The 56,410-nt window shown below is 64.3% G+C and carries 57 protein-coding genes, 1 tRNA gene, 3 pseudogenes and 1 riboswitch (1 of these 62 cut by a window edge); of the genes and pseudogenes, 6 read left to right on the plus strand and 55 right to left on the minus strand.

Annotated elements, in window-relative coordinates:
- Positions 1-200 precede the first annotated feature (200 nt).
- The 5 genes and pseudogenes from WS75_RS33135 to WS75_RS35170 form a co-directional block, all read right to left on the minus strand.
- On the minus strand, positions 201-635 hold the full coding sequence (locus WS75_RS33135; protein ID WP_156429925.1) for an SMI1/KNR4 family protein: 435 nt from the start codon (positions 633-635) through the stop codon (positions 201-203).
- Positions 632-958: an HNH/ENDO VII family nuclease gene (locus tag WS75_RS33140; RefSeq protein ID WP_306453426.1), complete on the minus strand. Its 327-nt coding sequence runs from the start codon at positions 956-958 to the stop codon at positions 632-634. The genes WS75_RS33135 and WS75_RS33140 overlap by 4 nt, the downstream gene beginning before the upstream one ends.
- A 70-nt stretch (positions 959-1,028) precedes the next feature.
- Positions 1,029-1,130, minus strand: a pseudogene (locus WS75_RS35165) (RHS repeat-associated core domain-containing protein); the annotation flags it as partial.
- Positions 1,131-1,457: 327 nt separating this feature from the next.
- Positions 1,458-1,778: an NTF2 fold immunity protein gene (locus WS75_RS30590; protein WP_059686440.1), complete on the minus strand. Its 321-nt coding sequence runs from the start codon at positions 1,776-1,778 to the stop codon at positions 1,458-1,460.
- Between the two features lie 120 nt (positions 1,779-1,898).
- The gene (locus WS75_RS35170) at positions 1,899-2,168 is read right to left on the minus strand and encodes a DNA/RNA non-specific endonuclease (protein ID WP_082729804.1); all 270 of its coding nucleotides are present in this window, start codon (positions 2,166-2,168) and stop codon (positions 1,899-1,901) included.
- A gap of 55 nt (positions 2,169-2,223) precedes the next feature.
- Here WS75_RS35170 and WS75_RS30595 point away from each other — a divergent pair, with 55 nt between their 5' ends.
- Together WS75_RS30595 and WS75_RS30600 are read left to right on the plus strand one after the other, a co-directional pair.
- Positions 2,224-2,451, plus strand: coding sequence for a hypothetical protein (locus WS75_RS30595; protein WP_059686442.1), 228 nt, complete (start codon positions 2,224-2,226; stop codon positions 2,449-2,451).
- An 82-nt stretch (positions 2,452-2,533) separates the two neighbouring features.
- Positions 2,534-2,773, plus strand: coding sequence for a SymE family type I addiction module toxin (locus tag WS75_RS30600; protein WP_082729801.1), 240 nt, complete (start codon positions 2,534-2,536; stop codon positions 2,771-2,773).
- A 90-nt stretch (positions 2,774-2,863) separates the two neighbouring features.
- Here WS75_RS30600 and WS75_RS35175 read toward each other — a convergent pair.
- The 7 genes and pseudogenes from WS75_RS35175 to tssI form a co-directional block, all read right to left on the minus strand.
- Positions 2,864-3,063, minus strand: a pseudogene (locus tag WS75_RS35175) (RHS repeat-associated core domain-containing protein); the annotation flags it as partial.
- A 78-nt stretch (positions 3,064-3,141) separates the two neighbouring features.
- Positions 3,142-3,525, minus strand: a complete 384-nt coding sequence (locus WS75_RS30605) for an Imm10 family immunity protein (RefSeq protein WP_059686446.1) — start codon at positions 3,523-3,525, stop codon at positions 3,142-3,144.
- A gap of 1 nt (position 3,526) precedes the next feature.
- The gene (locus WS75_RS34290) at positions 3,527-3,883 is read right to left on the minus strand and encodes a hypothetical protein (RefSeq protein ID WP_179948967.1); all 357 of its coding nucleotides are present in this window, start codon (positions 3,881-3,883) and stop codon (positions 3,527-3,529) included.
- A pseudogene (locus WS75_RS35180) lies at positions 3,878-4,024 on the minus strand (RHS repeat-associated core domain-containing protein); the annotation flags it as partial. The gene WS75_RS34290 and the pseudogene WS75_RS35180, both read right to left, overlap by 6 nt.
- Before the next feature lie 29 nt (positions 4,025-4,053).
- A complete protein-coding gene (locus WS75_RS30610) occupies positions 4,054-4,437 on the minus strand; it encodes a DUF2750 domain-containing protein (protein ID WP_059686448.1) in 384 nt (127 codons plus the stop codon).
- Complete coding sequence (locus WS75_RS30615) at positions 4,437-8,996, minus strand: RHS repeat-associated core domain-containing protein (RefSeq protein ID WP_059686450.1); 4,560 nt, start codon at positions 8,994-8,996, stop codon at positions 4,437-4,439. The genes WS75_RS30610 and WS75_RS30615 overlap by 1 nt, the downstream gene beginning before the upstream one ends.
- A 51-nt stretch (positions 8,997-9,047) precedes the next feature.
- The gene (tssI, locus tag WS75_RS30620; RefSeq protein ID WP_059686452.1) at positions 9,048-12,227 is read right to left on the minus strand and encodes a type VI secretion system Vgr family protein; all 3,180 of its coding nucleotides are present in this window, start codon (positions 12,225-12,227) and stop codon (positions 9,048-9,050) included.
- Positions 12,228-12,585: 358 nt separating this feature from the next.
- Between tssI and WS75_RS30625 the strand changes: the two genes are divergently transcribed.
- Complete coding sequence (locus WS75_RS30625) at positions 12,586-13,386, plus strand: transporter substrate-binding domain-containing protein (RefSeq protein ID WP_059686454.1); 801 nt, start codon at positions 12,586-12,588, stop codon at positions 13,384-13,386.
- A gap of 82 nt (positions 13,387-13,468) precedes the next feature.
- Here WS75_RS30625 and WS75_RS30630 read toward each other — a convergent pair whose 3' ends face one another.
- Positions 13,469-13,672 (minus strand): hypothetical protein, encoded by a 204-nt coding sequence (locus WS75_RS30630; RefSeq protein ID WP_059686456.1) that lies wholly within the window; start codon positions 13,670-13,672, stop codon positions 13,469-13,471.
- A gap of 488 nt (positions 13,673-14,160) precedes the next feature.
- Here WS75_RS30630 and WS75_RS30635 point away from each other — a divergent pair, with 488 nt between their 5' ends.
- Complete coding sequence (locus WS75_RS30635) at positions 14,161-15,279, plus strand: DUF3396 domain-containing protein (RefSeq protein ID WP_059686458.1); 1,119 nt, start codon at positions 14,161-14,163, stop codon at positions 15,277-15,279.
- A gap of 332 nt (positions 15,280-15,611) precedes the next feature.
- Here the strand turns inward: WS75_RS30635 and WS75_RS30640 are convergent.
- From WS75_RS30640 to WS75_RS30670, 7 genes are all read right to left on the minus strand, one after another.
- A tRNA-Thr gene (locus tag WS75_RS30640) sits at positions 15,612-15,687 on the minus strand.
- A gap of 19 nt (positions 15,688-15,706) precedes the next feature.
- Positions 15,707-16,225, minus strand: coding sequence for a ClpXP protease specificity-enhancing factor (locus WS75_RS30645; RefSeq protein ID WP_059599829.1), 519 nt, complete (start codon positions 16,223-16,225; stop codon positions 15,707-15,709).
- A gap of 71 nt (positions 16,226-16,296) precedes the next feature.
- Positions 16,297-16,908 (minus strand): glutathione S-transferase N-terminal domain-containing protein, encoded by a 612-nt coding sequence (locus WS75_RS30650; protein WP_006400565.1) that lies wholly within the window; start codon positions 16,906-16,908, stop codon positions 16,297-16,299.
- A gap of 94 nt (positions 16,909-17,002) precedes the next feature.
- Positions 17,003-17,761 carry a cytochrome c1 gene (locus WS75_RS30655; RefSeq protein ID WP_059686460.1) on the minus strand — a complete coding sequence of 253 codons (759 nt, stop codon included), beginning with the start codon at positions 17,759-17,761 and terminating at the stop codon, positions 17,003-17,005.
- A 21-nt stretch (positions 17,762-17,782) separates the two neighbouring features.
- Positions 17,783-19,165, minus strand: coding sequence for a cytochrome b (locus WS75_RS30660; RefSeq protein WP_156429927.1), 1,383 nt, complete (start codon positions 19,163-19,165; stop codon positions 17,783-17,785).
- Positions 19,162-19,782, minus strand: a complete 621-nt coding sequence (gene petA / locus WS75_RS30665) for a ubiquinol-cytochrome c reductase iron-sulfur subunit (RefSeq protein ID WP_059686465.1) — start codon at positions 19,780-19,782, stop codon at positions 19,162-19,164. Before petA ends, WS75_RS30660 begins: the two co-directional genes overlap by 4 nt.
- Before the next feature lie 218 nt (positions 19,783-20,000).
- A complete protein-coding gene (locus WS75_RS30670) occupies positions 20,001-20,747 on the minus strand; it encodes a Nif3-like dinuclear metal center hexameric protein (RefSeq protein ID WP_059686467.1) in 747 nt (248 codons plus the stop codon).
- A gap of 21 nt (positions 20,748-20,768) precedes the next feature.
- Here WS75_RS30670 and WS75_RS30675 point away from each other — a divergent pair, with 21 nt between their 5' ends.
- Positions 20,769-21,974 (plus strand): Do family serine endopeptidase, encoded by a 1,206-nt coding sequence (locus WS75_RS30675; protein WP_059686469.1) that lies wholly within the window; start codon positions 20,769-20,771, stop codon positions 21,972-21,974.
- A 224-nt stretch (positions 21,975-22,198) separates the two neighbouring features.
- Here WS75_RS30675 and tatC read toward each other — a convergent pair whose 3' ends face one another.
- The 29 genes from tatC to WS75_RS30820 form a co-directional block, all read right to left on the minus strand.
- Complete coding sequence (gene tatC / locus WS75_RS30680; RefSeq protein WP_059599823.1) at positions 22,199-22,981, minus strand: twin-arginine translocase subunit TatC; 783 nt, start codon at positions 22,979-22,981, stop codon at positions 22,199-22,201.
- Positions 22,982-23,022: 41 nt separating this feature from the next.
- Complete coding sequence (tatB, locus tag WS75_RS30685; RefSeq protein ID WP_059686471.1) at positions 23,023-23,553, minus strand: Sec-independent protein translocase protein TatB; 531 nt, start codon at positions 23,551-23,553, stop codon at positions 23,023-23,025.
- Positions 23,554-23,579: 26 nt separating this feature from the next.
- Positions 23,580-23,810 carry a Sec-independent protein translocase subunit TatA gene (gene tatA / locus WS75_RS30690; RefSeq protein ID WP_059599821.1) on the minus strand — a complete coding sequence of 77 codons (231 nt, stop codon included), beginning with the start codon at positions 23,808-23,810 and terminating at the stop codon, positions 23,580-23,582.
- Between the two features lie 93 nt (positions 23,811-23,903).
- On the minus strand, positions 23,904-24,269 hold the full coding sequence (locus WS75_RS30695) for a histidine triad nucleotide-binding protein (protein WP_044845951.1): 366 nt from the start codon (positions 24,267-24,269) through the stop codon (positions 23,904-23,906).
- Between the two features lie 29 nt (positions 24,270-24,298).
- Complete coding sequence (locus WS75_RS30700) at positions 24,299-24,691, minus strand: DUF4870 family protein (RefSeq protein ID WP_059686473.1); 393 nt, start codon at positions 24,689-24,691, stop codon at positions 24,299-24,301.
- A 71-nt stretch (positions 24,692-24,762) separates the two neighbouring features.
- Entirely contained in the window at positions 24,763-25,128 is a 366-nt protein-coding gene (locus WS75_RS30705) for a phosphoribosyl-ATP diphosphatase (protein WP_044845953.1), read from the minus strand.
- The gene (gene hisI / locus WS75_RS30710; RefSeq protein ID WP_044845954.1) at positions 25,125-25,541 is read right to left on the minus strand and encodes a phosphoribosyl-AMP cyclohydrolase; all 417 of its coding nucleotides are present in this window, start codon (positions 25,539-25,541) and stop codon (positions 25,125-25,127) included. The genes WS75_RS30705 and hisI overlap by 4 nt, the downstream gene beginning before the upstream one ends.
- On the minus strand, positions 25,541-26,314 hold the full coding sequence (gene hisF, locus WS75_RS30715) for an imidazole glycerol phosphate synthase subunit HisF (protein ID WP_059599819.1): 774 nt from the start codon (positions 26,312-26,314) through the stop codon (positions 25,541-25,543). The genes hisI and hisF overlap by 1 nt, the downstream gene beginning before the upstream one ends.
- A 105-nt stretch (positions 26,315-26,419) precedes the next feature.
- Entirely contained in the window at positions 26,420-27,175 is a 756-nt protein-coding gene (gene hisA / locus WS75_RS30720; protein ID WP_059686475.1) for a 1-(5-phosphoribosyl)-5-[(5-phosphoribosylamino)methylideneamino]imidazole-4-carboxamide isomerase, read from the minus strand.
- Between the two features lie 163 nt (positions 27,176-27,338).
- Positions 27,339-27,980, minus strand: coding sequence for an imidazole glycerol phosphate synthase subunit HisH (gene hisH, locus WS75_RS30725; RefSeq protein WP_059686477.1), 642 nt, complete (start codon positions 27,978-27,980; stop codon positions 27,339-27,341).
- Complete coding sequence (locus WS75_RS30730) at positions 27,977-28,597, minus strand: MarC family protein (protein ID WP_059686479.1); 621 nt, start codon at positions 28,595-28,597, stop codon at positions 27,977-27,979. Before WS75_RS30730 ends, hisH begins: the two co-directional genes overlap by 4 nt.
- Positions 28,598-28,659: 62 nt before the next feature.
- Positions 28,660-29,247, minus strand: coding sequence for an imidazoleglycerol-phosphate dehydratase HisB (gene hisB, locus WS75_RS30735; protein ID WP_059599816.1), 588 nt, complete (start codon positions 29,245-29,247; stop codon positions 28,660-28,662).
- Positions 29,248-29,312: 65 nt separating this feature from the next.
- The gene (hisC, locus tag WS75_RS30740; RefSeq protein WP_059686481.1) at positions 29,313-30,386 is read right to left on the minus strand and encodes a histidinol-phosphate transaminase; all 1,074 of its coding nucleotides are present in this window, start codon (positions 30,384-30,386) and stop codon (positions 29,313-29,315) included.
- A gap of 119 nt (positions 30,387-30,505) precedes the next feature.
- On the minus strand, positions 30,506-31,822 hold the full coding sequence (gene hisD, locus WS75_RS30745; protein ID WP_059686482.1) for a histidinol dehydrogenase: 1,317 nt from the start codon (positions 31,820-31,822) through the stop codon (positions 30,506-30,508).
- Between the two features lie 24 nt (positions 31,823-31,846).
- Positions 31,847-32,500, minus strand: coding sequence for an ATP phosphoribosyltransferase (gene hisG, locus WS75_RS30750; protein ID WP_059599813.1), 654 nt, complete (start codon positions 32,498-32,500; stop codon positions 31,847-31,849).
- A complete protein-coding gene (gene murA / locus WS75_RS30755) occupies positions 32,497-33,846 on the minus strand; it encodes a UDP-N-acetylglucosamine 1-carboxyvinyltransferase (RefSeq protein WP_059686484.1) in 1,350 nt (449 codons plus the stop codon). Before murA ends, hisG begins: the two co-directional genes overlap by 4 nt.
- A 13-nt stretch (positions 33,847-33,859) precedes the next feature.
- The gene (locus tag WS75_RS30760; RefSeq protein ID WP_006477131.1) at positions 33,860-34,099 is read right to left on the minus strand and encodes a BolA family protein; all 240 of its coding nucleotides are present in this window, start codon (positions 34,097-34,099) and stop codon (positions 33,860-33,862) included.
- Between the two features lie 50 nt (positions 34,100-34,149).
- Positions 34,150-34,989: an ABC transporter permease gene (locus tag WS75_RS30765; protein WP_257129489.1), complete on the minus strand. Its 840-nt coding sequence runs from the start codon at positions 34,987-34,989 to the stop codon at positions 34,150-34,152.
- On the minus strand, positions 34,986-35,912 hold the full coding sequence (locus WS75_RS30770; protein WP_059686488.1) for an ABC transporter ATP-binding protein: 927 nt from the start codon (positions 35,910-35,912) through the stop codon (positions 34,986-34,988). The genes WS75_RS30765 and WS75_RS30770 overlap by 4 nt, the downstream gene beginning before the upstream one ends.
- Before the next feature lie 192 nt (positions 35,913-36,104).
- Entirely contained in the window at positions 36,105-36,380 is a 276-nt protein-coding gene (locus WS75_RS30775; protein ID WP_059686490.1) for an STAS domain-containing protein, read from the minus strand.
- Positions 36,377-37,006, minus strand: coding sequence for an MlaC/ttg2D family ABC transporter substrate-binding protein (locus tag WS75_RS30780; RefSeq protein ID WP_059686559.1), 630 nt, complete (start codon positions 37,004-37,006; stop codon positions 36,377-36,379). The genes WS75_RS30775 and WS75_RS30780 overlap by 4 nt, the downstream gene beginning before the upstream one ends.
- A 110-nt stretch (positions 37,007-37,116) precedes the next feature.
- Positions 37,117-38,046: an MlaA family lipoprotein gene (locus WS75_RS30785; protein ID WP_059686561.1), complete on the minus strand. Its 930-nt coding sequence runs from the start codon at positions 38,044-38,046 to the stop codon at positions 37,117-37,119.
- A gap of 31 nt (positions 38,047-38,077) precedes the next feature.
- A complete protein-coding gene (gene mlaD / locus WS75_RS30790; protein WP_059686492.1) occupies positions 38,078-38,638 on the minus strand; it encodes an outer membrane lipid asymmetry maintenance protein MlaD in 561 nt (186 codons plus the stop codon).
- A 24-nt stretch (positions 38,639-38,662) separates the two neighbouring features.
- Positions 38,663-39,430 carry a lipid asymmetry maintenance ABC transporter permease subunit MlaE gene (gene mlaE, locus WS75_RS30795; protein WP_011655796.1) on the minus strand — a complete coding sequence of 256 codons (768 nt, stop codon included), beginning with the start codon at positions 39,428-39,430 and terminating at the stop codon, positions 38,663-38,665.
- Positions 39,427-40,248, minus strand: a complete 822-nt coding sequence (locus WS75_RS30800) for an ABC transporter ATP-binding protein (RefSeq protein WP_059535623.1) — start codon at positions 40,246-40,248, stop codon at positions 39,427-39,429. Before WS75_RS30800 ends, mlaE begins: the two co-directional genes overlap by 4 nt.
- A gap of 84 nt (positions 40,249-40,332) precedes the next feature.
- Positions 40,333-41,457, minus strand: coding sequence for a thiamine phosphate synthase (gene thiE, locus WS75_RS33165; RefSeq protein ID WP_082729803.1), 1,125 nt, complete (start codon positions 41,455-41,457; stop codon positions 40,333-40,335).
- Positions 41,454-42,269 carry a thiazole synthase gene (locus tag WS75_RS30810; RefSeq protein ID WP_059686494.1) on the minus strand — a complete coding sequence of 272 codons (816 nt, stop codon included), beginning with the start codon at positions 42,267-42,269 and terminating at the stop codon, positions 41,454-41,456. The genes thiE and WS75_RS30810 overlap by 4 nt, the downstream gene beginning before the upstream one ends.
- Before the next feature lie 39 nt (positions 42,270-42,308).
- Positions 42,309-42,506 (minus strand): sulfur carrier protein ThiS, encoded by a 198-nt coding sequence (thiS, locus tag WS75_RS30815; protein WP_014898319.1) that lies wholly within the window; start codon positions 42,504-42,506, stop codon positions 42,309-42,311.
- Between the two features lie 32 nt (positions 42,507-42,538).
- Entirely contained in the window at positions 42,539-43,675 is a 1,137-nt protein-coding gene (locus WS75_RS30820) for an FAD-dependent oxidoreductase (protein ID WP_059686497.1), read from the minus strand.
- Between the two features lie 234 nt (positions 43,676-43,909).
- Positions 43,910-44,033, minus strand: a riboswitch (TPP riboswitch).
- Between the two features lie 269 nt (positions 44,034-44,302).
- On the opposite strand from WS75_RS30820, the gene WS75_RS30825 reads away from it, so the two are divergent.
- Positions 44,303-46,072: an ABC transporter ATP-binding protein/permease gene (locus tag WS75_RS30825; RefSeq protein WP_059686499.1), complete on the plus strand. Its 1,770-nt coding sequence runs from the start codon at positions 44,303-44,305 to the stop codon at positions 46,070-46,072.
- Between the two features lie 78 nt (positions 46,073-46,150).
- On the opposite strand, the gene thpR is transcribed toward WS75_RS30825, so the two are convergent.
- From thpR to WS75_RS30855, 6 genes are all read right to left on the minus strand, one after another.
- Positions 46,151-46,699: an RNA 2',3'-cyclic phosphodiesterase gene (gene thpR, locus WS75_RS30830; RefSeq protein ID WP_059686500.1), complete on the minus strand. Its 549-nt coding sequence runs from the start codon at positions 46,697-46,699 to the stop codon at positions 46,151-46,153.
- A complete protein-coding gene (locus tag WS75_RS30835) occupies positions 46,696-48,186 on the minus strand; it encodes an alanine/glycine:cation symporter family protein (RefSeq protein ID WP_059686502.1) in 1,491 nt (496 codons plus the stop codon). Before WS75_RS30835 ends, thpR begins: the two co-directional genes overlap by 4 nt.
- Positions 48,187-48,778: 592 nt before the next feature.
- A complete protein-coding gene (locus WS75_RS30840; RefSeq protein WP_059686504.1) occupies positions 48,779-49,273 on the minus strand; it encodes an RICIN domain-containing protein in 495 nt (164 codons plus the stop codon).
- Positions 49,274-49,554: 281 nt separating this feature from the next.
- The gene (locus tag WS75_RS30845; RefSeq protein WP_059686506.1) at positions 49,555-51,021 is read right to left on the minus strand and encodes a glutamate synthase subunit beta; all 1,467 of its coding nucleotides are present in this window, start codon (positions 51,019-51,021) and stop codon (positions 49,555-49,557) included.
- Between the two features lie 85 nt (positions 51,022-51,106).
- Positions 51,107-55,810: a glutamate synthase-related protein gene (locus tag WS75_RS30850; protein WP_059686508.1), complete on the minus strand. Its 4,704-nt coding sequence runs from the start codon at positions 55,808-55,810 to the stop codon at positions 51,107-51,109.
- Between the two features lie 288 nt (positions 55,811-56,098).
- On the minus strand, positions 56,099-56,410 hold the 3' end of the coding sequence (locus WS75_RS30855; protein WP_027783329.1) for a transposase. 402 nt of this gene lie beyond the right edge of the window; 312 of the gene's 714 nt are visible here — the last part of the coding sequence; the start codon falls outside the window, past its right edge — the gene reads right to left on this strand; its stop codon occupies positions 56,099-56,101.

Raw genomic sequence — 56,410 nt, forward strand, 5'->3', positions numbered from 1 at the left:
CTTCATCGAGTCCTCCTTGTCCCTAGGATAAAAGAGAACTCACTTGCCGGATGGCTACAAGAAACGTCTCAGGTCACAACCTGGATGACCAGACACACCGGGTTCCTGTTCGGGTAGCGCGGGTGCATCACGGTCGAACACGGCGCACTCATCATCACCGCCGCTTAAACAACGAATGGCCGCAAATGCGGCCATTCGTCTTAAGGTGTTGCCTCGAAATACCAAATTAAAAAATCATTAAAGGTCGCCCAGCGAGCCGGCACTTTGCCTTGCAGGAAATCGTCCAGCACTGCAATGTCGAGGTCATAAACTGCTTGGTCAATCTTGTTATACAGGTACATACCCTCGCTCTCATCCGACGTAAGCGCAAGATATTGCTCAGGGACATGATAGCGATCACGGACATACTCCGTTTGATCTGGTATCGCAGGAATCGCGGGGCCCTCTATATCCAGAAGCTCAGCGACGGATCGACGGCTTGTAAAGCTCCCCTGATACCGTAGATAAAACTCACCAAACTCTGAGGTCGGAGAAACCCCAATGTTAAGGAGTACTTTCTCTGCTGACTTCGAATCGGTGCGAGCCATATCACCGCTAGCCGTGGCTAGATAATGCTCCACTGTCGATGGAATCATAAACTACATCCTCCGTTTTTAGCTGCACTTGCAGCAGCCCCACGATCTTTCCAATATTGGCTTCGATCAACATCAAACGCACCGCGATCAACGGGGAAGTCAGGATTCTTTTGGTTCCCGAACGGATGCAACGCCTCTCGACCTGCAGCACTCGCCGCTCTATGAGTGCTAGTGGCCACCTCGAATAGAGGACCAACGGATTGCTGCCGCGAATAGTGCAATTGAATCTGTTGCGGCACGCCGTCTTTCATCATGAATGGCGCACCTCCCTCCATCGCGCGTTGCAAATTCGTTTTCCCGGCGATGCTCGATATTCCAATCAATGTCCTGCTGGAATACGGTATAGGAAAGATTCGCTCCCTTTTTACACGGCCCCCAAGTCGTCTTTTTGAATCGACTCAGGCTCAGCGGATCAACCCATTCGGTCCGATCGGGCGCGTACTGATAGACGTTGATACCGCCCGCGAGCCCGATCGGGTCTTTCGAGACGAACCGCCGCTACTCGGACCCTAGTACTGGTGCCGGTTATAAACCGACCCCTAGGTGCGCATCTGCCCTTATACAGCCCGCAATCCCATGCCCCGTAAGGCTTTGCGCCATCCTATCCCAAGTCGGAACGCATTTTTCTCCTAGACGCTGTGTTTGCGGTTGTTGACGCTGTTCGATGGCTGATCAAGCAGCCGTGCCCTCGTCTGCTTCCCGGTCGAGCACCATCGGCAGCCAGCCGAAGCCGTCATGCTGGAACGACTCACTTTGCAATAAAAGGGGCTGCTCACTCACGCGGCCTACACTTGTCACTTGCCAACCCGAACCTGACCAGCGCTAGATGGAATCCTGCTTATCCCACTTACCTGTACTCCGACGCCAATCGTAGACAGCGTCAATTTTTGGTTCGCCCTGTTCCATCACGAGCGCGTAACGGTGACGCTGAGCAAGCCCTTTTTCATTGATGGTCTCGATGTAGATCGTCTTACCCACGTGGCTTTCCGTATCTTCCAGCACTTGCTGCGCAAACTCTGGCGGGCGGCCAGAGGGCAGCAAGTCGAGGCGACTTTGCGACTTTGTAGCAAGAGCATTGGCACTGAGATGCATCGTAAAAATCAGGTGGAGCTTTTTTCTAGCATCCGTGATGCATTTCCTCATGCGAAGATGAATCCTGATTGCCTCTCAGAGTTCGTCTTTTATCCTCAAGCTCAATTTCCCAACGCAGCATATCCGCTATAAATGTCATCAATCGTTCACTAGGCTTCATTTTGGCTCCAGTCATGGGCACTTACAGGGACAAGGATTCGCAAACGTCCGTGAATGCGTAACACCATTTACCCTAGCTTGATAGAGAATCGAATTAGGTCTGGTTGAACCTGCCCCATACTGCGGTACAACTCGGACAATTACATTGTCACCACTAGCTACATGGTCCGCAATCTGACTTTCAAATCGATTGAACGCCCCTCGATTGGTACTCGGATCTTTGGGAATGACTGCCTTAACGCCACCAAGACCGCCAAGGTTGCGTGCAATCGGGTGACACAGGCCCGTCTGGCCGAGCTGCTTTCTGTGGACAGGCGTGTGCTAGGAGCCCGGCGCTTTGCTGCCGCAACTCGATGCAGTCGTGCGTATCGCTCAGGTACTCCATACCAGCGTCGATTCGCTCGTCGGCCTCGAGCCGCCCACCGAGCCGCGTATCCACAACCCGCGGCTGCATGCGCCTTATGAACAGATAGATTTACTTTCGGACGAAGACCAGCAGGCATTGATCGTCTTGATGGACAGCCTCGTCAAACGCTCGCAGATGTCCAAACTCATGGCGCGGTAACAGGGCAGTAAAGAGCGCGGGCCTTGAGTGTTCCAGCACCCACGGCTCGCTGACCACCACCAACTCACTCCAGGAGTTGATCATGGCTGACGCCAATCTTAAAGCACGTCCACCCCTCACGGAACGGTTCATCACCATGCAGCGCAAGCGCGACATGAATCGTTACGGACTCCAAGCCCTCTATGGCAACAGCCTCTGCGAACCGCTGTACCTGTCGCTCAAGATCGCCGGCCGGTGGCTGGCCAACGATGCAGGTTTCCACGCAGGACAGAAACTCCTCGTTCACGTCGAACACAGCAAGCTCATCATCGCCGCTGCCTGAACGCCTATTCGTGTTACCCGGCGCTCGATTCGCTCGCGGGCTAAGGTTGCCGTGTTGATCTGCATCATTCACGCGATAGCCGTCCGGTCGACGGCATGCCAAGCCAAGCGGGTCAATCCAGCTTATCGGGTTGGATGCGTATTGATAGACGTTGAGCCCACCTTGCAGCCCGATCAGGTCCTTCGAGATGAAGCCCCCGAGTTCGGATCGTAATACCGATGCCGGTTATAGTGCAGCCCCGTCTCGGAACTGAAATACTGACCCGCGAAGCGCAGCGGGTTGGCGATACCTGCCTTGCGTGCCGCTTCGCTGATCGCTTCCTTTGTGTCACTCTAGGCCTTATGGCGTGCTGACCTCGCCCAACTCGTCTAATCAAGCGCGACTAAGGTACTCGTACCTGAGAATATAGCCGACAGCCATGCTCTCAAACCCTCGCGGCCCTTCGCTGCTCGTACATCGATCTGTATCGACGACAGATCATCCCTCCACTTGGCACTGTCTTCAAGTTCAATGTTCAATGTGCCAGCACGGAGCGAAACGGACTTGACCCCCCCATATCCCGCAACTCCGTCGGCGCAGACCTCCACGTAATACGTGTCTTGGCCCAACTTCCGATCTTGCTCGTCGAACTCAGTCCCGCGCTGCAGGATGACGTAGTCCTGCGGCTCATTTGCGCTATCGACTAGCCCAAGAACATGAACCCCATCGTCGTACGTATAGGTCACGTCATTTGCGGCAAATTCAAATTTCATTCTATTTACACCCCTTGGAAGGATTGGCCATCCATGTCTTTTGCTGCCCGTCTTCTTGCCAGTTATATTGGATCGTTGTGCCCGACTGCATGGCCCGGGCGTTCATCTTGCCCTTGCAAGATGTACATGGCGGATACTGGCCGTCGATGATCATGTGATCCCCAGGCTCTAATGGAACTTGCGAGACCGCACGCGCCTCGGTATGGGTAGCCAGTGTATTCTGCGGAAACCCTAAAGCCTTTTCCTCTGGCGTCATGTTACCGCTCTGGAAAACTCCACAGTGCCTTTGAGAGCCCCCCGCACTGCGAACAGTAACTTGGGCTGTATGAGTCCCTTTCCCTGATCCAAAACGAGCCAACCCTAGCGGATCAATCCAATCAACTGGATTGGGCGCGTACTGATAAACGTTGATGCCGCCGGCCAGCCCGATCGGATCTTTCGAGATGAAGCGCCCGGTGCCCGGATCGTAGTACCGATGCCGGTTATAGTGTAGCCCCGTGTTGTCAACAAGCAGTTAGGCAGGCAAATTCATTCGTATTGCTGAAGCTCCTGCTTGATCAAGTTCATAAGGTCGATTGGCGGTACTAGTAGCCCTTTGTCTCCTGGCGCCGGGAAAACAGCACATATCCTCCGGTCACTGTCCATCCCAGGCAGCCAGCGTGACAGAAATTCTTCTAGGGAAATCGCCTTGGCGCGGAAGTTCTTCCATTCTTCACTGGCACACGCATCCGCGAAATCCTCCTCAGGCCAAAACGGAATCGCAATGTGGCCATTGGCGGATGCGGTAGCCCATCCGGTATCAAATAGGCCCCAGACAGTCTCGAAGTCAGCGACCTTGCGAATAAAGTAATCACATCTCGTTTGAGCATCGAGCCGTAGAACGCTCTCAATCTTCTTTGGGTGGGCCGTCATCAATAGCCTCCGATTTGATGCTGAGTCTTATGGAGGTCTGCGTCCTGCAATTCGGAGTGTCTGTAGCAATAGCCGTCTTTCGCCTCCGTCCCACGCCCGTGGGCAAGTTCCTTACCCGGGGAGCGAGATTCGCGCGAGTTGCCAGGCAATCTAATCGACGTCCGATTTCCCGTTTCGATGTGCCTCAGTTCATTCCGAACCCAGCCTCTCACCCAACGGGGCTGCAGGGGATCGTCCGCAAGCGCTCTCAGCCGTTCCTGCTTGTTCGACCTCCCATGTGATCCGTCACAGCATAACGGACACATGAGCTTTGACGCGAGCCCCAGAGGGTCAGTCCAAAGAACCGGGTTTTCCGCGTATTGATAGACGTTGATCCCACCGTCCAACCCGATCGGGTCCTTGCTGACGAACCGTCCACTGCTCGGATCGTAGTACCGATGCCGGTTATAGTACAACCCCGTTTCCGCATCAACCTGTTGCCCCTGAAACCGCAACGGATTCTTAGGCACGATCCCCGCCGCCTTCGACGCCCGCGCGATCACTTCCCGCGCTTCGCCCCAAGCCATGTACGACGCTTCCCACACAACATCACCGTCGCCATCCGTCATCAATTGAGGCGTCCCGATCTGATCGCAGTGGTAATAGAACAGGGCAGCATCACCACGCCGCTCCGGCACCTGCTGCAGCGGGTCCTCCTCCGGCACATAGCGGTCGGTACTCTTCCACTCCGGCGTCACGATCCCATCGACCGGTTCCGCCACATACTGGGCCAGCGGCACGAACGTCCCCGGCTCGTAGAGATAGTGCGTGGCGCGCTCGCCGTCACTCTCGTACGCCAGCGTGTCACCATCCCACCCGAACACCGTCCGCTCGCCGTTCAACTCCTTCGCAATACGCCGACCGAACGCATCATAGAAATACCGCGCGCGACTCTGCCGCGACGTCTCGGCAACCCGCGCGGATAGCAATCGATTGAATTCATCCCACTCGTATTCCTGCTCACCCGCAGGCGTGCGCTTGCGCACGAGATTCCCGCGCGCGTCGTACTCGAAGTGCATCCCCGCATACGTCTTCAGCAAGTTACCGAGCACCTTCGGCACCTCAACCGGCAACGTGCTGTCCGGCCGCACCGGACTCGGACGCGACGCAGGCGTCTCCGCAGTCCGCGCCGGATCGATGATGTTGCTCGCCGGATCGAACGCGAACCGTTCCTTCGCGATGGGACTGATCGCCTCGATCAGCCGTCCGACGGGATCATATCGATAGTCGGTCCCGCCCTTGCGGCTGTCCTCGATTCGCGACAACTGCCCCGCCGCGTCATAGCGATACCGCCGCTCGGCGAGCGGCGCAGGTGACGTCGATCGCTGGATCGACTGCTGCAATACGCGTCCCGCCGGATCGTAGTGCGTGCGCTGCCCGACCTTGCTCGACAGCACGCGCACCGTCTCGCGATGAAGATCATCGCGCTCGAACTGCACGCGGTCCTCGCCGTCGAGCAGCATCCCGTGCACATGCCCCGAGCCATACAGCAACCAGTCGACGACATGCCCGTCCGGCCGAACGGTACGCCACCGGTTGCCGAGTTCATCGTATTCGTGATGCCATACGTAGCTGCGCCGGTCACCGAACAGATCGTAGGCGTGATGTTCACGCACGAGATTGCCAACCGGATCGAAGAAGAACTGCACGCGGCTGTATCGGTTCACCGCGTCGATCAACCTGCCGCTCGGATCGTAGGCAAACCGTTCCTCGCTTTCCCCGGCGACACGCTTCAGCAGACGGCCATTTGCATCGATTTCGACCGAAGTCAGGCAGCCCGCTTCATCGATCGAAACAAGACTGCCGCTGTCCGGATCGTACTGGTAACGCGTCGACTTGCCGTCGAAGCCGATTTCCTCGATCAGCCGACCTGCCGGATCGTAGTGGAACTGATACGTCGCAAAGTTCGCATCGGTCAGCGCGGACAAGCGGCCGAGACGGTCATAACGATACGCAACCGTCTGCCCGAGCACATCGGCGCGACTCGCAATGCGACCGACCGCATCGTAGGCATATCGCGTCGACCGATTGAGCTGATCCGTATGCGCGAGCAATCGCCCTTCGGCATCGTGTTGCACATGTTCGACACCGGCCGGCGAACGAATCGCCGTCAACCGGCCGTTCGGGCCATATGCATAAGCAACGACGCCACCGGACGCGTCCTTTTTCTCGATCACACGCCCTATATCGTCGTAGCGCCACGCCGTCTTCTTTCCGGAGCAGTCCGTGTAGCTGGTCAATTGCCCGGCGGAGTTGTATTCGAGTGCCTTCGATCCGCCTTTGGCATCGGTGATCTGTGTCGGCAGTCCCTTGTCGTTATAGCTGTACTTCGTAGCGTGCTCGAGCGGATCGATTTCCTCGACGAGATTGCCAGCATCATCGTACTTGCGCTGCCAGACATGCCCATTCGGATCGACGAGCCGGATCATCTGATCCTTGTCGTCATATGCCATTTCGACAATGCTGCCGTCAGCGCGCTCGTGCCACGTCCGGTTACCGCGCGCGTCGTAACGCATCTGCTCGTTGCTGCCGTCCTGCAGAATATGCAACGTCAGATTGTTGTGCTCGTCGCGCCTGAACCACTCTTCGTTTCCATCCGGATAGGCGATCCGATAAACGTAGCCCTTGATGTTGAAGTAATAACGTGTCGTCTGACCGAGCGCATCGGTCACGTAGGTCAATCGAATGTTCGGGTGCCACGCAAGACGGATATCGAGACTGCCATCGTCCGCGTACTCACGCACGCATTTCGCATTCGCGTTGTCGTCAGCGTCCGCGCCGTCCCATTCAAGCGACATCCCGCGGCCGGTGCGATCGGTATAACGCGTCACGAGATGTCGGTCGTACTGGTAGTTCCAAGCGTTGCCGTGCCGATCGGTTGCACGGATGAGATCGGCCGCTTCGTCATAGGCGTAACTTGCGAGCGTGCGGCGCTTGCCATCCTCGAGCACCTGCTCGATCAGGACGATCCGACCTTGCTTGTCGTGCTCGAACGACAGCACGTTGCCACTCGCGTCAATCAAGCGCGCCACACGGTCGCGCGCATCGTAGTCGAGCGTGATCGTGTTGCCCGCGCGATCCTTCTGCATCGCGAGCCGGAACGCGTCGCCACGCCGTTCGAATACGTGCAACTCGTCATGACCGTACGCGATCGTCACCCATGTATCGTCGAGTCGCGACAGCGTCAGGTTTTCCGAGAGATCGTCATGCACGCTTCCGGCTGCCAGCGCGCGATATTCAATGCTGCGCCCGCTGGCATCACGGTAGAACCATGTATCGCCTTCGACGTCGATGCGCGTCGTGTACGGCGTAATCCATCGCGCGCCAAGTTCTCCAGTGTCATAGGCAGACAGGCGTGACCGATAAGTACGCGCCCAGACGAGCGGCAATGCGCCGGGCAGTTCAAAGTCCGTATGCGTGAACGTCTCATCACCGAAAGCAAAATCGATCGATCCGGTCGACGCGCCAATCCCGCAACTTTTGCAGGGGCTCTGGCCAGCACCTTCGGGATGTACATGCTGCTCGGTCGCACCCAACGGCTCCTGCGGGCGGTCATGCTGTGCCCTTCCCTTGCCGCCGGGTGGCACGTCGGCGGTCTTTTCACGAAGCTTGCCGCCCGCACGCACCCTCGCCACGGCCTCGATCACTTGCGCGATCAGCCAGAGCATCTTGCCTTCTTCGCTGCCATTCAGATCGCGGATGGCCTTCGCGACTTTCGGTGCTTCAGTCTTCAGGAACGCGACGATATCGCGAAACGGTTGGAGCCACGAATCCGGCGCAAGCCTCGCAGCGGTCCCGACCGTCGCGTTCCCGGCTTCCTTCCCTAACGCGATCGAACCTTCGTAACCGTACTCGAACGCATCGACCACGATCATCGGGTTGTACCAGGATCGCTCGTCCATCTTCCGCGCGATCTGCTGTGTACGTCGTACGTTCGCACTGCTGTCGAAAATTTGCCCTTTGAGGGCAAGCTCCAGTCCGCTGGCAATACCGACCATCAACTCCTGCGCCTTGGCCGCGCAGTCATTCAGCAAGTCGACTAGAACCTCCTGCAACGTCTTCAGGAAGTTCTCGATTTCCGTCGCGGCCGCGGCGTTGACGTGCGTAATGAGCACGTTGATGATCGCGGCCCCGAGATTGCCGCGCGACACCAGCAACTGATTGCGCACGAGCGCCAACAACGGTCGCGCCGACAGGCGAAACGATGCCAGCGGCGGCGGCACCGGAATGACCCCGATCAGGTTGATCGCGAGTCCAAGGTAATCGAGCAGATCGGCGTGACGCTTCTCGACGATCATCACGATGTCGCACACTGCATCGTAGAACGCCATCAGGTTGCCGATGATCGGCACCGCACTGGCGACGGTTTTGAGGTCCTCGAACGAAATGTGATTGCCGCTGATCTTGAGCAACCACTTATTGAAACGGTCGCCCCCCGCCGCCACGTCTTTCGGCGAAACATCGCTGAGCCAGGAAACAGCCTGTTCCTTCTCAGCGCCCGGTGGAAGTTGTTGTGCCATGTCGTTCTTCGTTCAATTCGTTTTTTTCAAGACGGCTGACAAGCCGCCCTCTCAGGATTTCAGCGGTCCACCAAACCCGCTCGTCGGCAGCTTCATGCCCGTCGCGCCTGCGGCCGACGCCACGGTCGTGGCGCCCTTGCCCGCGATACTCGCGACGCCCGGCAATGCGCCTTGCAACGCCCCGGACGCGGCGTTCGCAGCCGGTGCGGCCAGCGCTGCAAGGCCGCCCTGACGTGCGGCCTGCACCATCCCGGCCACCTGCTTCGCGGCGCCGCTAAAGCTCGAGGCCGTCTGCAACGCCGACGCGACACCCGCGCCACCCAGCGCACTCGCGGCTGCCGGCAATGCGGAACTCGCGAGCCCGCCAAGCGCAGCGCCCGCACTACCGCCACTCGCAAGCCCCATCGCTGCCGTAGTCGCCGCAGGCGCCATGCCCTTCAGCTGGCTCGCGAGCTGCCCGCTCGCCGCTGCCTGCGCGGCTTCCGGCGACGGCGCGACCGGCTCTGCCGGCCACTTCGCTTCCTTGAAATAGTTCGCCGGCTGATCCGACTCGCGCGGGTCCTTGCCGAACTCGACGCGCACCGCCCCCGGCGGCAAACCGCTCACAACCGTGTAGCCGCTGTTGTCGAGTGCGCCTTTTTTCAGCACGGCGCCGTTCACGTCTCTCACCGTGAACAGCCCGCCTTTGACCGCCTCGCCGTTCACGTACTTGTGGAACAGTTCGAGCTGCCCCGGCTGATCAGGCCGCGGGCTCGGCAGCGGATAACCCATGCTCGCCGGCCCCGCGAACGTATGAGATGCACCCTTCACATCAACCGCGCCCGGCGTATGAATCTCGATGTTGCCGTCCTTGATGCGGATATACCCGCCGCCGCTCGTCAGCAGAATCCCCTGATCGGCGGCGATCTCGATCCGATCAGTTGCGGACACAACCTTCACCGCCTTCTGCGCAGTCACCTCGACGTTGTCCGACTGCGCCTGGATCTCGACCTTGCCCTTGCCCGCGAACAGCTTCATCCCCGCGTTCTGCACGAACAGGCTCAGCTTCTGCCCGATGCTGCCGATCAGTGACTTGCCCGCCGCAAAGTGCACGCTCTGCCCGCTCGCAACGTTCACGTGATCGTTCGCGACCAGGTGCAGCGACTGCTGCGTCGACATCCCGATCCCCGACGGGCTGCCGAACAGCATCACCGGCTCCTTGAACGCATTCGCGTTGCCCGTGCCGCCACCCGCCGTGCGCCCGCCGGACGCGCTGCCCGACGCGCTGTCCTGCGTCGCGTCGGTGAACGCGCGCATCGTGTCGTGTGCTTCCTTGAGACTTTCCGCCTGATGCTGTTCGCTCACGCCCGACATCGCCTCGACCAGGCTCTCGCCCGTCACGAGCTGCTGCTGCGCTTCCTTCACGTCCAGCGGTTGGCTGTTCGGTGCCTTCGGATGGGTGGTGACGTACAGCCCTTGGCTCGCCCGCACCGCGCCGTATGCGTCCGAGCGCAGGTCGAAGCCGCTGCCCAGGTACGATCCGCGCGAATTGCCGTTCTGGTCGATGATGTAACCCAGATGCAGCAGGCTGTTCGCGCTGCTGCTCATCAGCTGCACGCGGTTCTGCCCGGTCGCGTCGTCCATCACGAGCTGGTTGTAGCCGCTGCCCGAATACTCTTTCGACCGGTAGCCGGACAGAATCCCGTCGCTATGCCACTGCGGCTGGTTCGCGCCGTTGTACACGCGCCCGACCGCGAGCGGCCGGTCGCAGTCGCCGCCGACATAATCGATCAGCACTTCTTCTCCGATGCGCGGCACATGCACGCCGCCATAGCCGCCACCGGTATCCGACTGCACGACGCGCACCCAGCACGACGCGTTCTCGTTGCCCGGATTGAGGCGATCCCAGACGAACTGCACGCGGATCCGGTTCAGCTCGTCGGTATAGACTTCCTCGCCCTGCGGCCCGACGACGATCGCCGTCTCGAGATGCATCTTCGGCTTCTCGTGTTCGAACGGGCTGCGATACGGCACGCTCACGCGCTGCGCTTCGACCTCGACGAGATAGAAGCCGACCGAACCATCGTCATGCGGCACGCGAAACGCCGGATCGGCACCGTAGCCTTCCTGCGCTTGCATCAGCGCGTCGCGCAGGCTGTACGGAAAGTCCGCGCTGCTGCTCGCCACGGGCAGATTGTTCTCGATCCACCATTCGACGCCGATCGCCGCGAATTCGCGCTGGTCGGCCGGATCGCGATCATGTTCGGGATGGTCCGACAGCGTGAAGCGCCGGCCCGCATCGATTGCGCGCACGCCACCCGCGCCATGGAAGCGCTTTGCCTGCGACTCCCATTCCTCCATCCGCACCTTCGTCAGATGGTCCCCGCGCGTCTGGTCCAGATACGTGTAGGCACCGGTGTACTCGTACACTTCGAGCTGGTCGGGCAATTCACCCTGGCCACTCATCGTCGGCAGCGTCGTGCCCTTCGGGTTCGACGGCTGCGACGGGTTCTTGTAGTCGAACGTGCGTGTCGTTCGCGTCACGCTCTGCAGCGTGCGCGAGCCCGACCATTGCGTGAACGCGTCAGCTTCGCTCGCCGCGCCGCCGCGGTAGAAGCGCACGGTCTCGGGCGACAGCGGCGCGAACGCCTGCAGGTTGTCGGTGATGACGAGCGTGTGCGACTTGCCGTCGTCGGCCTGCTGCCATGTGCTGTAGAGGCCTTCGCTTTCCATCAGCCGATGCACGAAATGCCAGTCGGTGTCGTGCTGGCGCGTGTACGACCGGTTCGGCAGCGGTTTCGACAGCGCGAACCGGAAATGCCCCTGCGCCTGCGGATGCTGGTTCAGCACATCGCTGATGATCTGATCGACGGTCGTATCGTTCCAGAGCCGCTGGTCGCGACGGAACTTCAGGAAATGCGTGAAATCGGCGAACGTGAGCTGATAGGTCGTGAGCCCGCCGTCGGCGCCAAGGCGGCGCGCGGTGTGGACGTATCCGTTGATCGGCCGGTAGCTGCGATCGCCCTGCTGGATCCACAACGTGACGGGCTGCGCGATCAGCTTTTTAAGTTCCAGATCACTATCGGTCGACAGCACGTCGAGCTTGAACTCATACGCGCGCCCGATGCGGGAACGGCCGACCGCCCGCTGCACGGTCAGCACATTGGCGCCCAATGGCGTATCGAGCTTCAGCAGCCGGTCCTGCTGAAGCAACCCGCCGCGCAATGCGGCAACAGTGTTCTGCATGTTCATGGCAACGGCCTTTTCTTCTTTTTGACGCGCCCTCGGATGGCGCGCGATGCGATTTCGCTCGCGCGATTTTACAGACAAATTCCTGCGAGACTCTGAAAAACGAACTGATTTAAAAGAGTTTTTCAAGCGCATCCCGAGCGGCCCGGTGGAACCGTTCGAACGCTTGTTCGACGCGTACGCGCCATGACGTCACGCTGACCTGCTCGCCGATCGCCCGCTGAAATCGATGCAATCAGGGCCAATTCGACTTCCGGCGCGGCCCGGTTGCGAGTAGTGTCTACGTGCCCGTATTCCGGACCAGTCCGGGCACGACCGATGCCCGGCGCTCGATTACCACACTGAACACTGGAGATCTGCGATGAAACGTTCGAAGTTCTTGCTGTCGGGCCTGCTGCTCGCGTCGGCCCTCGGTTTCACGGCCGTTGCCGCCCATGCGGAAGACTTGCTCGACTCGGTGAAGAAAGCCGGCGTGCTGCGCGTCGGCCTCGAAGGCACGTATCCGCCGTTCAACTCGCGCGGCACGTCTGGACAGCTCGAGGGCTTCGACGTCGATGTCGCCAATGCCGTGGCCGGCAAGCTCGGCGTGAAGACGCAATTCGTGCCGACCGAATGGAGCGGGATCATCGCGGGGCTGCAGGCCGGCAAGTTCGACGTGATCGTCAACCAGGTCACGATCACGCCGCAGCGCAAGGAAGCGCTCAACTTCAGCGAGCCGTACACGTACTCGGCAGCGCAGCTGATTCAGCGCAAGGACGACACGCGCAACTTCAAGTCGCTCGAGGATTTCAAGGGCAAGAAACTCGGCGTGACGCTCGGCACCAACTACGACCAGATGGCACGCAGCGTGCCGGGCATCGAGGTGCAGACGTATCCCGGCGCGCCGGAAAAGCTGCGTGACCTCGCCGCGGGCCGGATCGAGGCGACGCTCGACGACCGCCTGATGCTGCCGTACATGATCAAGACGTCGAACCTGCCGCTGCGCTCGGGCGCGGTGCTCAACGGCGGCAAGCAGGAGATGGCGATCCCGTTCCGCAAGGGCAATCCGAAGTTCGAGAAGGCGATCAACGATGCGCTTGATTCGCTGCGCAAGGAAGGCACGCTGAAGAAGATCTCGATGCACTGGTTCGGCAGCGACGTGACGGTGCCGGTCGCGCAGTAAGCGGTTCGCCGCGCTTGTGTTGCGTCACGTCCTTCGCTGCGGCGAAGGCGTGACGCCCATCTGCATTACGCTTCCCTTCCCCTCAAGCCGCTTCGCCGAAGCGCGCAAGCAGCATCTGGCCGATCGGCGTCAGCGCCGGGCGTGCGGCCACCGCATTCACACGTACCTGCGTATCGTCGACGAGCCGCTTTTCGACGAGTACGGCGAACGCCGGATTCGACGGGTCGACACTGTCCGGTGCGCGGGCAACGCGCAGCAGCATCGAGAATTCGTGCGGACTCAGCATGGTCCTTGTCTCCTGATCGTCCGCGATCCGGTTCGAATCGGCGTCGCTCGTCTCTTTGGATGAAATGGCCCGAAGGCTTGTGAATGCGAAAGTGCGCGGCTGTTTGCGACGAGGGCACGTCGTCGCGAGGAGCCAGCCGCTCCCTGAGCGGTGCGATGTCATCGGATCCGCTGGATGCGTACGTCACGGCAGGGACGTGCAACGTTATTGGGCCATCGTGACGCGGCCGTGACAGCAAAGCAGGAGCGCACATCTGGCCGACCGTTACCGACGACCGCGCTCATCGCCGACGGCAGATTGGTCGTTTGCAGGCATTGCCTGGAAGACTGGCTGCGGCGCCAAGGCATCGCTTAGAGAGGCATTGCAATCCGCGCGACAATCCGAGCTTGACGACTTGTTCGGCGGCAATAGCAGCGCGCCCGGAGGCCCACCGCTCCCGACCGCGCCCTCATTGCCGCCACCTGCATTCCCGCTCCCGCTTTGACGCCATGACGAACGACGAAATTGAAGCTTGGGCCAAAGATCCGCGCCGTGCGGACACGATGCCTTTCGGGCTTTACGAGCCCGCGCACCAAAAAGGGATCACGGGTGCCGCCCTTGTTGTGCGGGGCGTGCTTTACTTCCGCAACGGTTTCACGTCGGAGGTTCGGCAAGCGCTGGTGCGCTGCTTCAAGCAGTACAGCGCGGCGATCGAGGAGTATCAACACGCGCTCGAAGTGGCGGCCGGCCAGACGCCGTCGAAGTCCGGGCCGCTGCGCTGGTTCTATTCCGAGGGAGAGGAACCGATCCAGTACGACAAGTCTCCGGGATTCGAAAGTCTCGCGACGAGCGTCACCGCCGACGAGGCCCTTGCGGTCGCGATCACCAGCGCCGAGCACAAGCTCGCGACCGGGTTCTATGAATTCACGGTGTTCGCGCTTAGCGAAAAGAAGGCTGCACGGAAACGCGGGCTCGACGGACTGGTCTTCACGGTACCGCGTGCGTTTATCGCCCACCGCCCCGGCGTGTTCGAGGCGATGTTCCGCGCGTTCGCAGAAGCGTTGCCGATAGTTAGCGGTCACTGCGGGCTGGCCGTGAACGTGCCTCCAATGGGGCTGCGACCAAACGAAGCCAGCGAGTATTTCTACGCGCGCCGTTTCGGGCCTGGCATCGACGTCGGTGATCCAATGCGTTCCACCGTTCGTAAGCTTTACACGAAGATCAAGACCGTTGACTGGCTCAACGCGCTCGATGCGGACTTGGTCGCGGCTGTCGGCGGCGCATCGGCACTCGGACTCCCGCCAGATTGGTTCGCCCGTATTCCGCTGGGGAACGGGGGCTTGATTATTCAGGCCGGCGTCGCGCCGCAGTCCGGCGTATCCAATGGACCAGGCATTCCCGTATCTCCACCCGCCGCGTACGTCATTCTGAACCACGCCCTGCGGCCGATCATCGCGGATGAGGTCGATACGCTGCAAGACGGGACACTGGACAGTACTGCGCCACTGCTAAATACGGTCGTAGCGACCGAAGGTTGGCTGCGCCGGTTCAACGTACAGGATGATCAACTCAGCGGCTTCTGGGTCGAGCTACACAAGACGCCGAAGCTGCACGGCGAAACGGCGTGATGTTGCGGTGAGGCAGCGCCTTGTGATCCGTCATACGCAACATCGCAGCCACCGCTTGCACCCTGGCCCCCGGTTGCAATCAAAGACTCTTCGGGTAATCACGATTGCGATTCAACATCGCACCGATTTCTGTCAGCTTGGGGTGCGGGCGATTTCATTATGCGCCGGGGGTACGGCATACCCCCAAATTGCCAAAGTCATACCCCGAATCTTACCCCCAAATTTTGGGGATGCCCCGGCCTCTCACGGGACGTCCTGAAACAAAAAACCCGCGTCAGCGCTAGGCTGGACGCGGGTTTTGGGACTTCCGGGTACTACTTGAAACTAGTGTTTGGTGCCGGCTGCAGGACTCGAACCCGCCACCTGATGATTACAAATCAACTGCTCTACCAGATGAGCTAAGCCGGCGTAAGCGCGAGATTCTACCTCATTTCACGATCTTGAGGCGAGGTCTGCCGCCTTTCGAGCCGTCGCCGTCGGTTTTCGGCGGTTCGTCGGCGCCTTCGGACGGCTCCTCGTTCGCGCCGCCATCGACGACAGGCGTCAACACGGCAGGCGACTCGTCACGCGGCGCATCTTCCGCCTGCGCGGCATCGTCTTCGAACGCGCCCGAATCCGCGCCCTCGCCCGCGACCGCATCGACCTGGAACGCCATTCCCTGCCCATTCTCCCGCGCGTAAATCGCGAGCACGTTGGCCACCGGAATCTCGATCTTGTGCGCCTTCCCGGAGAACCGGGCGGTGAACTCGATCCACTCGTTACCCATCTGCAGCTGGCTCGTCGCCTCGAAGCTGATGTTGAGCACGATCTCGCCGTCACGCACGAACTGACGCGGCACGCGCGTCGAGTTGTCGACCCTCACCGCGATATGCGGCGTGTAACCGTTATCGGTGCACCACTCGTACAGCGCGCGCAGCAGATAAGGCTTCGTTGAAATCTCTTGCATCACAATCCTCGAACCCGGAGCGGGCACGCGGCACACCGCGTCGCCCGCTCCGTCATGCACTCATTGCACCATCAACGACGCATGACCTTTTCGGACGGCGTCAGTGCTTCGATATACGCCGGACGGCTGAAGATCCGCTCGGCATACTTCATCAGCGGCGCAGCATTCTTCGACAGCTCGATGCCGTAGTGATCCAGACGCCACAAGAGCGGCGCGATCGCGACGTCGAGCATCGAGAACTCCTCGCCGAGCATGTACTTGTTCTTCACGAAGATCGGCGCGAGCTGCGTCAGGCGATCGCGGATCGCGAGGCGTGCCTTCTCGTGGTTCTTCTCCGCTGCCTTGCCCTTTTCGTTCTCGAGCGTGCTGACGTGAACGAACAGTTCCTTCTCGAAGTTGAGCAGGAACAGGCGTGCACGTGCGCGCTGCACCGGGTCGGCCGGCATCAGTTGCGGGTGCGGGAAGCGCTCGTCGATGTATTCGTTGATGATGTTCGATTCGTACAGAATCAGGTCGCGCTCGACCAGAATCGGCACCTGACCGTACGGGTTCATCACCGAGATGTCTTCCGGCTTGTTGAACAGGTCGACGTCACGGATCTCGAAATCCATGCCCTTCTCGAACAGCACCAGCCGGCAACGCTGGGAGAACGGGCAAGTTGTGCCGGAATACAGAACCATCATATTTGCGTTTCCTCAAAAAAGCCGAGGGCCGACACGCGGCGCAACCCCTTTCACGGGTTCCGCCTTGCGCCGGCCCCACGCCGGTCAGGCGTGTTTACTTGATATCTTTCCAGTACGCGGCATTGAGCCGCCAGGCCAGGAAAGTCAGGACACCGAGAAAGACCAGCACCCACACGCCGAGGCGCTTGCGGGTCTGCTGGGCCGGCTCGGACATCCATGTCATATAGGCCACCAGGTCGGCCACCGCAGCATCATAGTCCGGCGACGACAACGTCCCCGGCGTGACCTGCTGGAAGCCGACGAGCGTGTGGACCTTCTCGCCCGTCTCCTCGTCCGTCTTGTCTTCGAATTTGGCAGTGCGCTGCCCCTGCAGTTGCCACAATACATGGGGCATGCCGACGTTCTCGAACACCGCGTTGTTCCAGCCGCTCGGCCGCGTATCGTCGCGGTAGAAACTCCGCAGGTACGTGTAGAGCCAGTCGCGGCCGCGCGCCCGCTCCTCGACCGACAGGTCGGGCGGCGAGGTGCCGAGCCAGTTCTTCGCGTCTTCGGGCCGCATCGCGACGGACATCGTGTTCCCGACCTTGTCGGTCGTAAACAGGAGATTCGTTTCGATCTCCTTCTGGGATATGCCCAGATCCGTCAGACGGTTGTAGCGCATCAGGTTCGCGCTGTGACAGTTCAGGCAATAGTTTACAAACAATTGCGCGCCGTGCTGAAGCGAAACGAGATTTTCCGTGTTATCGGGCGCCCGGTCGAGCGGAAAATTACCTTCCGCGCGCACGGCCGGCGCCGCCAGCAGCGCCACGGCCGTCACCCCGATCAGCGCGAGCGTCGAAAGCAGTTTCTTCATGTCGTTCTCTCCTCGCTCACGTTAATGGGGCTTGAAGCGCACCCGTTCCGGCGGCTGCTTGAACGTGCCAAGCGATGTCCAGACGGGCATGCCGAGGAAGAACGCAAAGTAGATCAGCGCGCAGCCCTGCGCGATCAGCGTCGCGGTCGGCGATGGCGGCCGTGTGCCGAGGAATGCGAGGGTCAGGAACGCCGCGACGAAGATCCCGAGGAACACTTTGTGGAATAGCGGCCGGTAGCGGATCGACTTCACCGGGCTACGGTCGAGCCACGGCAGGAAGAACAGCGTGATCACCGCGGAACCCATCACGACGACGCCCCAGAACTTCGATTCCGTCAGGAACATGAACACTACGATCGCCGCGGCCAAGACCGGCAGGCCGACCTTCCACTTGCCGCGCGCGCGAATCAGCGCGAGCACGCCGAGCAGCGCGATCACGATCATCAGCACGATCTTGAACGGGTCAGTGGTCGCGCGCAGCATCGCGTAGAACGCAGTGAAGTACCAGACCGGCGCGATCTCCGGCGGCGTCTGCAGCGGGTTCGCCGGGACGAAGTTGTTCGACTCGAGGAAGTACCCGCCCATCTCCGGCGAGAAGAATACGATCAGCGCGAACACCATCAGGAACACGCAGACACCGAAGAAATCGTGCACCGAGTAGTACGGATGGAACGGGATGCCGTCGAGCGGAATGCCGTTCGCGTCCTTCTTCGCCTTGATCTCGATGCCGTCCGGGTTATTCGACCCCACTTCGTGCAGCGCGACGAGGTGCGCGATCACGAGGCCGACCAGCACGAGCGGAATCGCGATCACGTGGAACGCGAAGAAGCGGTTCAGCGTGACGTCGGACACGACGTAGTCGCCGCGGATCCACAACGACAGGTCCGGGCCGACGAACGGGATCGCCGAGAACAGGTTCACGATCACCTGCGCGCCCCAGAACGACATCTGGCCCCACGGCAGCAGGTAGCCGAAGAACGCCTCGGCCATCAGGCACAGGAAGATCGCACAACCGAAGATCCACACGAGCTCGCGCGGCTTGCGGTACGACCCGTACATCAGCCCGCGGAACATGTGCAGGTACACGACGACGAAGAACATCGATGCACCGGTCGAGTGCATGTAGCGGATCAGCCAGCCCCACGGCACCTCGCGCATGATGTACTCGACGGACGCGAACGCGAGCGTCGAGTCGGGCTTGTAGTTCATCGTCAGGAAGATGCCCGTGACGATCTGGTTGACGAGCACGAGCAGCGCGAGGGAGCCGAAGAAGTACCAGAAGTTGAAGTTCTTCGGCGCGTAGTACTCGGAAACGTGCTTCTTCCAGGTGGACGTGAGCGGGAAGCGCTGGTCGATCCAGCCGGTGAGACCTGTCGTGGAGACTTCCTTGTTGTCGGCCATCACGCTTCTCCTTTCTCGTCCTTGCCGATCACGAGGGTCGTCGCCGACGTGAACATGTAGGGCGGGATGTCGAGATTCTGAGGCGCCGGCTTGTTCTTGAACACGCGGCCGGCGAGGTCATAGGTCGAACCGTGGCACGGGCACAGGAAACCGCCCGGCCAGTCGTCCGGCAGGTTCGGCTGCGGCCCCGGCGTGAAGCGTTGGCTGGGCGTGCAGCCGAGGTGCGTACACACGGCCATCACGACGAGAATGTTCTTGCGATCGGCCCGCGAGCGATATTCGTTCGCGCAATACGCGGGCAACGGCATCGAATACGGGGATTTCGTGGTCGGATCGGCCACTTCCTTGTCGGCCTTGACGACGTCGACGAGCATGTCGTCGGTGCGGTTCAGGATCCAGACCGGCTTGCCGCGCCACGGCACGGTGACCATCTCGCCGGGCTTCAGGCCGCTGATGTCGACCTCGACCGGGGCTCCGGCCGCTTTCGCTTTCGCGGACGGCGCAAGCGACGCCGCGAAAGGTATGACGGTGGCTACGCCTCCCACGCCACCTGCTACGGATGTCGCAATCAGCCAGGTACGGCGGCCGCTGTCGACGCGTTTCTCTTCCTTGTCTCGCATCACACGCCCCACTTCTGAGTTGGATTTTCCGTCACGACTTTTCATTCCGCCGCTAGTTTGCGCGAATGGAGTCGCCATTTACAAGGCCCGGAGATGAAAATCCCTTCGAAGTGGTTGATAGTTAAGGGTTTCCCCCCACTATCGGAGCGATTAAATCATTTCACTTTTAAGCGGATGCTACATTGTGAAATTTCGATGCGCCGCCGCAAATCCGTCGCTCAGACCGGATTATGAATATCGATAAAAAGGTGTTCGATATCGAATTCTTCGGACAAGTGGGCGCCAAGCGCCTGGATTCCGTAGCGTTCGGTCGCATGGTGCCCTGCCGCAACGAACGCGACGCCGCTCTCGGCCGACGCGTGCGTGACGGGTTCCGACACTTCGCCGGTCAGGAACACGTCGGCGCCCGCGTCGATTGCGGCATCGAAATAGCTCTGCGCGGCGCCGGTGCACCACGCGACGCGGCGCAGCTGCATCTCCGGATCGCCGAGCACGAGCGGCGTGCGGCCGAGCGTGCGCTCGACCTTCGCGACGAAGTGCTCGAGCGTGACGGGCATCGGCAGCGTGGCCATCCAGCCGAGGTCGCCGTCGCCGAAACGCTGTTCGCCGATCAGCCCGAGCTTCTCACCGAGCTGGGCGTTGTTGCCGAACTCGGGATGCGCGTCGAGCGGCAGGTGGAACGCGAACAGGTTCAGGTCGTTCGCGAGCAGCAGCTTCAGGCGCCGGTACTTCCGGCCCGTGATCTGCGGCGCCTCGTTGCGCCAGAAATAGCCGTGATGGACGAGCACCGCATCCGCCCCCCATTCGAGCGCCGCTTCGAGGAACGCGAGCGACGCCGTCACGCCGGTGGCGATCTTCTCGATCTTGCGGCGCCCCTCGACCTGGAGGCCATTCGGGCAATAGTCCTTGAAGCGCGCGATTTCAAGGGTATTGTTCAAGTACAATTCAAGTTCGATCCGATCCATATAAACCTCTAATCCATTCAGATGCTTAGACGCTTCTGGCTGTTCTTCGCGCAGGCGGTCACCGTGCTGCTGGCGCTGATGTTCATCGTCGTGACGCTCAAGCCGCAATGGCTGCAACGGCAAGGACAGCTCGGCAAGCAGCTCGCCACGCCGATCGTCGCGCTGCGGGAAGTCGCGCCGGGCATCGGCGGTGCACCGGCGACCACGTCATACGCGGAGGCCGCGCAAAAGGCGATGCCCGCGGTCGTCAACGTCTTCTCCAGCAAGGATGGCTCGCTGCCGCCCGATCCGCGCGCGAAGGATCCGCTGTTCCGCTATTTCTTCGGCGACCGCAACGCCCGCAAGCAGCAGGACGAACCTGCGGCCAACCTCGGCTCCGGCGTTATCGTGAGCCCTGAAGGTTACATTCTAACGAACCAGCACGTCGTGGACGGCGCCGACCAGATCGAAGTCGCGCTCGCCGACGGCCGCACGGCCACCGCGAAGGTGATCGGCAGCGACCCCGAAACCGATCTCGCCGTGCTGAAGATCAACATGACGAACCTGCCGACGATCACGCTCGGCCGTTCCGACCAGTCGCGGGTCGGCGACGTCGTGCTCGCGATCGGCAACCCGTTCGGCGTCGGCCAGACGGTCACGATGGGGATCATCAGCGCGCTCGGCCGCAACCATCTCGGCATCAACACGTTCGAAAACTTCATCCAGACCGACGCGCCGATCAACCCCGGCAACTCGGGCGGCGCGCTGGTCGACGTGAACGGCAACCTGCTCGGCATCAACACGGCGATCTACTCGCGCTCGGGCGGCTCGCTCGGCATCGGCTTCGCGATCCCCGTGTCGACCGCGCGCACCGTGCTCGAAAGCATCATCACGACGGGCTCGGTCACGCGCGGCTGGATCGGCGTCGAGCCGCAGGACGTCACGCCGGAAATCGCCGAGTCGTTCGGGCTCCAGCAGAAGTCGGGCGCGATCGTCGCGGGCGTGCTGCAGGGCGGTCCGGCCGACAAGGCGGGCATCAAGCCGGGCGACATCCTCGTGAGCGTGAACGGCGAGGACATCACCGACACGACGAAGTTGCTGAACACCGTCGCGCAGATCAAGCCGGGCACGCCGACCAAGGTGCACGTCGTGCGCAAGGGCAAGGAGTTCGACGTGAGCGTGGTGATCGGCAAGCGCCCGCCGCCGCCGAAGCAGACGCTCGACGAACAGGACAGCGACAGCGAGTGACATCCGGCGGGCGGCTTATCGGCGCCGCCCGCCGGCCAAAGATGGAAATGCAAAAGGGCAGCCTGATCGGCTGCCCTTTTGTTTTGCTTCGAAGATCCTTCGTCACGGTGACGGCGCTGCGTTCACCCGCCACCTGCACCGCCCGATCGCCCGCCCGGATTCAACGTCGTCGAAGTGCCGCGTCGACGGCGCCCCTCATGCCGGCCGTCGCGCGCCGCGTTTCATCAACTCGCGGCGCCGTTCTCGGCCTCGGGTTCTTCCGTCGGCTTCGGCACGAAGAATCGCGCGGCCAGCAGCCCGATTTCGAACAGCACGACGAGCGGCAGCGCGAGCATCAGCTGCGAGAACACGTCCGGCGGCGTGACGACCGCCGCGACGACGAACGCGCCGACGATCACGTACGGCCGCATCTCCTTCAGCTTCTTCAGCGACAGCACGCCCATCCGGACGAGCAGCACGACGACGATCGGCACCTCGAACGTGACCCCGAACGCGATGAACATCCCGAGCACGAAGCTCAGGTAGTTGTCGATGTCGGTCGACATCTCCGCGCCGAGCGGCGCGTTGTAGTGCGCCATCACACGGAAGATCGTCGGGAACACGAGGAAGTATGCGAACGCCATCCCGCACAGGAACAGGACGTAGCTGCTGCCGACGAGCGGCACGACGAGCTTCTTCTCGTGCTGATACAGCCCCGGCGCGACGAACGCCCAGATCTGGTACAGCACGATCGGCAGCGCGATCACGAGCGCGACGAGCATCGTGACTTTCATCGGCACGAAGAACGAGCCGGTGACGTCGGTCACGATCATCCTGCCGCCCTTCGGCAGGTTCTCCATCAGCGGCCGCGCGAGCAGCCGGAAAATGTCGGGCGCCCAGTACACGAGCCCGAGGAACACGACGATCACGGCCAGCCCCGCGCGGATGATGCGATCGCGAAGCTCGACGAGATGGGAAATGAAGGTTTCTTCCGGGGCGTCGCCCGGATTCTGCTGGGGGTCGCTCACACCGGCCCTCGGTAGGATTGACGAGCGAGCATGCGCTCGGCTCAGAAGAAGCGCGTCGGCCGGCGCAGGCTGGCCGGCTGATGGCGCGCGACACGCGCGGCGCCCGACTGCACGTGCGTGCGGCGGGTCGTCGCGCGCTTGTACCAGACAGGCGTCGCCGCCTGTTTCACACGCCAGTTGCGACGCTTCGGCGCGAGCGCGGCCATGCTGCCGCGCCACGACGGCGCCGCGGGCGTGTCGGAGCCGTACGTGCCGGCATCGACCGAGCCTTCGTTAGGACCGCCGACCGCGGAGTTCCACGTGTCGTTCAGTTCCTTCTCGTGCTCGCGCAGGTTGTCGTGAATCGTCGTCTCGACATTGCGCGCGGCCGACTCGAAATCGGTCTTCATCGTCCGCAGCGCGTCGAGTTCGATTTCGCGCGAGACCTCGGCCTTCACGTCGTTGATGTACCGCTGCGCGCGGCCGAACAATGCGCCGGCCGTACGCGCGACGCGCGGCAGGCGCTCGGGGCCGAGCACCACGAGCGCGACGACGCCGATCAGCGCCATCTTCGAAAGACCGAGATCCAGCATTGCGAATGCCTGTCAGCGTGCCGGCGTTACGCCTTGTTCGAGTCGGAACGCGTCGTTTCCTTCGCGTTGACGTCGACCGAACCCGAACGCGGCAGTTGCTGCGTGTCCGCCGGAGTCTCGCCTTCCTTCATGCCGTCCTTGAAACCCTTCACGGCGCTGCCGAGGTCGTTGCCGATGTTGCGCAGCTTCTTCGTACCGAAAACCAGCGCGACGATCAGCAGCACGATCAGCCAGTGCCAAATGCTCAATCCACCCATGATGAAACCTCTCCTCAACCACGCCGCGTCGCGGCGCAAATCGCCGGCGGCACGCCGGCTTCGACTATCGATGCGGGGAAACGCCCCGCCACGTCAACCCATCCGCAGCCACGGGCGCGGGCCGGCCAGGATGTGCGCGTGCAGGTGGTAGACCTCCTGCCCGCCGCCGGGGCCCGTGTTGATCACCGTACGAAAACCGGTTTCGCCCCCCGTGTACGCAACGCCGAGCTGGTCGGCCAGACGGGCGACCAGCAGCATCAGCCGGCCGAGCATCGGCGCATCGGCCTCGCTCGCCGCCGACAGCGTCGGCACATGCCGGCGCGGAATCACGAGCACGTGCGTCTCGGCCGCCGGGCGGATGTCGCGGAACGCGACGAATTCGTCGTCCTCGTGCACCTTCGTGCTCGGGATCTCGCCCGCCGCGATCTTGCAGAACAGGCAATTCGGATCGTGACTCATGTTGCTCCTGCGAAACGCCCGCGCGCCGGTCAGAACCAGGCCTGCGGATCGAGCGTCTTGTTGTCGTTCAGGTACAGCCAACCTTTGATGATACGGTACAGCGTCCAGATCCATGTGACAAACATGACGACGAATCCCACCACCACGAACATCAGCGCGAAGCCGATCACGTAAGCGATCAGCGCGCGCCAGAACGTGCGGATCTGCCACTCGAAATGGTCGGCGTACGGCGTGCCGGCCACGTCGCCGCGCTTCACGTAGTTGATGATGATCGCGATGATCCCGGTGACGCCGCCCGTCAGCCAATGAATCGCGTAGAGGCCGTACAGCACATGCGTCAGCGTGCGCAGACCTGCCAGCCGCTCGGCGTCCGCTGCGCCCGGCACCGACGGTGTCGGAAACTGGCTCGGCGTATCGGTCATGATGCTACCCCCGTTAGATGACAATTCTTACAGCTTACCGCACTGTCGCCGGCGCGGCAGGCCGCGCGTCGTCACCCGCCATTTTCCTCGCGCTCGCGACGCTTGCGCAGCGCTTTTTCCTCGATGCCCGACAGACCTTCGCGACGCTCGAGTTCGGCGATCACGTCGGCCGGGCTCAGGTCGAAATGCGACAGCATCACCAGGCAGTGGAACCACAGGTCGGCCACCTCGCCGACCAGCGCCGTCGGCGCGCCGCCCTGGCGCACGTCCTTCGCGGCCAGCACGACTTCGGTCGCCTCTTCGCCGATCTTCTTCAGCACCGCGTCGTCGCCCTTGTGAAACAGGCGCGATACGTACGATTGTTCGGGGTCGCCGCCCTTGCGGCTATCGATCACGGCCGCGAGGCGCAGCAGCGTGTCTTCGGTCGATTGCGTCATTTGTAGATGTGTTCGGGGTCTTTCAGCACCGGATCGACCGCGACCCAGTCGCCGCTGTCCACGGTGCCTTCGAATTTCTGGAAGAAGCACGAATGCCGGCCGGTGTGGCATGCGATGCCCGACACCTGCTCGACCTTCAGCAGCACGACGTCCTCGTCGCAGTCGAGCCGCACCTCGTGCACGTGCTGCACGTGGCCCGACTCCTCGCCCTTGAACCACAGGCGCTTGCGCGAACGCGAATAGTAGACCGCGCGCTGCGTCTCGATCGTCTTCGCCAGGGCCTCGCGGTTCATCCACGCGAACATCAGCACGTCGTTCGTCGACGCTTCCTGCGCGATCACCGGCACGAGGCCGTTGTCGTCCCAGCGGACCTTGTCGAGCCACGCGGGCAGGGATTTCGTTTCCGTATTCATCACAGCCTCACCGGAATGCCCTGGTCGGCCATGAAGCGCTTCGCCTCGCCGACCGTGTGCTCGCCATAGTGGAAGATGCTCGCGGCCAGCACGGCATCGGCGCGGCCGTCCTTGATGCCGTCCGCGAGGTCCTGCAGCGAGCCCACACCGCCCGACGCAATCACCGGCACCGGCACCGCGTCCGACACGCCGCGCGTGAGTGCGAGGTCGAAGCCGGACTTCGTGCCGTCGCGATCCATGCTCGTGAGCAGGATCTCGCCCGCGCCGAGCTCGGCCATCTTGCGCGCCCATTCGATCGCGTCGAGGCCCGTGCCCTTGCGGCCGCCGTGCGTGAACACTTCCCAGCGCGGCGCCTCGCCGTCGGCCGACACGCGCTTCGCGTCGATCGCGACGACGATGCACTGCGAGCCGTACTTGTCGGCCGCGTCGCGCACGAGCTGCGGGTTCGCGACCGCCGACGAATTCATGCTGACCTTGTCCGCGCCGGCGTTCAACAGGCGTCGCACGTCCTCGACGGCGCGCACGCCGCCGCCGACGGTCAGCGGAATGAACACCTGCGACGCGACGGCCTCGATGATCGGCAGGATCAGGTCGCGCTGGTCGGAGGTCGCGGTGATGTCGAGGAAGGTCAGTTCGTCGGCGCCTTGTTCGTCGTAGCGGCGCGCGATTTCGACGGGGTCGCCGGCGTCGCGCAGCTCGACGAAATTGACGCCCTTGACGACACGCCCGGCAGTCACGTCCAGGCAGGGGATGATGCGTTTAGCTAGAGCCATGATGTTGCGCCAAATGCCGCGCTGGGACGGCCGGTTACGGAAGCCTCGCGCGAGGCCTCCGGTGGAGCCGCCCGCGGGCAGCCCCGGCAAACGGAACAACCGCGGTTACGCGTTGTCGAGTTCGCCGTTCAGTTCGTCCGCGCGCTTTTGCGCGGCCGCGAAATCGAGATCGCCGGAGTAGATCGCACGGCCGCAGATCACGCCTTCGACGCCATGCTCTTCCACTTCGCACAGGTGCTCGATGTCCGTGAGGTTCGACAGGCCGCCGCTGGCGATCACCGGAATGCCGACCGCCTGCGCGAGCTTCACGGTCGCCTCGATGTTGATGCCCTGCAGCATCCCGTCGCGGCCGATGTCCGTGTAGACGATCGACTCGACGCCGTAGTCCTCGAACTTGCGCGCGAGATCGATCACTTCGTGGCCGGTCAGCTTGCTCCAGCCGTCGGTCGCGACCTTGCCGTCCTTCGCGTCCAGCCCGACGATGATGTTGCCGGAGAACGCGGTGCACGCGTCCTGCAGGAAGCCGGGGTTCTTCACGGCGGCAGTACCGATGATCACGTAGGACAGGCCGGCGTCGAGATACTTCTCGATCGTCTCGAGGCTGCGAATGCCGCCGCCGAGCTGTACGGGGATTTCATCGCCGACTTCGTCGAGGATCGCTTCGATCGCCTCGAGATTCTTCGGCTTGCCGGCGAATGCGCCGTTCAGGTCGACGAGATGGAGCCGCCGGGCGCCGAGATCGACCCACTTGCGGGCCATCGCCGCCGGGTCCTCGGAGAAAATCGTGGCCTGGTCCATATCGCCCTGTTTCAGGCGCACACACTGACCGTCTTTGAGATCGATGGCCGGAATCAGCAACATAGCAATCGGGTGTCGTCGTGGAAAATGAAAAGAATCCGGCGCGTACCGGCCAAACCGGTGCCGCGCCGTCTCGCTAGTTTAGTACAACTCTTTCGGCGCTTAAGCGGGCAAGCCCCGCGCGACGGGCCGTTCGGCCCGGTCGACTGTGGCTCGCACACCACGTTTACGGCTTCCAGTGTACGAAGTTGCGATACAGACGCAACCCGACCTCCGCGCTTTTCTCGGGGTGGAATTGGGTCGCGAAGAGGTTGTCCCGCGCGACCGCGGACGTAAACGGCGCGCCGTATGCCGTTTCGCCGACCGTGTGCGCCGGGTTCTCCGGGCTCACGTAATAGCTGTGCACGAAGTAGAAATACGCGTCGTCGGGCACGCCGTCCCACAGCGGGTGCGGCTGCGACTGGTGCACGCGGTTCCAGCCCATCTGCGGCACCTTGAAGCGCGAACCGTCGTCCTGCAGGCGGCCTTCGAGCTCGAAACGCACGACCTTGCCGGGCAACAGGCCGAGGCCCTTCGTGTCGCCTTCCGCGCTCCAGTCGAACAGCATCTGCTCGCCGACGCACACGCCGAGCAGCGGCTTCGTGCGCGACGCCTCGATCACGGCCTCCTGCAGCCCCGATTCGCCGAGGCAGCGCATGCAGTCGGGCATCGCGCCCTGGCCGGGCAGCACGACGCGGTCGGCCGCGCGAATCGCGGCCGGCGTATCGACGATCGCCACGTCGGCGGCCGGTTCGGCCTTCTTGAGCGCCTGCGCGACCGAGCGCAGGTTGCCCATCCCATAATCCACAATCGCAATCGAAGTTTTCATCTCAGTGCAGGCAGTAGCGCCCTCAGTCCATTGACGATGAATTCCACCGCCAGCGCCGACAGCATCAGACCCATCAGCCGCGTGGCGATGTTGATGCCGGTGCGGCCGATCCAGTTCGCGATCGGCTCGGCAAGCCGCATCGCGAAGAAACACAGCAGAGCCAGGACCGCGCCGATCGCGACGAGCCCGGCTCGCTCATACCAGTGACGCGAGTTCGCCGCATAGACGATCGCCGTGCTGATCGAGCCGGGGCCCGTGAGCAGCGGAATCGCCAGCGGCACGACCGCGATGTTGTCCTTCAGCTCTGCCTCGTGGCGCTCCTCCGGCGTCGATCGCGTGTTGCCGATCTGCGCGTTCAGCATGTTGATCGCCATCAGCAACATGATGATCCCGCCGCCCACTTCAAGGGAGCCGACCGAAATGCCGAAGAAGTCGATGATCTGCTGCCCGAGCAGCGTCGTCACCGTCATCACGCAGAACACCGACACCGACGCGATCCGGATCGTGCGGCGCCGCTCGATGTCCGACTGCTGCGCCGTCAGGCTCAGGAAGAACGGCACCGCGCCGATCGGGTTGATCAGCGCCAGCAGCGAAATGAACGATTTGAGCAGATCCATCGCAAGCCGGCGCGCCGCGCCGAAGCGGTGAGGTTGTCGTTGGCGTCCTGTCCGTTCGGAAGTTAGAGGCTGCCCTTCGTCGACGGAATCTGCCCCGCCGCACGCTCGTCGAGCTCCACCGCCCCACGCAGCGCCCGGCCGAACGCCTTGAACACCGTTTCGAGCTGGTGGTGCGCGTTGATTCCGCGCAGGTTGTCGATGTGCAGCGTGACGCCCGCGTGGTTCACGAACCCGCGGAAGAATTCGATGGACAGGTCGACGTCGAAGGTGCCGATCCGCGCACGCGTGAACGGCACGTGGAATTCGAGACCCGGCCGGCCCGAGAAGTCGATCACGACGCGCGACAGCGCCTCGTCGAGCGGCACGTACGAATGGCCGTAGCGGCGGATGCCCTTCTTGTCGCCGATCGCCTTCGCGACAGCCTGACCAAGCGTGATGCCGACGTCCTCGACCGTGTGGTGGTCGTCGATATGCGTATCGCCATGCGCTTCGACCTCGAGATCGATCAGACCATGTCGCGCGATCTGGTCGAGCATATGGTCGAGAAACGGCACGCCGGTGGCCAGCTTCTGCCGGCCCGTCCCGTCGAGATCGAGCTTCACACGGATCTGCGTTTCGCTGGTATTGCGAACGACTTCCGCCACACGCATGGCAATTCCTTGAATGGGTCTGATGTAAATGGGGATTGATCGTCGCGCGCCGCCGCGCCCTGGGCTCAACCGGGCAGCGCGAGTTTCAAAGCAGCCAGCAGGCGCGCGTTTTCGTCGGGAGAACCGACGGTCAGCCGCACGCATTCGGACAGCAACGGATGCATTTTACTCACGTTTTTGACCAGCACCCGCTCCGTGAGCAGCGCATCGAACACGGCGGCCGCGTCCGGCACGCGCACCAGCAGGAAATTGCCGGCGCTCGGGAACACCGTCGCACCCGGCAGCGCGGCAACGGCCTGCGCGAGGCGCGTGCGTTCCGCACGCAATTCGGCCGCCTGCGCGTCGAGCACGTCGAGGTGGTCGAGCAGGAAATCGGCGGTCGCCTGGGTCAGCACGTTGATGTTGTACGGCGGGCGCACCTTGTCGAACTCGGTCAGCCACGCCGGCAGGCCGGCGAGATAGCCAAGGCGGATCCCCGCGAGGCCGAGCTTCGACACCGTGCGCATCACGACGACGTTGTCGAACTCGGCGGCGCGCGGCAGCCACGAGCGCTCCGCGAACGGCTGGTACGCCTCGTCGATCACGATCAGGCTGTGCCGCGCGGCCGCGATGATCCGCTCGACGTCGGCTTCGTCGTACAGCGTGCCGGTCGGGTTGTTCGGGTAAGCGAGGTAGACGAGCGCGGGCCGATGCTCGGCGATCGCGGCGATCATCGCGTCGGCGTCGAGCGTCAGGTCGGCCTTGAGCGGCACGCCGACGAATTCGAGCTGCGCGAACTTCGCCGACAACTCGTACATCACGAAGCCCGGCACCGGTGCGAGCACCTTCGCGCCCGGCTTCGCACACGCCACCGACATCATGCTGATGATTTCGTCCGAGCCGTTACCGAGCAGCACGTCGCATGCGGCCGGCACGCCCATCGCACGGCGCAGCTTGTCGAGCAGCGCGCCCGGGCGCGGCGCCGGGTAGCGGTTCAGCGCGACCTGCGCGAGGCGTTCGCCGAGCGCCGCCGCAAGCGGCGCCGGCAGCGAATACGGGTTCTCCATCGCGTCGAGCTTCACGAAGCCGCTCGCGTCGGGCACCGGGTAGCTCGTCATCGCGAGCACGTCGCGGCGGATGATGTCTTGTGGCGTCGTCATGGTCTCAAGCCGGCGTGCGTCGCGCCGGCGTCAAATGGTCGGCAAGGCGGCGGCTGCCGCCCTGCGCTGGGTCTCCTCGTCGACCGGAACCGCTGCGTCGGCATCGGCTCCGGCGCGCGTCACCCCTTCATCCGGAGCTCGGCGCTACGCGCGTGCGCCTGCAACCCTTCGCCGTATGCGAGCTCGGAGGCGATCTCGCCCAGCGTCTGCGCACCTTCGGCGCTGACTTCGATCAGGCTCGAACGCTTGATGAAGTCGTACACGCCGAGCGGCGACGAGAACCGCGCGGTGCGCGACGTCGGCAGCACGTGGTTCGGGCCCGCGCAGTAGTCGCCGAGGCTTTCGCTCGTGTAGCGGCCGAGGAAGATCGCGCCGGCGTGGCGGATTTGCTGGCCCCATTGCTGCGGCTCCAGCGCGGAAATCTCGAGGTGCTCCGGCGCGATGTCATTCGCGATCCGGCACGCTTCGGCCATATCGCGCACCTTGATCAGCGCGCCGCGGCCTTCCAGCGACGCGCGGATCACGTCCCGGCGCGGCATCGTCGGCAACAGCTCGTCGATCGCCTTCTCGACGCGCTCGAGGAACGCGGCGTCCGGGCACAGCAGGATCGACTGCGCGAGCTCGTCGTGTTCGGCCTGCGAGAACAGGTCCATCGCGACCCAGCTCGGATCGGTCGTGCCGTCGCACAGCACGAGGATTTCCGACGGGCCGGCGATCATGTCGATGCCGACCGTGCCGAACACGCGGCGCTTCGCCGACGCGACGTATGCATTGCCCGGCCCGCAGATCTTGTCGACCGGCGGCACCGTGGCCGTGCCGTACGCGAGCGCGCCGACCGCCTGCGCGCCGCCGATCGTGAACACGCGATCGACGCCGCCGAGCAGCGCCGCGGCGAGCACGAGGTCGTTCTTCACGCCGTCCGGGGTCGGCACGACCATCACGATCTCGCCGACGCCCGCGACGCGCGCGGGAATCGCGTTCATCAGCACCGACGACGGATACGCGGCCTTGCCGCCCGGCACGTACAGGCCGACGCGGTCGAGCGGCGTGACCTTCTGGCCGAGCACCGTGCCGTCGCTTTCCGTGTACTGCCAGCTATGGGTGCCGCACTCGATCTTCTGTTTCTCGTGATACGCACGCACGCGCGCGGCAGCGGCTTCCAGCGCCGCGCGCGACTTCGGCGCGAGGCCGTCGAGCGCCGTCTGCAGCGCGTCCTGCGGCAGCTCGAGCGCGGCGACGCTGCTCGCGTCCAGCCGGTCGAAGCGGTTCGTGTACTCGAGCACCGCGGCGTCGCCGCGCGACTTCACGTCGGCGAGAATCTTCGCGACCGACTGCTCGATCGCTTCGTCCTCGCTCGCCTCGAACGCGAGCACCGCACGCAGCGCGGCGTCGAAGCCCTCGCTCGTCGAATCGAGTTTGCGGATGGTGATGGCCATGGGAATTCCGTTACGGTGATGCGCTCAATTGCCATTCTGCGACGCGCGTTCGAACGCGTCGAGAATCGGCTTGAGCGCCGTGCGCTTCAACTTCAGCGCAGCCTGGTTCACGACGAGGCGCGACGAGATCGCCATGATCTCCTCGACCTCGACCAGATTGTTCGCCTTCAGCGTGCCGCCCGAACTGACGAGGTCGACGATCGCGTCGGCCAGCCCGACCAGCGGCGCGAGTTCCATCGAGCCGTACAGCTTGATCAGGTCGACGTGCACGCCTTTCGCGGCGAAGTGTTCGCGTGCCGTTTCGACGTATTTGGTCGCGACCCGCAGGCGCGCGCCCTGGCGCACCGCGTTCGCATAGTCGAAACCGGCCGGCACGGCCACCGACATCCGGCAGCGCGCAATGTTCAGGTCGATCGGCTGGTACAGACCCGAGCCGCCGTGCTCGACCAGCACGTCCTTGCCGGCCACGCCGAAATCGGCCGCGCCGTATTCGACGTAGGTCGGCACGTCGCTCGCGCGCACGATGATCACGCGCAGGTTCGGATCGGTCGTCGGCAGGATCAGCTTGCGCGACGTTTCCGGATCCTCGGCCACCTGCACGCCGGCGGCCGCCAGCAGCGGCAGGGTTTCCTCGAAAATCCGGCCCTTCGACAGGGCGAGGGTCAGCGGCGCGGTCATGCTTGGCTCCCGGAGAGGCGGCGCACGTTCGCGCCGACGGCGGTCAGTTTGGTTTCCATGCGGTCGTAGCCGCGGTCCAGGTGATAGATGCGGTCGACGAGCGTTTCGCCTTCGGCCCGCAGCCCGGCAATCACGAGGCTCGCCGATGCGCGCAGGTCGGTCGCCATCACGTTCGCGCCGGACAGCTTGGCGACGCCGGTCACGAGCGCCGTGTTGCCGTCGATCGTGATGTTCGCGCCGAGCCGGTTCAGCTCCTGCACGTGCATGAAGCGGTTCTCGAAAATGGTCTCGACAACCTGCGCGGTGCCCGTCGCGACCGAATTGAGGGCCATGAACTGCGCCTGCATGTCGGTCGGAAACGCCGGGTATTCCGACGTGCGGATCGTCACCGCCGACGGGCGGCGGTCCATCTTCACGCGCAGCCAGCTGTCGCCTTCCTCGATCGACACGCCCGCCTCGCGCAGCTTGTCGATCACCGCGTCGAGGATGTGCGGACGCACGCCCGTCAGCATCACGTCGCCGCCCGCCGCCGCGACCGCGCACAGGAACGTGCCGGCCTCGATGCGATCGGGAATCACCGAATGGCGTGCGCCATGCAGCCGTTCGACACCCTGGATCACGAGGCGGTCGGTGCCGATGCCGTCGATTTTCGCGCCCATCGCGACCAGCAGGTGCGCGAGATCGCTCACTTCCGGTTCGCGGGCAGCGTTCTCGATCACCGTCTCGCCGTCGGCGAGCGTCGCGGCCATCAGCAGGTTTTCCGTCCCCGTCACCGTGATCATGTCGGTCACGATGCGCGCACCCTTCAGGCGCTTCGCGCGCGCTTCGATGAAGCCGTGCTCGATGCTGATCTCGGCGCCCATCGCCTGCAGGCCCTTGATGTGCTGGTCGACCGGCCGCGCGCCGATCGCGCAGCCGCCCGGCAGCGACACCTTCGCCTCGCCGAAGCGCGCGAGCAGCGGCCCGAGCACGAGGATCGACGCGCGCATCGTCTTCACGAGTTCGTACGGCGCCACGAGGTTGTCGACGCGCGACGCATCGAGCCGCACGCGGCAGCCGTCAGTCTCGCTCTTCACGCCCATCTGGTTCAGCACCTTCAGCGTGGTGCGCACGTCCTTCAGGTTCGGCACGTTGTCGAGTTCGACCGGCTCGGCGCTGAGCAGCCCCGCGCACAGGATCGGCAGCGCGGCGTTCTTCGCGCCCGACACGACGATCTCGCCCGACAACCGGCGACCGCCTTCGATCACCAGCTTGTCCATCCCATGTCCCTGCGATTCCCCGTTGGCGGCCGGGTGTGCCGTGGCGACGCTCTGGACGGCGTCGCACTCGTTGACGGTGACTTGCACTCAGTGGTTCCGGTTATGCGTTCTGCCATTCGGCGGGCGTCAGCGTCTTCATGCTGAGCGCGTGAATTTCCTGCTTCATGCGATCGCCGAGCGCCGCATAAACGAGCTGGTGCCGCTGGATCGGCCGCTTGCCTTCGAAGGCCGCCGACACGATCGTCGCGAAGAAATGCTGGCCGTCGCCTTCGACTTCCAGATGAGTGCAGGCGAGACCGCCGGCAATGTATTGCTTGACCTGTTCGGGAGTCGGCAACATGAGAGGCTCCTGTCGGCGCGCGCCGCCCGTGGCGGCCGCCACCGTCGATATCAATGACGCAGTTTGTAGCCGGTCGCGAGCAGCCGCATCGCGAACATCGCGAGCAGCACAAAGAAACCGGTGACGATCGCGAGGCTCGCGAGCGGGTTGATGTCGGACGCGCCGAAGAACCCGTAACGGAAGCCGTCGATCATGTAGAAAAACGGGTTGAGACGCGAGATCTCGCGCCACACGGGCGGCAGCGAGTGCGTCGAATAGAACACGCCGGACAGGAACGTCAGCGGCATGATCAGGAAGTTCTGGAACGCGGCGAGCTGGTCGAACTTCTCGGCCCAGATCCCGGCGATCAAGCCGAGCGTGCCGAGGATCGCCGAGCCGAGCAGCGCGAACGCGATGATGAACAACGGCGCCGCGAAATGCATCGGGACAAACCAGATCGTCACGACGAATACGCCCGCGCCGACCGCGAGCCCGCGCACGACGGACGCGAGCACGTACGCGCCGAAGATGTCGAGGTACGACAGCGGCGGCAGCAGCATGAACACGAGGTTGCCGGTGATCTTCGACTGGATCAGCGACGACGAACTGTTCGCGAACGCGTTCTGCAGCACGCTCATCATCACGAGGCCCGGCACGAGAAAGCTCACGTACTCGACGCCCGGATACACCTCGACGCGGCCCGACAGCGCGTGGCCGAAGATCGTCAGATACAGCAGCGCCGTCACGATCGGCGCGCACACCGTCTGGAACGACACCTTCCAGAAGCGCAGCAGCTCCTTGTAGAACAGCGTTCGAAAACCGCTTCCCGGCACTCGCCGGGCCGCCCCGCGAGTGGCGGGCGTCCCCTCGGGAGGCAGCGAACGAAGTTCGCGTGGGGATTGTTGATTCATGCCAGACCCTCGATCACCTCGGCCCCGTTCATCACCTGGACGAACACATCCTCGAGGTCGGCCTTGCGGACCTCGATCTCGTCGAACGTGCAGCCCGCCGCGCGGCATTGCGCGAGGATCCGCTCGACATCGTCGTAGCTCGTCAAGCGCAGCAGGTGCTCGCCCGGCGCACGGGCAGCCGGGTCGGACTCCAGCCCGCGCAGCTCGGACGGCAGCGCGCCGGTCCCGAGGCGCAGGTACAGCTGCAGCCCCGCGAAGCGGCGCAGCAGCGCGTCGGTGCGGTCGAGCGCGACCACTTCGCCACGGCGCAGCATCGCGATGCGGTCGCACAGCGACTCGGCTTCCTCGAGGTAATGGGTGGTCAGCACGATCGTGTGGCCCTCGCGGTTCAGGCGCGAGATGAACTTCCACAGCGTCTGGCGCAATTCGACGTCGACGCCGGCGGTCGGCTCGTCGAGCACGATCACGGGCGGCCGGTGCACGAGCGCCTGCGCGACCAGCACGCGGCGCTTCATCCCGCCCGACAGCGCGCGCATGTTCGCGTCGGCCTTCTCGGTGAGGTCCAGATTGGCCATCACTTCGTCGATCCAGTCGTCGTTGCGGCGCAGCCCGAAATAACCGGACTGGATCCGCAGCGTCTCGCGGACGGTGAAGAACGGGTCGAACACGAGTTCCTGCGGCACGACGCCGAGCGCGCGGCGCGCATCGCCGAAGTCCTTGACGACGTCGTGGCCGCGCACCGAGATACTGCCTTCATCGGCCCGGGCAAGCCCGGCGAGGATACTGATGAGCGTGGTCTTGCCTGCGCCGTTCGGGCCGAGCAGACCGAAAAACTCGCCTTCCTCGACCGACAGACTGACGCCCTTGAGCGCCTGAAGCGATTTGTAGCGCTTCTTGACGTGACGGATTTCTATGGCTGACATGACTGTGCGCGGCGCAAGGGCCGCGACGCCTATTCTGTGCTTGCTGCGAAAGAAAATGGGGGCCGGACGCCGATTGGCTGCCCCGCAAAACGCTTGATTATAGGGCAAACCGGCAGGTGGGGCCGGCGCAGGAGGTGCGCGGCCTGAAGCGTGCGCGCGCCGGCTGGCGCGGTAGGCTTCGATCGGGCAGGGTCAATGTCGCCCGGTGCCGTCGATGAGGGCGTCGACGCCATAGGCGCGCGCCAGGCTGGCGAGCTTCGGGGGGAGATTGACGATGTCGAGGGTCGCGCCGCGCGCTTTGGCGGCACGTTGCCATGCGAGCAGCACGGCGAGCGCCGACGAGTCGAACTGCGTCAGCGCCGCGCAATCGACGGCGGTCGCGCCCGCGCCGATACGCGCAAGACCGTCCGCGAGCGCGGACTTCGCGCTCGCGACGGTCAGCGAAGAGCCTGCTTCGAAGCCGCTCACGACGCCTGCTTGCCGGAGGCAAGTTGCTGGTTGCGCTGCGTCAGGAACTGGATCAGGCCGTCCACGCCGCTTTGCTGGATCTTCTCGTTGAACTGCTGCTGGTACGTCTGGATCAGCCACGCGCCGAGCACGTTCAGGTCATAGACCTTCCAGCCATTCGCCGACTTGTACAAGCGATAGTCGATCTGGACCGGCTGACCGTTGTTCATCGCGACCGTCTTCACCACCACGTCGGTGTCGGCCGGATCGGCGCGGAACGGCGGGTACTGGATCTGCTGGTCCGGCTTCAACTGCGCGAGCGCGCCCGAATACGTGCGGATCAGCAGCAGCTTGAACTGCTCCTGGACCTGCTGTTGCTGCTCGGCCGTGGCCGCGCGCCAGTTGCGCCCCATCGCGAGCTGCGTGGTGCGGCGGAAATCGGTGTACGGCAGGATGTCCTTGTTGACGATCGTAATGATGCGGTTGGTGTCGCCCTGCTTGATCGTCTGCTGCTTGACTTCGTCGAGCACCTGCTGCGTCGCCGTCTTGATCAGCGCCTGCGGGTTCGACTGGTCGACTTGCGCGTGAGCTGCGCTGCCGAACGAGAACAGCGCCGCGAAAACGGGGATCAGGAACAGTTTTTTCATCATAGTGACCTGCATGAAGAGTCGATGCGAAGGTTGGAGCCGGTAGCTTACGCGCAAGTTCGCGTGCGCTACCGACTGAATCGTTTCCGGCTGTAACGAATGTAAGTTGGTCAGTGCAGCTTGATGCTCGGGAAACGAATCCCGCCCGGTGCGGGCGGCGTCATCTGCATGGCCGGCACGTTCGTCGCGCTGGCCGGGTTCGGTGCTTCGGCACTGCCCGACGCCGGTACGGCAACGGCCGCGCCCGATGCGCCGGCCGGTGCCGTCGCGCCGGCTGCCGCCGGTGCCGCGCCATCGTCCGGCAAGTCGTACTTCGGCAGCGCATCGTTGCTCGACGCCGTCGAGGCCTCGCCGCGCGCGTTGTCGATCAGCATCTGGCGGCGCTGCAGGTACGCGTTGCGCACGAACGAATACTTGTCGAGCGCCGCGGCATCCAGCACGTCGCCCGCGCCGAGCAGGTTCGCACGCGTGTTGACGAGGTTGACGCCGAACAGGCCCCAGCTCACGCCGTCCGGCTTCACGTAGGTGAGCGGGTTGCCGACGTAGTCGACGCCCAGGCCTGCCGTGTCGCGCAGCGTGCTCGGGCCGAGCAGCGGCAGCACGAGATACGGGCCCGACGGCATGCCGTAGCGGCCCATCGTGATCCCGAAATCGGCCGTGTGCTTCGGCAGTTTCGCAATCGTCGCGACGTCGAACAGGCCGCCGACGCCGAACACCGTATTGATCACGACGCGCATGATGTCGCCGACGCCGTCCGCGATTCGCAGCTGCACGATGTTGTTCGCGGCGATATAGACGTCGCCGATGTTCGAGAAGAAGTTCGTCACGCTGTCGCGCACCGGCTGCGGCACCACGTACTGGTAGCCCTTTGCGACCGGTTTCAGCGCGTACGTGTCGACCGTGTCGTTGAACTTGTACATCGACCGGTTGAAGCCTTCGAGCGGATCGCCCTTGGTCGGCGTCTGCACGGTCGCGCAACCGCTCAACGCGGCGACTGCCGCCACCGCGAGCGCGGCGTGCCTGATGCGGATCGTCTGCATGGTCATTCCCTCTTGTCTTTCTCTCGTGTGGTTATTGGGCAGCCGAGCCGGACACCGCGGAGGCCGGCACCGCGACCGGCGCGGGTGCCGCCGGCGCGGCCGAGGCCCCGGACGCCGGCTTCGCACCACCCGCGTCGGCTGCCTTGCTGTACAGGAACTGGCCGATCAGGTTCTCGAGCACGATCGCCGACTGCGTCATCGTGATCGTATCGCCCGCCTTCAGCATTTCGGTGTCGCCGCCCGGATCGAGGCCGATGTACTGCTCGCCGAGCAGGCCCGACGTCAGGATCTTCGCCGACGAATCCTTCGGGAACGGATACTGACCGTCGATATCGATCGTCACCAGCGCTTGGTAAGTGTTGGTATCGAAGCCGATCGACTTCACGCGGCCGACCACGACGCCCGCGCTCTTCACGGCGGCGCGCGGCTTCAGTCCGCCGATGTTGTCGAATTTCATCCTCACCGAGTAGGTCGGCTGAAACGACAGCGAGCTCATGTTGCCGACCTTGAGCGCCAGGAATAGCACCGCAAGGAAGCCCACCACCACGAACAGGCCGACCCAGAAGTCGAGAGCAGTCTTTTTCATCGTCATCCCAAAATTTGGCTTGGCTGAGGCTTAGCTGAACATCAGCGCGGTCAGCAGGAAATCGAGGCCGAGTACGGCGAGCGACGCGAACACGACCGTCTTGGTCGTCGCGCGTGACACGCCCTCGGGCGTGGGCTTCGCTTCATACCCCTGAAACAGTGCAATGAAGGTCACGGCGAACCCGAACACGATGCTCTTGATCACGCCGTTGCCGACGTCGGCCCACACCTGGACCCCGCCCTGCATCTGCGACCAGAACGCGCCCGGATCGACGCCGATCAGCACGACCCCGACGAAATAACCGCCGAGCACGCCGACCGCGTTGAAGATCGCGGCGAGCAGCGGCATCGCGATGATGCCGGCCCACAGGCGCGGCGCGATCACCGTCTTGATCGGATCGACTGCCATCATCTCGAGCGCCGTGAGCTGCTCACCGGCCTTCATCAGGCCGATCTCGGCGGTGAGCGACGTGCCGGCGCGGCCCGCGAACAGCAGCGCGGTCACGACCGGGCCGAGCTCGCGCACCAGCGACAGCGCGACCAGCAGGCCGAGCGCCTGCTCGGACCCGTAGCGATTCAGCGTGTAATAGCCCTGCAGGCCGAGCACGAAGCCGACGAACAGGCCCGACACGGCGATGATCACGAACGAATAGTTGCCGAGAAAGTGGATCTGCTTCGTGACCAGCCGCGGCCGGCGCAGCAGCGGGAAGAATTCCAGCACGAGGCGCACGAACAGCCGCGTGCCGTAGCCCGCGCGCTCGAGGCCGCCGATGACGTAACGTCCGATCGCGCTGATCATGCGCGCCCTCCGCCGAGCCCGAAATCCGCAGCCAGCGGCGGGCTCGTGTAGTGAAATTTGAACGGGCCGTCCGGCGCGCCGTCGATGAACTGCCGCACGCTCGGGTCGGTCGACGCGCGCAGCTCGTCGGGCGTACCCTGCGCGAGCACGCCACCATTGGCCAGAAAATACACGTAGTCGGCGATCGCGAACGATTCCGGCACGTCATGCGTGACGAGGATCGACGTCGCGCCGAGTGCCTCGTTCAGCGTGCGGATCAGGTTCGCCGTGATGCCGAGCGAGATCGGATCGAGGCCCGCGAACGGTTCGTCGTACATGATGAGCTGCGGGTCGAGCGCGATCGCGCGCGCGAGCGCGATGCGGCGCGCCATCCCGCCGGACACCTCGGACGGCATCAGGTCACGCGCGCCGCGCAGACCGACCGCGTTGAGCTTCATCAGCACCAGGTCGCGGATCAGGTCTTCGGGCAGGTCGGTGTGTTCGCGCAACGCGAACGCGACGTTCTCGAACACCGACATGTCGGTGAACAGCGCGCCGAACTGAAACAGCATGCCCATCTTGCGGCGCAGCGCGTACAGGCCGTCGCGCGTCTGCGCGCCGACGTCGGCGCCGTCGAACAGCACCTGGCCGCGGCGTGCGCGCACCAGTCCGCCGATCAGGCGCAGCACGGTCGTCTTGCCGCAACCCGACCCGCCCATGACGGCGACGACCTGGCCGCGCCCGAAGCGCATGTTCAGGTTCGACAGGACGAGGCGGTCGCCATAGCCAAAGTCGACGTCGCGAAGTTCCAGCAGAGTCTCGGTAGGAGTGGGGCTCACGGAGCTGACAGTCCTTTTACGCAGAACGCCGAATTATAGGGCCTGCATTGGAATGATGTCGTGACGCCGTTCCGGGCCCTGCGGTCAATGATTGTCAAATTGTCGGGCAAAACATTGCTGCAACGCAACAATCGCCGCCCGATAATCGTCTGCGCCCGTGACCGCGCTAACCACCGCGACGCTGCCGACGCCCGTCGCCAGCACGTCCGGCAACGCGTCGAGCCCCACCCCGCCGATCGCGACGAGCGGTGCGCGCGCGCGCGCGAAGCGCGCATAGCGGGCAATCCGCGCGAGGCCTTGCGGCGGCGCCGCGACCGCCTTGGTCGCGGTCGTGTACACGGGGCCGAGCGCCAGATAGCTCGGGCGCTCGTGCAACGCGCGCAACATCTCGTAATAACCGTGACTCGACAGCCCGAGCCGCAGGCCGGCGCGCGCGATCGCGGCCAGATCGGCCGTTTCCAGGTCCTCCTGACCCAGATGTACGCCGTACGCCCCCTCTTCTATCGCGATCTGCCAGTGATCGTTGATGAACACGCGTGCATCGGGATAACGGCGCCCTGCCGCGACCGCCCGTGCGACTTCCCGGCGCAACGCGTCCGGGTTCGCGCCTTTCACGCGCAGCTGCACGGTTCGCGCGCCGCACTCGAGCACGCGTTCGACCCATTCGGCGTCGGGGACGACCGGATAGAGACCGAGTTGCGTGGGGCACGGCGGGAATGCGGGCTCGGGCGCTGCGGCCAGGCCGGCGACGCGCGGGAACCGCGCGGCATCGATCGGCCACGCATCGGCCCCGCGCGTTTCGTCGCCGTCGCGCCACGCCAGCGCGAGCACCAGCGCGTCGATCGGCGCGAAACCGCAATCGAGGAACGCCGCGAGTGCCGCGATCCAGTCGTCGGCGAGCGGATGCGCGGCTTCCAGCGCGTAGCGCACGCCGGCGGCGTGCAGCGCCGCGCCGTGCTCGCCGAACTCGATCGCGACCGCGTCCGGCGACGCGGGGCGCGATGCGGCCGACGCGCGCGCCTGCGCGGCACGATCGCCGGCCGACACGATCAGCACGTCGCCGTGGGCCGGCACGTCGGGCGCCGCGACGCACAGCCGCCACGCCGTCGTGCCGCTCGGCCAGTCGCCCAGGCGGGCGCGAATCCGCTCGGCCGCTTCGGCCAGCTCGTCGGCCGGCGGCCAGAAGGCATCGGCGAAGCGCGCGCTCATGCGCCGCCCCCGTCCTGGTGCCAGAACGGCATCCCGACGACCGGCGTGCTCGCGTGCGCGGTCTCGCGCGCATCCATCGGCCCGGCGAGATAGGCCGCACGGCCGGCCTCGACGCCTTGCGCGAACGCACGCGCCATGATTTCCGGGTGCGTGGCCTGCGACACGGCCGTGTTCAGCAGCACGCCGTCGAAACCCCACTCCATCACCTGGCACGCGTGCGACGGCACGCCGAGCCCGGCGTCGACGATCAGCGGCACGTCCGGCAGGCGCTCGCGCAGCACGCGCAGCCCGTACGGATTCACGACACCCTTGCCGGTGCCGATCGGCGCGCCCCACGGCATCAGGGCCTCGCAGCCGACGTCGAGCAGACGCCGGCCGATCACGAGATCCTCGGTGCAGTACGGCAGCACCTTGAAGCCGTCCTTGACAAGCTGCGCGGCCGCCTCGATCAGCCCGACCGGGTCGGGCTGCAGTGTGTAGTCGTCGCCGATCAGCTCGAGCTTGATCCAGTCGGTATCGAAAACCTCGCGCGCCATGTGCGCGGTCGTCACCGCCTCGGCGACGGTCTGGCAGCCGGCCGTGTTCGGCAGCAGCGGCACCGAGTGACGCTTGAGCAGATCGAAAAAGCCGGCCTCTGCGGTGCCGCCGGTCATCTGGCGGCGCAGCGCGACCGTCACCATCCCGGGGTGCGACGCGGCGATCGAATCGGACAGCGACTGCAGCGACGGGTAGCGCGACGTGCCGAGCAACACGCGGCTTGCGAAGGTTTCGCCGTACAGCGTCAGCGCGTCGGCGGAAGTGAGGGACGTCATGTCGTTTTCCTGGAAGAGCGGAGGGCGAACCGGCGGCGCTCAGCCGCCCGCGACGGGGTGCACGACGTCGAGCTTGTCGCCCGTCGCGAGCGCGCGCGCCGCATGCTGCGTGCGCGCGACGAAGTTGCCGTTCAGCGCGACCGCGTACGGCGGACGCGCGCCGTACGCGGCGAGCGCGTCGGCCACCGTTGCGCCGTCGGGCAGCGTCAGCGTCTGTTGGTTGATCTGGATATCCATGATTCCGGGTCGAATTCGGTCGGCGGCGCGCGTCAGGCCGGCTGGCGCGCGTCGTCGCGGTGATGGAGGAGCGTCGGCCAGCGCGCGGCATCGCGCCACGCGGCGAACGCGTCGGCATCGGCGAACGCGCCGCCGAGCGCGGCTTGCGCGAACGCGACCGCCGCATGCGCGACTTCCGGCGCGATCATGAAGCCGTGCCGGTACAGGCCGTTGACGGCCAGCGTCGTCGCGCCGTCCCAGATCACCGCCGGGCGGTGATCGGGCAGCGTCGGGCGGCATTGCGCGTTCAGTTCCAGGATGCGCGCCTCGCCGAACGCAGGGTGCACGGAAAACGCCGCGCTCAGCAGTTCGAGCGCCGAGCGCACGCTGACAGGCGACATGTCCTCGCCCTCCACTTCGGTCGCGCCGATCACGTACAGGTCGTCCTGTTTCGGCGCGATGTACAGCGGATAGCGCGGATGCAGCAGCCGCACGGGCCGCGTGAGCCCGATGCCTGGTGCGTACACGCGCGCGACTTCGCCGCGGATGCCCCGCAGCGCGGGAAGCGCGGATTTCGCGCCGAGCCCGCGGCAATCGATCGTGAAATGCGCGTCGGGCCGGTTCGCGTCGTCGATCGTCGCGTGCCAGTGCAGTTCGACGCCGCGTTGCGCGAGGCCCGCCGCGAGTGCGCGCAGCGCCTGCCGGTTGTCGAGCTGCCCTTCGCGCGGCAGCATCAGGCCGCGCGCGAAGCGCCCCGCGAGCGCGGGCTCGGCCGCGTCGACCTGCGCGCCGGCCAGCGCGACGAAGCCACCGTCGAACAGTTCGGCCGGCGCGTTCGCGCGCACGCGCCGCTCGAACAGCGGCGCCTCGGCGCGATCCGCGTGATGCCAGACGACGAGCGTGCCGTGCTGCTGGAAGAACACCGGTTCGGGCAGTTCCGCGAGCCATTGCGGCCAGCGCGCGAGCGATGCCGCGCCGAGCTCGGTGATCAGCAGCTCGGCGCTGGCCGCCTCGGCGAGCGGCGCGAGCATCGCGGCCGCGACCCACGCGGCCGACTGCTCGCCGTCCGGGCCACCGCGCTCGTACAGCGCGACGCGATGCCCGTCGCCCGCAAGCCGCCACGCGATCAGACGGCCGACAAGGCCGCCGCCGAGTACCGCGAAATCGGGCCGGGAAGCGTGGAGGTTCATCGCGCGCCCTCCCCGCGAACAGCGCGATCGCGTGCGACGAACGTCGACGCGCGCGCACCGTCCCGTGCGGACGCACGCGACAGCGGATCGGGAACAGCGCAAAAGACTGAAGATTGAGCGGTCATCATTCCTTCCGTAACGCGCGACGCGCGTACCCAAAAGGACGAAACCGGCAGCAAAGGCCGGCCGGGCGGGACTCGGGCGCTGACCATGTGGGATGGCAGCCAGCGCGGCCCGGCGGGATCAGAAACTTCCCTCGCCGGTATTACCCGGATCGGGTGCGAAGGGTCTTTCTCAGCCTCGCCGCGTCGCCCGGAACTGTCCGTCGGCCGCGCTCGAAGCACCCCTGTTTCGTCGTCGGCCATTAGACCATAAAAGCGGAAAGCGCCGCAAACTGTCCCCCTTGCGGCAAATTCGCCGTCGCGCCGCGCCGCTCTGGCACAATGCCCGCAGGCCGGCCGCGCGAGCGGCCGGTTGCCGCGTCACCGCCGGCCTTAAGTGCCGTTTAAGACGCGCGGGCCACCATCCGGACGCCCGCCGTCAGTCGGCACCTCGTCCCGGCATGCCGTATCGCGGCGCGCGTCCGGCTCCGCCCGGCCCGCGCGCCGGCTACTCATCAGGAAGCACATGACCCAATCGATCGATCCCGTCCGCTCCGTCTCCGACGCGCCGCAGGACGAGCGCCCGGTATCCGCATGGAGCCTCATCAAGCCCTACTGGGTGTCGTCCGAATGGAAAATCGCGTGGGGGCTGCTGGTCACGATCATCGCGATCAACCTCTGCGTGGTCTGGATCAACGTCAAGCTGAACAAGTGGAACGTGGGGTTCTACAACGCGCTGCAGTCGAAGAACGTTCACGATTTCCCCGGTCTGTTGATGCAGTTCTCGGCATTCGCGTTCGCATTCATCATCCTCGCCGTTTACGGCCGTTATCTGCGCCAGATGCTGGGGTTCCGCTGGCGCCAGTGGCTCACCGAGCGCTTCCTCGACCAATGGCTCGGCGATCGCGCGTTCTACCGGATCGAGCGCGACCGCCTCGCCGACAACCCCGACCAGCGGATCACCGATGACCTCCAGTCGTTCGCGACGGCAACGCTCACGTTGTCGCTCGACCTGCTGTCGACGGTCGTCACGCTCGTGTCGTTCATCACGATCCTGTGGTCGCTCGCGGGCGCGCTGACGATTACGCTCGGCGCGGCGCCTGTCGCGATTCCCGGGTACATGGTTTGGGCGGCCGCACTGTATGCGGTGGTCGGCTCGCTGATCATCCAGAAGGTCGGCCACCCGCTCGTGTCGATCAACTACCAGCAACAGCGCGTCGAGGCCGACTTCCGCTTCGGCTTGATCCGCGTGCGCGAGAATGCCGAGCAGATCGCGTTCTACGACGGCGAGAAAACCGAGGCCGGCACCGCGCAGACGCTGTTCGCGCGCATTCGCGACAACTGGTGGCGCGTGATGAAGTACACGAAGCGCCTCACGTTCGTCACGGCCTTCTATAGTCAGATCGCGATCATCTTCCCGCTCGTCGTCGCGGCGCCGCGCTACTTCGCGGGCGCGTTCTCGTTCGGCGTGCTGATGCAGATTGCGTCCGCGTTCGGGACCGTCAGCGATTCGTTCTCGTGGTTCATCAACAGTTACTCGACCCTGGTCGACTGGCGCGCCACCGTCAACCGTCTGCGTGAGTTCAAGCGCGTGATGGGCACGTCGCACCTGAAGGAAAGCCTGTCGCCCGCGACCGAGCATGGCGGCATCAACCTGCACTACGTCGATGCCGCGAAGCTGTCGACGTCGTCGCTGAAGCTCGCGCTGCCGAACGGCAACGCGCTCGCGAACATCGGCAACGTGACGATCGAACCCGGCTCGCGCTGGCTCGTGATCGGCAAGTCGGGTTCCGGCAAGAGCACGTTCATGCGCGCGCTCGCGGGCCTGTGGCCGTTCGGCGACGGCGCGATCGACGCGCCGGTCGGCGCGCGGATGATGTTCGTGCCGCAAACCAGCTACTTGCCGATCGGCACGCTGAAGGCCGCGCTCACCTATCCGGCCACGCCCGACGCGTTCACCGACGACGCGTGCCGCGACGCGCTGCGTGCGTGCCGCCTGGAAGACTACGTCGGGCGCCTCGACGAGACCGGCCACTGGACGCGCGTGCTGTCGCCGGGCGAACAGCAGCGTCTGGCCGGCGCACGCGTGCTGCTGCACAAGCCGGACTTCCTGTTCCTCGACGAAGCGACGAGCGCGCTCGACGCCGACAATGAAGCAAGGCTCTATCACCTGTTCGCCGAACGGCTGCCGAAGGCCGCGATCGTCAGCGTCGCGCACCGCGAGGCGCTGGCCGCGTTCCACGTCGGCACGATCAACGTCGAACGCGTGAACGACACCGACAAGGTCGCCGCTTAATCGCAAAAAAGGCCGGCGCATACCGCGCCGGCCTTCACTTTTTCGTCCTTCCCGCCTTCCCGCCTTCCAGCTTTCCCGCTACGCCGGCGCGACCGGCACCGACACGATCGGCACATGCGACACGCCGTCGTGCGACAGCCTGCTTTCAAATAACGTCAGCGCGACGAAACGCAGCGCGACCGGCCGCCCGGTCGCACCCCCGCGCGCAGGCTGCCCGTCCGCGTCGCGCGGCAGCCGCGCGAGCGTGACGTGCGGCCTGAACGGCCGGCGATCGGCCGGCAAGCCCAGTTCGTGAAGCAGCGCGGACACGTCGGCATTCAACGCCGCACAGGCGGGATCGGGCGCCAGCTCCGCGACGATCAGCCTCGCGCGCGGCAGGCTCGGCCACCACGCGATCCGCTCGACCAGCTGCAACGGCAGCGCATGCCCGGCCGCGAGTGCCGGCAGGCGCGCGGCCAGCGCATTGCACCGCTCCCGTTCGATGGCACCGATGAACGCGAGCGTCACGTGCAATTGAGCCGGCATCGTGCGCCGCGCGCCGCGGGTGACCGGCAACGCGTGCAGCGCATCGCGCGATGCCGCATCGGGCACCAGCGCGACGAATGCACGGAGCCGGTCGCCGTTCATGACTCGCGCACCGCCACGCGCGCTTCGACCACCGCGCCCTCCGAAGCCGGACGCTGCGGCAGCGGACCGTGCTCGCCCCACACGTCGGCGGGCAGCACGCTTGCAAGCTCGGGAATCGTGTTGCGCGTGAACACCGGATCGGCGACACCTTCTGCGCGCTGGCGGCGATAGTCGCGCCACGCGGCATGCGCATACTTGCCAAGCGCGAGGATCGCGACCAGGTTGATGATCGCCATCAGCCCCATGCTCGTATCGGCCATCGCCCACACGAGCGGCAGTTGCCCGACGCTGCCGAACATCACCATCCCGAGCACCGCGATGCGGAACAGCGGCAGCACGCCGCGCCGCTTCGTGATGAAGTCGACGTTGCCTTCCGCGTATGCGTAATTGCCGATCACCGACGAGTACGCGAAGAAGAAGATCGCGACGGCCATGTAGATGCTGCCCCAGTCGCCGACGTGGCTCGCGATCGCGCGCTGCGTGAGCGCCGCACCCTCCATGCCGGTGCCGAGTTCGTACTGGCCCGACAGCAGGATCACGAACGCGGTCGCGCTGCAGATCACGATCGTGTCGACGAACACGCCGAGCATCTGGATCAGCCCCTGCACGACCGGATGCCGCACGCTCGCGGTCGCGGCCGCGTTCGGTGCGCTGCCCATGCCGGCCTCGTTCGAGAACAATCCGCGCTTCACACCCATCGCGACCGCCTGGCTGACTGCATAGCCGGTCAGGCCGCCCGCTGCCTGCTCGAGCCCGAACGCGCTTTTCACGATCAGCGCGATCACGCCCGGCACCAGCGCGAAGTGCGTCGCGACCGCGTAGACCGCCAGAGCGAGGTAGCCGATCGCCATCACCGGCACGATCACCTGCGCGACCGACGCGATGCGGCGAATCCCGCCAAAGATGAGCGGCGCGGTGAGCAGCACGAGGCCGAGGCCGACCGTCTCGCGGCTCCAGCCGAACGACGTATGGAACGCGTCGGCGATCGCGTTGGCCTGCACCGCGTTGAACACGAAGCCGAACGCGAGGATCAGCGACAGCGAGAACAGCACGCCGAAGCCGCGCGAGCGCAGGCCCGTCTGGATGTAGTACGCGGGGCCGCCGCGATAGCTGCCGTCCGCGTGCGACACCTTGAAGATCTGCGCGAGCGTCGCCTCGACGAACGCCGACGACATCCCGACGAGCGCCGTCATCCACATCCAGAAGATCGCGCCCGGCCCGCCGACCGTCAGCGCGACCGCGACACCGGCGATGTTGCCGGTGCCCACGCGGCTCGCGAGGCCGGTCGCGAACGCCTGGAATGACGAGATGCTGCCCGGCTCGCCCTTGCTGCCGACCAGTTTGATGCTGAGGAACAGCGCCTTCAGCTGGATCATCCGGAACCGCAGCGTGAACCACGCGCCCACGCCGAGCAGCAGCGCGATCAGCACGTAGTTCCACAGCACACCGTTGACGGCGTCGATCAGCCCTTGTACGAATGCTTCCATTCAGAGTCCTTGTAAATGGGGTCAGTCAAATGCGGCGGCCACGCGAACGCGGCCAGCGGGCGATGATATGACAGTTTCCAAGGAATATTACAAAATGAAAGTATTCAGGATCGCGGAAACTCAACGTCCGATGTGATCAGGTTAGGCGACGCGTCGGGGAGGTGCGGGGGGATGCGACGGGGGGCGCGGCAGGGCGAGTGCATGCCCGGGGCTTGCGTGATGCCCCGGATCCTTGCTCTTTGTCACACGGTGCGTCAGGCTCGGCGAGCAGCGATCCCGAGCGGAAATGCCGCAGCGGGCGAGTCGCGATCTTTGACACCCGAAAACAGTCGCAATAGTGAATCGCCAAACAGAAATGGCGATAAAAAACGAAACTAATCTTTAAGCAGTTTTTCCCTACCCGTTAATCACGCACCCCTAGAAATGCTCGAACTCAAATAAATATAAATAACCCGGGTGAATTCGATGCAATTTATTGCGATACCGGTTGATTGCCGTTAAAGAATTCACCCGTCGACGACGCGCATGCGTCTGAGTCGGTCCGCGCGGGTCGCCGCGGGGATCCTCTGCCCGCGGCGACCGCAAACAATTCTTATGCTCGTAGCGATTGCGGCGCTCTTTCGGCGACTGCCTGGAAGGCATGGACCGGCGTCCATTGTTGTGCCTGGGTGCCGTTGTACGGGAATGCCCAGACGAGGTTGTTGGCTTGCAGACTATCGTAATGATCGTCGATCACGAGGCCGGTGTTGGCGAGTGACGTGATGTAACCGGGGCGAATGGAGATGCTCCACCGCTGCGAAGGCGCTCCGGTGAACGGGCGCAGGACCAGCGGGGTTTCGGCGGCGACCTTGCCGTTCGCGAAATCGACCGCCAGCTTGCCTCCGCCGTTCAAATCGCTGAAATCCAGAATGATGAAACCATGGGTGGGATCGTAGTCCCACAGGGTCTGCACATTCGGGTCGGTGAAGTAGCGAAGTTGCACCGGGGCATTAGGGCCGATCACGCTGCCGTCGGCATTGTTCTGGGCAACACCGAGGACGCGCGTCGGATCCTGCGCAAACTGAAACGACATCGATATATACGCCATGATTTTCTCCAAAGGGTATGAAAACCAGACCTTTCAATACGCCCGAATTAATCGGACAAAACCACTATAGGTGGCAGCAGAACCCGATTCAACGCCTATTTCGAGATAAATATCGATATTTTTGTTTTTATAAATGATCGATTTAATTGATGCCAAATAAATTATTGGCGGATCACGGAAAATCCCCGCCAATCCAATCGTCGCAGACTCGCGCCCCATAAAAAAACCGGGCGCCCTTTCGGACGCCCGGTTTTCCTCGGAACCCGCTCGCGCGCTTCAGCTTAGCGCGGCAGTTCCGAATGCCCCATCAGGTACGCGTCGACCGAGCGCGCGCACTGACGGCCTTCGCGGATCGCCCAGACGACGAGCGACTGGCCGCGGCGCATGTCGCCTGCTGCGAACACCTTGTCGACCGACGTGTAGTACGAGTGATCGCCTTCGGTCGCCGCACGCGCGTTGCCGCGTGCGTCCTTCGCGACGCCGAACGCGTCGAGCACGGGCGCTGCCGGCTGCGTGAAGCCCATCGCGAGCAGCACCAGGTCGGCCTTCATCTCGAACTCGGAACCCGGCACTTCCTGCATCTTGCCGTCCTTCCATTCGACGCGCACCGCGATCAGCTTCTCGACCTTGCCGTTCTTGCCTTCGAGACGCTTCGTCGCGACCGCCCAGTCACGCTCGCAGCCTTCCTCGTGCGACGACGACGTGCGCAGCTTGATCGGCCAGTACGGCCACACGAGCGGCTTGTTTTCCTCTTCCGGCGGCTGCGGCAGCAGCTCGAATTGCGTGACCTGCTTCGCGCCGTGACGGTTCGACGTGCCGACACAGTCCGAACCGGTATCGCCGCCGCCGATCACGATCACGTGCTTGCCCTTCGCGAGCAGCTGATCGGCGAGCTTGTCGCCCGCGTTCACACGGTTCTGCTGCGGCAGGAAGTCCATCGCGAAATGCACGCCGGCCAGCTCGCGGCCCGGCACCGGCAGGTCACGCGGCGTTTCCGAGCCGCCCGCGATCACGACCGCGTCGAACTCTTCCTTCAGCGTGTCCGGCGAGATGGTTTCCTTCGCGAGGCTGCCGATCGATTCGGGCAGCGGATCCTTGCCGATGAACACGCTGGTGCGGAACGTCACGCCTTCCGCTTCCATCTGGCGCATGCGGCGGTCGATCAGCCACTTCTCGAGCTTGAAGTCGGGAATCCCGTAACGCAGCAGGCCACCGATCCGGTCGTTCTTCTCGAACACCGTCACGTCGTGGCCGGCGCGCGCGAGCTGCTGCGCGGCCGCGAGGCCCGCGGGGCCGGAACCGACGACCGCGACCTTCTTGCCCGTCTTGTGCTCGGCCGGCAGCGGCTTCACCCAACCTTCCGCCCAGGCCTTGTCGATGATCGCGTGCTCGATCGACTTGATGCCGACCGGGTCGTTGTTGATCCCGAGCGTGCACGCTGCCTCGCACGGCGCCGGGCAGATGCGGCCCGTGAATTCCGGGAAGTTGTTGGTCGAGTGCAGAACCTCGATCGCCTGCTGCCAGTCCTGGCGGTAAACGAGATCGTTGAAGTCCGGAATGATGTTGTTGACCGGGCAGCCGTTGTTGCAGAACGGGATGCCGCAATCCATGCAGCGCGCGCCCTGAACCTTCGCATCCGCGTCGGTCAGTGCCGCGACGAATTCCTTGTAGTGCTTCACGCGCGTGAGCGGTGCTTCGTACGCCTCGTGGCGGCGTTCGAACTCCAGAAAACCGGTTGCCTTGCCCATAAGGTGCTCTTCTGTTCGGTGTATCGGGTGGGGGAGCCGCGCGCGGCAATCATGCGCGCGCGGCATTCGCTATGTCGTTCGTCGCTCAGGCGGCCAGCACTTCCTTCGCCGCCTTCTTCGCACCGATCTCGCCCAGCGCGCGCTTGTATTCGTGCGGGAACACCTTCACGAACTGGCGGCGCGCCGCGTCCCAGTTTTCCAGCAGCGACTTCGCGCGCGGCGAACCCGTGAACTGGAAATGACGCTCGATGAGCCCCTTGAGCAGCGCTTCGTCCGTCGTGCCCGCATGCCAGAGTGCGCGGTCGACCGTGCGCTCCTGCTCGGCCTGCTGCAGCACCGGCTCGAGCGCGACCATCGACTTGTTGCACTTCGCCGCGAACGTGCCTTCCGGATCGTAGATGTACGCGAGGCCGCCCGACATGCCGGCCGCGAAGTTGCGCCCCGTCTCGCCGAGCACGACGACCGTGCCGCCCGTCATGTATTCGCAGCCGTGGTCGCCCGTGCCTTCGACGACCGCCGTCGCGCCCGAGTTGCGCACGCAGAAACGCTCGCCCGCGACGCCGCGGAAGAAGGCTTCGCCTTCGATCGCGCCGTACATCACCGTGTTGCCGCAGATGATGTTTTCCTCGGACTTGCCGCGGAAGTCGTTGGTCGGTCGGATGATGATCCGGCCGCCCGACAGGCCCTTGCCGACGTAGTCGTTGCCGTCGCCGACGAGGTCGAGCGTCACGCCCTTCGCGAGGAACGCGCCGAAGCTCTGGCCGGCCGTGCCCTTCAGCTGGATGTGCACCGCGTCGTCCGCCAGGCCGTCATGGCCGTGCTTCTTCGCGATCACGCCCGACAGCATCGCGCCGACCGTGCGGTTCACGTTGCGCACCGGCTGGATGAACGACACATGCTCGCCGTTCTCGATCGCGGCCTTCGCCTTCTCGATCAGCACGTGGTCGAGCGCGCGCTCGAGGCCGTGATCCTGCACGTCGACGTGACGCGGCGCGACGTCCTCGCACTCTTCCGGCTGGTAGAACACGCGCGAGAAGTCGAGGCCCTTCGCCTTCCAGTGCTCAATGCCCTTGCGCGTATCGAGCAGGTCGGCGCGGCCGATCAGGTCGTCGAACTTCGCGATGCCGAGCTGCGCCATGATCTCGCGCACTTCCTCGGCGACGAAGAAGAAGTAGTTCACGACGTGCTCGGGCTGGCCCTTGAACTTCGCACGCAGCACCGGATCCTGCGTCGCGACGCCGACCGGGCACGTGTTCAGGTGGCACTTGCGCATCATGATGCAGCCTTCGACGACGAGCGGTGCCGTCGCGAAGCCGAATTCGTCCGCGCCGAGCAGCGCGCCGATCACGACGTCGCGGCCCGTCTTCATCTGGCCGTCGGCCTGCACGCGGATACGGCCGCGCAGGCGGTTCAGCACCAGCGTCTGCTGCGTTTCGGCGAGGCCGAGTTCCCACGGCGTGCCGGCATGCTTGACCGACGACAGCGGCGATGCGCCCGTGCCGCCGTCATGGCCGGCGATCACCACGTGATCGGCCTTCGCCTTCGCGACACCGGCCGCGACCGTGCCGACGCCCACTTCCGACACGAGCTTCACGGAGATGCTCGAGCTCGGGTTCACGTTCTTCAGGTCGTGGATCAGTTGCGCCAGATCCTCGATCGAGTAGATGTCGTGGTGCGGCGGCGGCGAGATCAGGCCGACACCCGGCACCGAGTAACGCAGCTTGCCGATGTATTCGGACACCTTGTGGCCCGGCAGCTGGCCGCCTTCGCCCGGCTTCGCGCCCTGCGCCATCTTGATCTGGATCTGGTCGGCCGACGCGAGGTACTCGGCGGTGACGCCGAAGCGGCCCGACGCGACCTGCTTAATCTTCGAGCGCAGCGAATCGCCGTCCTTCAGCGGAATGTCGCTGACGATCTCGTCGCCGATCACCGACTTCAGCGTCTCGCCCGACTTGATCGGAATGCCGCGCAGTTCGTTGCGATAGCGCTTTTCGTCCTCGCCGCCTTCGCCGGTGTTCGACTTGCCGCCGATCCGGTTCATCGCGATCGCGAGCGTCGCGTGCGCTTCGGTGCTGATCGAGCCGAGCGACATCGCGCCGGTCGCAAAGCGCTTGACGATTTCCTTCGCCGGCTCGACGTTTTCGATCGGGATCGCCTTGGTCGGCTCGACCTTGAACTCGAACAGGCCGCGGAACGTCATGTGACGCTTGGTCTGGTCGTTGATCAGGTGCGCGTATTCCTTGTACGTCTGGTACGAGTTGCTGCGCGTCGCGTGCTGGAGCTTCGCGATCGAGTCCGGCGTCCACATGTGGTCTTCGCCGCGCACGCGGTACGCGTACTCGCCGCCCGCGTCGAGCATGTCGCGCAGGACCGGGTTGTCGCCGAACGCGTCGCGGTGCAGGCGGATCGCCTCTTCCGCGACTTCGAACAGGCCGATGCCGCCGACCTTCGATGCCGTGCCCTTGAAGTACTTCTCGACGAGGTCGCTCGACAGGCCCAGCGCTTCGAAGATCTGCGCGCCCGTGTACGACATGTACGTCGAGATGCCCATCTTCGACATCACCTTCTGCAGGCCCTTGCCGACCGCCTTCGTGAAGTTGTAGACGGCCTTCTCCGGCGACAGGTCGCCCGGCAGGCCTTCGGCCATCTTCGCGAGCGTTTCCATCGCGAGGTACGGGTGCACGGCTTCCGCGCCGTAGCCCGCGAGCAGCGCGAAGTGGTGCGTCTCACGTGCCGAGCCCGTCTCGACGACGAGGCCCGTGCTCGTGCGCAGCCCTTGCTGGACGAGGTGCGTGTGGATCGCCGACGTGGCGAGCAGCGCCGGGATCGCGACGTGCTCGGCGTCGGTCTTGCGGTCCGACACGATCAGGATGTTGTAGCCCGACTTCACCGCGTCGACGGCTTCCGCGCACAGCGACGCGAGGCGCGCCTCGATGCCTTCCTTGCCCCAGGCCACCGGATAGCAGATGTTCAGTTCGTACGCGCTGAACTTGCCGCCCGTGTACTGGTCGATCGCGCGGATCTTCGCGATGTCCTTGAAGTCGAGCACCGGCTGCGACACTTCGAGACGCATCGGCGGGTTGATGTTGTTCGTGTCGAGCAGGTTCGGCTTCGGGCCGATGAACGACACGAGCGACATGACCATGTTCTCGCGGATCGGGTCGATCGGCGGGTTCGTGACCTGCGCGAACAGCTGCTTGAAGTAGTGATAGAGCGTCTTGTTCTTGTTCGACATCACCGCGAGCGGCGAGTCGTTGCCCATCGAGCCGACGGCCTCTTCACCCTGCTGCGCCATCGGCGCCATCAGGAACTTCAGGTCTTCCTGCGTATAGCCGAACGCCTGCTGGCGGTCGAGCAGCGCGGCGCCTTGCGTGCGGCCGGCCGCGACGTCCTCGGCCTTCGGCTCGATCTCGTCGAGCTTGATGCGCACGGCGTCGATCCAGCTCTTGTACGGCTTCGCGTTCGCGAGGTTGTCCTTGAGTTCCTTGTCGTCGATGATGCGGCCGTGTTCCATGTCGATCAGGAACATCTTGCCCGGCTGCAGGCGCCACTTCTTGACGATCTTCGATTCGGGGATCGGCAGCGTGCCGGCTTCCGACGCCATGATGACGAGGTCGTCGTCGGTCACGATGTAGCGCGCCGGGCGCAGGCCGTTGCGGTCGAGCGTCGCGCCGATCTGGCGGCCGTCGGTGAACGCGATCGCTGCCGGGCCGTCCCACGGTTCCATCATCGCGGCGTGGTATTCGTAGAACGCGCGGCGGTTCTCGTCCATCAGCGTGTGCTGTTCCCACGCTTCCGGGATCATCATCATCACTGCGTGCACGAGCGGATAGCCCGCCATCACGAGCAGTTCGAGACAGTTGTCGAACGAAGCCGTATCCGACTGGCCCGGATAGATCAGCGGCCAGAGCTTCGGCAGGTCGTCGCCGAGCACGTGCGACGCGATCGCGCCGGTACGCGCGTTCAGCCAGTTCACGTTGCCCTTCACGGTGTTGATCTCGCCGTTGTGCGCGATCATCCGGTACGGGTGAGCCAGTTCCCACGCCGGGAACGTGTTGGTCGAGAAGCGCTGGTGCACGAGCGCGAGCGCCGACACGACGCGCTCGTCCTGCAGGTCGCGGTAGTACACGCCGACCTGGCCCGCCAGCAGCAGCCCCTTGTAGACGACCGTGCGCGCAGACATCGACGGCACGAAGTATTCCTTGCCGTGCTTGAGCTTCAGCGCCTGGATGCGGTGGCTCGCGGTCTTGCGGATCACGTAGAGCTTCCGCTCGAGCGCGTCCGTCACCATGATGTCCTTGCCGCGGCCGATGAAGATCTGGCGGATCAGCGGCTCGCTCGCCTTGACCGTCGGCGAGATCGGCATCGCGTGGTCGACCGGCACGTCGCGCCATCCGAGCACGACCTGACCCTCTGCCCGCACCGTCCGCTCGAGCTCCTGCTCGCACGCGAGACGCGACGCGTTCTCCTTCGGCAGGAAGATCATCCCGACCCCATATTCGCCGGCCGGGGGCAGCGTCACGCCCTGCTTCGACATTTCCTCGCGGTAGAACGCGTCCGGAATCTGGATCAGGATGCCGGCGCCGTCGCCCATCAGCGGATCGGCACCGACCGCGCCGCGGTGATCGAGGTTCTCGAGGATCTTCAGACCCTGCTGAATGATCTCGTGGCTCTTCTTGCCCTTGATGTGAGCGACGAAGCCGACGCCGCAGGCGTCGTGTTCGTTTTGCGGGTCGTACAGACCTTGTGCGGCGGGCACCGCGGTGAGCGGCTGCTGGTGGTCGTTCATGGGGACACCGTCGTAAAGGGGCCTCGAGGGCCGTTGAACCATTTTTTGTTGCCGTCGATCCCGCTCCCGACGGGAGACGGCACGGCCGACGGTGGTTGGGCGAGCTTCACCCGGGCCACCGGAATTCGGAATATACGCGACGAATCAAAGGAATAGCAACAAAAACCGCTTGATCGAACCCCAATTAAACACATGCTCCGATCTGGTGCCGTTTTATTGGGGACGTATCATTTTGGTGCAAAAAGAAGCGGCGCCCGCAGCGCCGCCTCGTGACCCGCCTTTCCCGCGTTACTGCTGGATCGGCGGGGTGTTTTCACGCACCTTTCTGGGGCGCCCGCGCGGCAGCGGCGATACGCGGCGGTTCGCGGTACGCGCCGCCCATTCGCGGTAGTTCTCGCCGCCGAGCACCCAGCCCTTCAGCGTCGCCTGCTGCAGCTGATCGGCCTGCCGCTCGTCGAGCGGCTGCTCGCACAGCTCCTTGTACGCGCGCTGACGGTCGAACGGCGTGTTGCCGAGCGCCCAGTAGAGCGGATGGTCGGTGATCAGGCTGTCGACGGTGAGCCCGACGTGATGCCGGTAGCTCGACCATCGATAGGCCTC

Source organism: Burkholderia sp. FL-7-2-10-S1-D7 (genome assembly GCF_001524185.1).
GTDB lineage: Bacteria > Pseudomonadota > Gammaproteobacteria > Burkholderiales > Burkholderiaceae > Burkholderia > Burkholderia diffusa.

Coding starts and splice junctions, on each gene's coding strand:
- WS75_RS33135 (WP_156429925.1), bottom strand. CDS start 635: ATGATTCCATCGACAGTGGAGCATTATCTAGCCACGGCTAGCGGTGAT.
- WS75_RS30590 (WP_059686440.1), bottom strand. CDS start 1,778: ATGAGGAAATGCATCACGGATGCTAGAAAAAAGCTCCACCTGATTTTT.
- WS75_RS30600 (WP_082729801.1), top strand. CDS start 2,534: ATGGCTGACGCCAATCTTAAAGCACGTCCACCCCTCACGGAACGGTTC.
- WS75_RS30605 (WP_059686446.1), bottom strand. CDS start 3,525: ATGAAATTTGAATTTGCCGCAAATGACGTGACCTATACGTACGACGAT.
- WS75_RS30610 (WP_059686448.1), bottom strand. CDS start 4,437: ATGACGGCCCACCCAAAGAAGATTGAGAGCGTTCTACGGCTCGATGCT.
- WS75_RS30615 (WP_059686450.1), bottom strand. CDS start 8,996: ATGGCACAACAACTTCCACCGGGCGCTGAGAAGGAACAGGCTGTTTCC.
- tssI (WP_059686452.1), bottom strand. CDS start 12,227: ATGAACATGCAGAACACTGTTGCCGCATTGCGCGGCGGGTTGCTTCAG.
- WS75_RS30625 (WP_059686454.1), top strand. CDS start 12,586: ATGAAACGTTCGAAGTTCTTGCTGTCGGGCCTGCTGCTCGCGTCGGCC.
- WS75_RS30630 (WP_059686456.1), bottom strand. CDS start 13,672: ATGCTGAGTCCGCACGAATTCTCGATGCTGCTGCGCGTTGCCCGCGCA.
- WS75_RS30635 (WP_059686458.1), top strand. CDS start 14,161: ATGACGAACGACGAAATTGAAGCTTGGGCCAAAGATCCGCGCCGTGCG.
- WS75_RS30645 (WP_059599829.1), bottom strand. CDS start 16,225: ATGCAAGAGATTTCAACGAAGCCTTATCTGCTGCGCGCGCTGTACGAG.
- WS75_RS30650 (WP_006400565.1), bottom strand. CDS start 16,908: ATGATGGTTCTGTATTCCGGCACAACTTGCCCGTTCTCCCAGCGTTGC.
- WS75_RS30655 (WP_059686460.1), bottom strand. CDS start 17,761: ATGAAGAAACTGCTTTCGACGCTCGCGCTGATCGGGGTGACGGCCGTG.
- petA (WP_059686465.1), bottom strand. CDS start 19,782: ATGCGAGACAAGGAAGAGAAACGCGTCGACAGCGGCCGCCGTACCTGG.
- WS75_RS30670 (WP_059686467.1), bottom strand. CDS start 20,747: ATGGATCGGATCGAACTTGAATTGTACTTGAACAATACCCTTGAAATC.
- WS75_RS30675 (WP_059686469.1), top strand. CDS start 20,769: ATGCTTAGACGCTTCTGGCTGTTCTTCGCGCAGGCGGTCACCGTGCTG.
- tatB (WP_059686471.1), bottom strand. CDS start 23,553: ATGCTGGATCTCGGTCTTTCGAAGATGGCGCTGATCGGCGTCGTCGCG.
- tatA (WP_059599821.1), bottom strand. CDS start 23,810: ATGGGTGGATTGAGCATTTGGCACTGGCTGATCGTGCTGCTGATCGTC.
- WS75_RS30695 (WP_044845951.1), bottom strand. CDS start 24,269: ATGAGTCACGATCCGAATTGCCTGTTCTGCAAGATCGCGGCGGGCGAG.
- WS75_RS30700 (WP_059686473.1), bottom strand. CDS start 24,691: ATGACCGATACGCCGAGCCAGTTTCCGACACCGTCGGTGCCGGGCGCA.
- WS75_RS30705 (WP_044845953.1), bottom strand. CDS start 25,128: ATGACGCAATCGACCGAAGACACGCTGCTGCGCCTCGCGGCCGTGATC.
- hisI (WP_044845954.1), bottom strand. CDS start 25,541: ATGAATACGGAAACGAAATCCCTGCCCGCGTGGCTCGACAAGGTCCGC.
- hisF (WP_059599819.1), bottom strand. CDS start 26,314: ATGGCTCTAGCTAAACGCATCATCCCCTGCCTGGACGTGACTGCCGGG.
- hisA (WP_059686475.1), bottom strand. CDS start 27,175: ATGTTGCTGATTCCGGCCATCGATCTCAAAGACGGTCAGTGTGTGCGC.
- hisH (WP_059686477.1), bottom strand. CDS start 27,980: ATGAAAACTTCGATTGCGATTGTGGATTATGGGATGGGCAACCTGCGC.
- WS75_RS30730 (WP_059686479.1), bottom strand. CDS start 28,597: ATGGATCTGCTCAAATCGTTCATTTCGCTGCTGGCGCTGATCAACCCG.
- hisB (WP_059599816.1), bottom strand. CDS start 29,247: ATGCGTGTGGCGGAAGTCGTTCGCAATACCAGCGAAACGCAGATCCGT.
- hisC (WP_059686481.1), bottom strand. CDS start 30,386: ATGACGACGCCACAAGACATCATCCGCCGCGACGTGCTCGCGATGACG.
- hisD (WP_059686482.1), bottom strand. CDS start 31,822: ATGGCCATCACCATCCGCAAACTCGATTCGACGAGCGAGGGCTTCGAC.
- hisG (WP_059599813.1), bottom strand. CDS start 32,500: ATGACCGCGCCGCTGACCCTCGCCCTGTCGAAGGGCCGGATTTTCGAG.
- WS75_RS30760 (WP_006477131.1), bottom strand. CDS start 34,099: ATGTTGCCGACTCCCGAACAGGTCAAGCAATACATTGCCGGCGGTCTC.
- WS75_RS30765 (WP_257129489.1), bottom strand. CDS start 34,989: ATGAATCAACAATCCCCACGCGAACTTCGTTCGCTGCCTCCCGAGGGG.
- WS75_RS30770 (WP_059686488.1), bottom strand. CDS start 35,912: ATGTCAGCCATAGAAATCCGTCACGTCAAGAAGCGCTACAAATCGCTT.
- WS75_RS30780 (WP_059686559.1), bottom strand. CDS start 37,006: ATGAAAAAACTGTTCCTGATCCCCGTTTTCGCGGCGCTGTTCTCGTTC.
- WS75_RS30785 (WP_059686561.1), bottom strand. CDS start 38,046: ATGCAGACGATCCGCATCAGGCACGCCGCGCTCGCGGTGGCGGCAGTC.
- mlaD (WP_059686492.1), bottom strand. CDS start 38,638: ATGACGATGAAAAAGACTGCTCTCGACTTCTGGGTCGGCCTGTTCGTG.
- mlaE (WP_011655796.1), bottom strand. CDS start 39,430: ATGATCAGCGCGATCGGACGTTACGTCATCGGCGGCCTCGAGCGCGCG.
- thiE (WP_082729803.1), bottom strand. CDS start 41,457: ATGAGCGCGCGCTTCGCCGATGCCTTCTGGCCGCCGGCCGACGAGCTG.
- WS75_RS30810 (WP_059686494.1), bottom strand. CDS start 42,269: ATGACGTCCCTCACTTCCGCCGACGCGCTGACGCTGTACGGCGAAACC.
- thiS (WP_014898319.1), bottom strand. CDS start 42,506: ATGGATATCCAGATCAACCAACAGACGCTGACGCTGCCCGACGGCGCA.
- WS75_RS30820 (WP_059686497.1), bottom strand. CDS start 43,675: ATGAACCTCCACGCTTCCCGGCCCGATTTCGCGGTACTCGGCGGCGGC.
- WS75_RS30825 (WP_059686499.1), top strand. CDS start 44,303: ATGACCCAATCGATCGATCCCGTCCGCTCCGTCTCCGACGCGCCGCAG.
- thpR (WP_059686500.1), bottom strand. CDS start 46,699: ATGAACGGCGACCGGCTCCGTGCATTCGTCGCGCTGGTGCCCGATGCG.
- WS75_RS30835 (WP_059686502.1), bottom strand. CDS start 48,186: ATGGAAGCATTCGTACAAGGGCTGATCGACGCCGTCAACGGTGTGCTG.
- WS75_RS30840 (WP_059686504.1), bottom strand. CDS start 49,273: ATGGCGTATATATCGATGTCGTTTCAGTTTGCGCAGGATCCGACGCGC.
- WS75_RS30845 (WP_059686506.1), bottom strand. CDS start 51,021: ATGGGCAAGGCAACCGGTTTTCTGGAGTTCGAACGCCGCCACGAGGCG.
- WS75_RS30850 (WP_059686508.1), bottom strand. CDS start 55,810: ATGAACGACCACCAGCAGCCGCTCACCGCGGTGCCCGCCGCACAAGGT.